At 37.9% G+C, this 57,671-nt stretch carries 47 protein-coding genes and 1 tRNA gene (2 of these 48 only partly in view); 25 read left to right on the forward strand and 23 right to left on the reverse strand.

The genetic code is table 11. The features are described 5' to 3' along the window. Window positions 1-3,372, reverse strand: partial view of a S8 family serine peptidase gene (locus ABJQ32_08470; GenBank protein MEP5289670.1) — the 5' portion only. 480 nt of this gene lie to the left of the window's left edge; the window shows 3,372 of its 3,852 coding nt (coding positions 1-3,372); the start codon lies at window positions 3,370-3,372; its stop codon lies beyond the left edge, outside the window. Window positions 3,373-3,627: 255 nt separating this feature from the next. Here ABJQ32_08470 and ABJQ32_08475 point away from each other — a divergent pair, with 255 nt between their 5' ends. Further along, window positions 3,628-4,086 carry a hypothetical protein gene (locus tag ABJQ32_08475; protein MEP5289671.1) on the forward strand — a complete coding sequence of 153 codons (459 nt, stop codon included), beginning with the start codon at window positions 3,628-3,630 and terminating at the stop codon, window positions 4,084-4,086. 9 nt (window positions 4,087-4,095) lie between these two features. On the opposite strand, the gene ABJQ32_08480 is transcribed toward ABJQ32_08475, so the two are convergent. The 5 genes from ABJQ32_08480 to ABJQ32_08500 form a co-directional block, all read right to left on the reverse strand. Further along, window positions 4,096-4,788, reverse strand: coding sequence for a response regulator (locus ABJQ32_08480; protein MEP5289672.1), 693 nt, complete (start codon window positions 4,786-4,788; stop codon window positions 4,096-4,098). Window positions 4,789-4,916: 128 nt separating this feature from the next. Continuing rightward, window positions 4,917-7,349: a histidine kinase dimerization/phosphoacceptor domain -containing protein gene (locus ABJQ32_08485; GenBank protein ID MEP5289673.1), complete on the reverse strand. Its 2,433-nt coding sequence runs from the start codon at window positions 7,347-7,349 to the stop codon at window positions 4,917-4,919. A 159-nt stretch (window positions 7,350-7,508) separates the two neighbouring features. Then, a complete protein-coding gene (locus ABJQ32_08490; protein ID MEP5289674.1) occupies window positions 7,509-8,066 on the reverse strand; it encodes a hypothetical protein in 558 nt (185 codons plus the stop codon). A gap of 24 nt (window positions 8,067-8,090) precedes the next feature. Continuing rightward, window positions 8,091-10,709, reverse strand: a complete 2,619-nt coding sequence (locus tag ABJQ32_08495; protein ID MEP5289675.1) for a T9SS type A sorting domain-containing protein — start codon at window positions 10,707-10,709, stop codon at window positions 8,091-8,093. A 242-nt stretch (window positions 10,710-10,951) separates the two neighbouring features. Next, window positions 10,952-13,264: an MBG domain-containing protein gene (locus ABJQ32_08500; protein MEP5289676.1), complete on the reverse strand. Its 2,313-nt coding sequence runs from the start codon at window positions 13,262-13,264 to the stop codon at window positions 10,952-10,954. Window positions 13,265-13,686: 422 nt separating this feature from the next. On the opposite strand from ABJQ32_08500, the gene ABJQ32_08505 reads away from it, so the two are divergent. Further along, the gene (locus ABJQ32_08505; protein ID MEP5289677.1) at window positions 13,687-15,060 is read left to right on the forward strand and encodes a hypothetical protein; all 1,374 of its coding nucleotides are present in this window, start codon (window positions 13,687-13,689) and stop codon (window positions 15,058-15,060) included. Window positions 15,061-15,082: 22 nt separating this feature from the next. Here the strand turns inward: ABJQ32_08505 and ABJQ32_08510 are convergent, their stop codons facing one another. Then, window positions 15,083-15,442 (reverse strand): hypothetical protein, encoded by a 360-nt coding sequence (locus ABJQ32_08510; GenBank protein MEP5289678.1) that lies wholly within the window; start codon window positions 15,440-15,442, stop codon window positions 15,083-15,085. Between the two features lie 470 nt (window positions 15,443-15,912). On the opposite strand from ABJQ32_08510, the gene ssb reads away from it, so the two are divergent. Then, window positions 15,913-16,254: a single-stranded DNA-binding protein gene (gene ssb / locus ABJQ32_08515; GenBank protein MEP5289679.1), complete on the forward strand. Its 342-nt coding sequence runs from the start codon at window positions 15,913-15,915 to the stop codon at window positions 16,252-16,254. 65 nt (window positions 16,255-16,319) lie between these two features. On the opposite strand, the gene ABJQ32_08520 is transcribed toward ssb, so the two are convergent. From ABJQ32_08520 to ABJQ32_08535, 4 genes are all read right to left on the reverse strand, one after another. Then, window positions 16,320-17,450 (reverse strand): hypothetical protein, encoded by a 1,131-nt coding sequence (locus ABJQ32_08520; protein MEP5289680.1) that lies wholly within the window; start codon window positions 17,448-17,450, stop codon window positions 16,320-16,322. Between the two features lie 30 nt (window positions 17,451-17,480). Beyond that, on the reverse strand, window positions 17,481-18,284 hold the full coding sequence (locus tag ABJQ32_08525) for a hypothetical protein (protein MEP5289681.1): 804 nt from the start codon (window positions 18,282-18,284) through the stop codon (window positions 17,481-17,483). Further along, window positions 18,274-18,906 carry an RNA polymerase sigma factor gene (locus ABJQ32_08530; GenBank protein MEP5289682.1) on the reverse strand — a complete coding sequence of 211 codons (633 nt, stop codon included), beginning with the start codon at window positions 18,904-18,906 and terminating at the stop codon, window positions 18,274-18,276. Before ABJQ32_08530 ends, ABJQ32_08525 begins: the two co-directional genes overlap by 11 nt. A 143-nt stretch (window positions 18,907-19,049) precedes the next feature. Further along, window positions 19,050-21,818 (reverse strand): S8 family peptidase, encoded by a 2,769-nt coding sequence (locus ABJQ32_08535; GenBank protein ID MEP5289683.1) that lies wholly within the window; start codon window positions 21,816-21,818, stop codon window positions 19,050-19,052. Window positions 21,819-22,066: 248 nt separating this feature from the next. Between ABJQ32_08535 and ABJQ32_08540 the strand changes: the two genes are divergently transcribed. After that, window positions 22,067-22,906 carry a M57 family metalloprotease gene (locus tag ABJQ32_08540; GenBank protein MEP5289684.1) on the forward strand — a complete coding sequence of 280 codons (840 nt, stop codon included), beginning with the start codon at window positions 22,067-22,069 and terminating at the stop codon, window positions 22,904-22,906. 52 nt (window positions 22,907-22,958) lie between these two features. Here the strand turns inward: ABJQ32_08540 and ABJQ32_08545 are convergent, their stop codons facing one another. Further along, window positions 22,959-23,414, reverse strand: a complete 456-nt coding sequence (locus ABJQ32_08545; protein MEP5289685.1) for a hypothetical protein — start codon at window positions 23,412-23,414, stop codon at window positions 22,959-22,961. Window positions 23,415-23,515: 101 nt separating this feature from the next. Between ABJQ32_08545 and ABJQ32_08550 the strand changes: the two genes are divergently transcribed. The 4 genes from ABJQ32_08550 to ABJQ32_08565 all read left to right on the forward strand — a co-directional run bounded on the left by ABJQ32_08550 (window position 23,516) and on the right by ABJQ32_08565 (window position 28,679). Continuing rightward, window positions 23,516-24,031 carry an RNA polymerase sigma-70 factor gene (locus ABJQ32_08550; protein MEP5289686.1) on the forward strand — a complete coding sequence of 172 codons (516 nt, stop codon included), beginning with the start codon at window positions 23,516-23,518 and terminating at the stop codon, window positions 24,029-24,031. After that, the gene (locus tag ABJQ32_08555) at window positions 24,031-24,906 is read left to right on the forward strand and encodes a FecR domain-containing protein (protein MEP5289687.1); all 876 of its coding nucleotides are present in this window, start codon (window positions 24,031-24,033) and stop codon (window positions 24,904-24,906) included. The genes ABJQ32_08550 and ABJQ32_08555 overlap by 1 nt, the downstream gene beginning before the upstream one ends. Window positions 24,907-24,909: 3 nt before the next feature. Then, window positions 24,910-27,561, forward strand: coding sequence for a carboxypeptidase-like regulatory domain-containing protein (locus ABJQ32_08560; GenBank protein ID MEP5289688.1), 2,652 nt, complete (start codon window positions 24,910-24,912; stop codon window positions 27,559-27,561). Window positions 27,562-27,647: 86 nt separating this feature from the next. Next, window positions 27,648-28,679: a hypothetical protein gene (locus tag ABJQ32_08565; protein MEP5289689.1), complete on the forward strand. Its 1,032-nt coding sequence runs from the start codon at window positions 27,648-27,650 to the stop codon at window positions 28,677-28,679. A gap of 55 nt (window positions 28,680-28,734) precedes the next feature. On the opposite strand, the gene ABJQ32_08570 is transcribed toward ABJQ32_08565, so the two are convergent. Beyond that, the gene (locus ABJQ32_08570) at window positions 28,735-29,166 is read right to left on the reverse strand and encodes a hypothetical protein (GenBank protein MEP5289690.1); all 432 of its coding nucleotides are present in this window, start codon (window positions 29,164-29,166) and stop codon (window positions 28,735-28,737) included. Between the two features lie 236 nt (window positions 29,167-29,402). On the opposite strand from ABJQ32_08570, the gene ABJQ32_08575 reads away from it, so the two are divergent. From ABJQ32_08575 to ABJQ32_08585, 3 genes are all read left to right on the forward strand, one after another. Continuing rightward, the gene (locus ABJQ32_08575; protein ID MEP5289691.1) at window positions 29,403-29,561 is read left to right on the forward strand and encodes a DUF1328 domain-containing protein; all 159 of its coding nucleotides are present in this window, start codon (window positions 29,403-29,405) and stop codon (window positions 29,559-29,561) included. A 250-nt stretch (window positions 29,562-29,811) separates the two neighbouring features. Beyond that, on the forward strand, window positions 29,812-30,201 hold the full coding sequence (locus ABJQ32_08580; protein MEP5289692.1) for a hypothetical protein: 390 nt from the start codon (window positions 29,812-29,814) through the stop codon (window positions 30,199-30,201). A gap of 84 nt (window positions 30,202-30,285) precedes the next feature. Continuing rightward, entirely contained in the window at window positions 30,286-30,687 is a 402-nt protein-coding gene (locus ABJQ32_08585) for a hypothetical protein (GenBank protein MEP5289693.1), read from the forward strand. Between the two features lie 159 nt (window positions 30,688-30,846). On the opposite strand, the gene ppk1 is transcribed toward ABJQ32_08585, so the two are convergent. Beyond that, window positions 30,847-32,946 carry a polyphosphate kinase 1 gene (gene ppk1 / locus ABJQ32_08590; GenBank protein ID MEP5289694.1) on the reverse strand — a complete coding sequence of 700 codons (2,100 nt, stop codon included), beginning with the start codon at window positions 32,944-32,946 and terminating at the stop codon, window positions 30,847-30,849. A 153-nt stretch (window positions 32,947-33,099) separates the two neighbouring features. Further along, a complete protein-coding gene (gene mdh, locus ABJQ32_08595; protein MEP5289695.1) occupies window positions 33,100-34,038 on the reverse strand; it encodes a malate dehydrogenase in 939 nt (312 codons plus the stop codon). A gap of 358 nt (window positions 34,039-34,396) precedes the next feature. On the opposite strand from mdh, the gene ABJQ32_08600 reads away from it, so the two are divergent. The 6 genes from ABJQ32_08600 (at window position 34,397) to ABJQ32_08625 (ending at window position 39,433) form a co-directional block, all read left to right on the forward strand. Next, window positions 34,397-35,050, forward strand: coding sequence for a TauD/TfdA family dioxygenase (locus ABJQ32_08600; GenBank protein MEP5289696.1), 654 nt, complete (start codon window positions 34,397-34,399; stop codon window positions 35,048-35,050). A gap of 57 nt (window positions 35,051-35,107) precedes the next feature. Then, window positions 35,108-35,284 carry a hypothetical protein gene (locus ABJQ32_08605; protein ID MEP5289697.1) on the forward strand — a complete coding sequence of 59 codons (177 nt, stop codon included), beginning with the start codon at window positions 35,108-35,110 and terminating at the stop codon, window positions 35,282-35,284. Between the two features lie 203 nt (window positions 35,285-35,487). Then, entirely contained in the window at window positions 35,488-36,009 is a 522-nt protein-coding gene (locus tag ABJQ32_08610; protein ID MEP5289698.1) for a hypothetical protein, read from the forward strand. 261 nt (window positions 36,010-36,270) lie between these two features. Beyond that, window positions 36,271-36,858 carry a hypothetical protein gene (locus ABJQ32_08615; GenBank protein ID MEP5289699.1) on the forward strand — a complete coding sequence of 196 codons (588 nt, stop codon included), beginning with the start codon at window positions 36,271-36,273 and terminating at the stop codon, window positions 36,856-36,858. A 238-nt stretch (window positions 36,859-37,096) separates the two neighbouring features. Beyond that, window positions 37,097-38,269 (forward strand): hypothetical protein, encoded by a 1,173-nt coding sequence (locus ABJQ32_08620; protein ID MEP5289700.1) that lies wholly within the window; start codon window positions 37,097-37,099, stop codon window positions 38,267-38,269. Between the two features lie 408 nt (window positions 38,270-38,677). Next, complete coding sequence (locus ABJQ32_08625) at window positions 38,678-39,433, forward strand: hypothetical protein (GenBank protein ID MEP5289701.1); 756 nt, start codon at window positions 38,678-38,680, stop codon at window positions 39,431-39,433. Window positions 39,434-39,583: 150 nt separating this feature from the next. Here ABJQ32_08625 and ABJQ32_08630 read toward each other — a convergent pair whose 3' ends face one another. Beyond that, window positions 39,584-40,348 (reverse strand): CDP-alcohol phosphatidyltransferase family protein, encoded by a 765-nt coding sequence (locus tag ABJQ32_08630; protein ID MEP5289702.1) that lies wholly within the window; start codon window positions 40,346-40,348, stop codon window positions 39,584-39,586. Between the two features lie 221 nt (window positions 40,349-40,569). Between ABJQ32_08630 and ABJQ32_08635 the strand changes: the two genes are divergently transcribed. The 4 genes from ABJQ32_08635 to ABJQ32_08650 all read left to right on the forward strand — a co-directional run bounded on the left by ABJQ32_08635 (window position 40,570) and on the right by ABJQ32_08650 (window position 45,781). Next, on the forward strand, window positions 40,570-41,088 hold the full coding sequence (locus tag ABJQ32_08635; protein ID MEP5289703.1) for a DinB family protein: 519 nt from the start codon (window positions 40,570-40,572) through the stop codon (window positions 41,086-41,088). Window positions 41,089-41,240: 152 nt separating this feature from the next. Beyond that, complete coding sequence (locus ABJQ32_08640) at window positions 41,241-41,603, forward strand: PadR family transcriptional regulator (GenBank protein MEP5289704.1); 363 nt, start codon at window positions 41,241-41,243, stop codon at window positions 41,601-41,603. Further along, the gene (locus ABJQ32_08645) at window positions 41,604-44,261 is read left to right on the forward strand and encodes an ABC transporter permease (GenBank protein MEP5289705.1); all 2,658 of its coding nucleotides are present in this window, start codon (window positions 41,604-41,606) and stop codon (window positions 44,259-44,261) included. A gap of 908 nt (window positions 44,262-45,169) precedes the next feature. Then, entirely contained in the window at window positions 45,170-45,781 is a 612-nt protein-coding gene (locus ABJQ32_08650) for a hypothetical protein (protein ID MEP5289706.1), read from the forward strand. Window positions 45,782-46,078: 297 nt separating this feature from the next. Here the strand turns inward: ABJQ32_08650 and ABJQ32_08655 are convergent, their stop codons facing one another. Together ABJQ32_08655 and ABJQ32_08660 are read right to left on the reverse strand one after the other, a co-directional pair. Next, complete coding sequence (locus tag ABJQ32_08655; GenBank protein MEP5289707.1) at window positions 46,079-46,933, reverse strand: ion transporter; 855 nt, start codon at window positions 46,931-46,933, stop codon at window positions 46,079-46,081. 74 nt (window positions 46,934-47,007) lie between these two features. Beyond that, window positions 47,008-48,441: an NADP-dependent isocitrate dehydrogenase gene (locus ABJQ32_08660; protein MEP5289708.1), complete on the reverse strand. Its 1,434-nt coding sequence runs from the start codon at window positions 48,439-48,441 to the stop codon at window positions 47,008-47,010. Window positions 48,442-48,626: 185 nt separating this feature from the next. Between ABJQ32_08660 and ABJQ32_08665 the strand changes: the two genes are divergently transcribed. Further along, window positions 48,627-48,965: a hypothetical protein gene (locus ABJQ32_08665; protein MEP5289709.1), complete on the forward strand. Its 339-nt coding sequence runs from the start codon at window positions 48,627-48,629 to the stop codon at window positions 48,963-48,965. A 62-nt stretch (window positions 48,966-49,027) separates the two neighbouring features. On the opposite strand, the gene ABJQ32_08670 is transcribed toward ABJQ32_08665, so the two are convergent. Genes ABJQ32_08670 through ABJQ32_08680 form a run of 3 tightly spaced genes read right to left on the reverse strand, consistent with a single transcriptional unit; the run spans window position 49,028 to window position 52,925 of the window. Further along, entirely contained in the window at window positions 49,028-50,179 is a 1,152-nt protein-coding gene (locus ABJQ32_08670; GenBank protein MEP5289710.1) for a DUF819 family protein, read from the reverse strand. 14 nt (window positions 50,180-50,193) lie between these two features. Continuing rightward, entirely contained in the window at window positions 50,194-51,210 is a 1,017-nt protein-coding gene (murB, locus tag ABJQ32_08675; GenBank protein MEP5289711.1) for a UDP-N-acetylmuramate dehydrogenase, read from the reverse strand. Window positions 51,211-51,221: 11 nt separating this feature from the next. Continuing rightward, a complete protein-coding gene (locus ABJQ32_08680; protein MEP5289712.1) occupies window positions 51,222-52,925 on the reverse strand; it encodes an amidohydrolase in 1,704 nt (567 codons plus the stop codon). A gap of 53 nt (window positions 52,926-52,978) precedes the next feature. Here ABJQ32_08680 and ABJQ32_08685 point away from each other — a divergent pair, with 53 nt between their 5' ends. The 3 genes from ABJQ32_08685 to ABJQ32_08695 all read left to right on the forward strand — a co-directional run bounded on the left by ABJQ32_08685 (window position 52,979) and on the right by ABJQ32_08695 (window position 55,934). Then, entirely contained in the window at window positions 52,979-53,488 is a 510-nt protein-coding gene (locus ABJQ32_08685; GenBank protein MEP5289713.1) for a hypothetical protein, read from the forward strand. A gap of 146 nt (window positions 53,489-53,634) precedes the next feature. After that, complete coding sequence (gene rpsA / locus ABJQ32_08690) at window positions 53,635-55,788, forward strand: 30S ribosomal protein S1 (GenBank protein ID MEP5289714.1); 2,154 nt, start codon at window positions 53,635-53,637, stop codon at window positions 55,786-55,788. A 75-nt stretch (window positions 55,789-55,863) separates the two neighbouring features. Next, window positions 55,864-55,934 (forward strand) — tRNA-Cys (locus ABJQ32_08695). Window positions 55,935-56,140: 206 nt separating this feature from the next. Here the strand turns inward: ABJQ32_08695 and ABJQ32_08700 are convergent. Next, the gene (locus tag ABJQ32_08700; protein ID MEP5289715.1) at window positions 56,141-56,386 is read right to left on the reverse strand and encodes a hypothetical protein; all 246 of its coding nucleotides are present in this window, start codon (window positions 56,384-56,386) and stop codon (window positions 56,141-56,143) included. 82 nt (window positions 56,387-56,468) lie between these two features. Beyond that, window positions 56,469-57,671 carry the final stretch of a pitrilysin family protein gene (locus ABJQ32_08705; protein MEP5289716.1) on the reverse strand. 1,647 nt of this gene lie beyond the right edge of the window, so the window shows 1,203 of its 2,850 coding nt (coding positions 1,648-2,850); its start codon lies off the right edge, out of view; it ends in the stop codon at window positions 56,469-56,471.

Raw genomic sequence — 57,671 nt, forward strand, 5'->3', positions numbered from 1 at the left:
GCCTCCAGAAGCAACTACCGTAGATCCATTTAGTATCTGCCAGCTAGTTTCTTCAGGATAGTTATCAAATGTCAACGTTAGGTTAACAGTAGTCGGTACTACCACACCACCTGCACTAACTGAAAGATCATCGATGGCAATATCACTTGACCATCCAGCTCCTGTCGTTCCGACCATTCTCAACTTTACTGTTCCGCCTGCATAAGCATCAAGACTTACATTCACAGTTTCCCATGAGTTACCTTGATTTCCAGAAAGTGTCCAAAGGTTTGTGAAGTTGGTGCCATCTGTAGAAACTTGAGCCGTTAATGATCCTACATCAGTTCCAAACATGTGATGCTTGAACGAGAAGGTAGCTGAAGTTTCCCCAGAAAGATCAAAGCACGGACTTTCAAGAATTGCCGTAGCATTGTTTCCAATTTGTCCAGCACTTCCATTTGTAGAAGCTTCTAAGAAGATATAAAATGATCCCTCAGCAGCTGCACCAGGTCCCGTGTTTGAAGAAGGGGTTCCACCTGAATCTCTTGTCCAGTCCCCATCATCACCACCTACCTGAGTCCATCCATCATTGGTTTCAAAACCCTCCGAATATGGTAGGCTTGCAGTTGAAGAGCAGCTGATGCCTGAGCTCTGCGTGGTTACATTTACTGCATTACTTGCAGCAGAAACATTTCCGGCAGCATCTTTAGCTCGTACCGTAAATGTATAAGCTGTACCTGCAGTAAGGCCTGTGATATTAGCAGATGTGCTTGTTACTTCACCAAGGTTCGATGATCCATTAAATACATCATAGGCAGTGACTCCAATATTGTCACTTGATGCATTCCAGTTTAGCGTCAAAGTAGTTTGCGCTACCGCATTAGCTGTCAATCCTGTTGGGGTGGTAGGGGCTTGGGTATCAGGTGTAGATCCACCCGTTAATGCAAAGTTATCAATGGCAATATCTCCCTGCCAAGAGGCTGCAGAGATTCCGTTGAATCTCAACAATAATGTACCACCTGCATATGCAGATAGGTCCACATCAGCATTATTCCATGCTGCTCCTTGATCACCGGCAACAGACCAAACAGATGTCCAGCTTCCGCCATTATCGTTACTTGCTTCCAATGCTACAGATCCAACAGCATTTCCTGTCATCTGGTAATCAAAAGTCGCATTAGCTCCAGATTCACCTGAAAGATCAAAACACGAGGAATTTAAGATAGCACGCTTATTAGGGAAGCCTGTGCCATCACCTGAAACCTCCATGTAGATATAGTAAGATCCATCGGATGCTCCAGTAGGTCCTGTGCTAGCTGAAGGAGTACCTCCCGTTTGAACAGTCCAATTAATATCATCTGTCGTAGACTGACTCCATGTACCTAATGTATTTTCAAAGCTTTCTCCGTAAGGGAATGTAGAAGTTCCTCCAGAACAATTCGTTGATCCGGTTGTGAAACTAACTGAGCTTGAATAGGAAGATGTAGAGTTATCAGGGCATATGCTACGTACTTGTGCTTCATATGAAGTTTCTCCAGCTAAACCAGTTAGTGTCGTTGAAGTTCCTGAAACTGCAGTAGTCGTCCAGGTAGTCGTTCCTGTAGCTCTATATCTTAAATCGTAGGTTGTTCCACTAACAGCATTCCAGCCTAAAGTAGCTGAAGTTGTACTTACACCAGAAGGTGATAGTCCTGTTGGAGTAGTCGCATTACATACAGGAGGTGTGCCTGTAACACCCGTCACTACCAATGAGAAATTTTGACTTCCACCCGATAGAGAACCTTTGTGAGTAACTGTTACGGTATAAGAACCAGAAGCTCCTGAAACGTCTACTCTTTCGTAAGGATCTACTAGATTGTCTCCTGTACTGTTAGAGTTAACTCCTGTCATTCTGTAAGGATTGTAAGTAGTTCCTCCTTGGGTAACTCTAATATCAAGATCATTAACCAATACTGGTGTAGCCAAATTTATCGTTCCAGTATTTGCTGTTCCAGCTGGATCTGTCCAAGAGATCGAAACCATAAGAGGATTTGTTCCATCAGCGTCCACGTTTAAAGTATATGATCCACCATTGGCTAGTGTCAGTTCATCTATCACAGATCCATTTCCATTGTCAGTAAGGGTCTCAGCAGCAGCCTTTGCATTTAGAAGCCCCCATCCGAAAACGGCATCAGGCCCTGAAATACCAGCATCATCTGCTGTATGGAGTGCAACTCCTTTCAAAGTTGCAGCTCTCATGAAATTACCGTTGATATTATTATAGTGCTGCTGAAGAAGAAGTAATGTTCCTGCAACATTAGGTGATGCCATAGAAGTACCACTAATAGAATTGTATGCATTATCAGCATTATCGTAAGTAGAATAAACACCTGAACCATTTCCAGTGATATCTGGCTTAATTCTTAAATCATCTGTAGGCCCTTCACTGCTGCTACCGCTGATTGTAACGCTGTTAAATGAACCATCATTGTTCACATTAGCATCTTGACCATTGGCTACTACCATATTATTTTTTGAGGTAGAGTGCCCTGTCAATTTATCGAATGCAGAATTACCACCAAGAGGATCGGAATTTGCACTATTATCGTTTCCATCATTACCGGCGGCTACTACCATAAGATAATATGGAGAGTTATACATAAGATTATCCCAATCTCTGGAATCATCTATATAGGCACCCCCATACCAGGATGGAAGTTGTACCTGTCCAAATTGATTTCTCCAAGCAAAACCATATGAATGATTAGATATCAGCATACCCGCGGCAGCTTCAGATGTTGCCTCTGATAGGTCATTGTTCCAATCATGCGTACGTGCTTGAGCACGAGGGGCCATTCCTTTAGCAGCTGCCTGAACTCCAGAGGCTACAATAGTACCGGTCACATGTTGAGCATGAAAACTATTCCCATTAAGGCCCGTTACTCCATCGTTGATAGACACACGGTTATTCCCGCCTGGTCCATCAAATTCCTGATGCGTGGTTCTTGTCGGCCCACCATCCCAAACGTGTGCCGTCATGTTTTGCCCATCCAAACTAAGTCCAAGCGATCCCCCAATGTTCAGATGATTTGCTCGTGTAGATCTAGCGGCATCTTCATTATGAATTGAATAGTAAATAGGATAACCATCTGGAGAAACAGCTACCAATTCATCTACCGAACCATCTGAATTTGCTTTTAGAATATCCCAACCTCGCAAAGAAGCCATGTTAATCGCTTCCGACCTTCTCGAGTCTTCCTTCAATTTGAAATCTTTTTGAAGTTGGGTAAGCTTAGCTTTATTGTATTTGTCGCTGATGCCCTGTCTTTGCTGTAGTGTCTGAGCAAAGGTAGTAGTAGTGGACACAATCAAGGCGAGCAACAACGCCTTGATGTATCGCTTATTTCTTCTCATAATAAAACGATTAGGTTAATAGATTAATTCTCCGAATATATAGTCATTCCCCAATTACTTCCAATAATATTCTTACTTAAATTGCTAATTCATAATAATGTTATTACTAATTATTGCATCTAAGAATATTATTCTTAAAAATTGATTTAGTGTTCATTTTTTGGATAAAACAAATATTTAATTAAACTATTAGGTGAAAATCGTTAAATAGGTACTGGACGAATCGTTGAAAATTGTAGACTAAATCGGTTAACATTGAAAAAATATATTGTCATAAATAATCATTACAGTATGTGCAAAAATTATTATTTCAGCTATCTGTTCTTTGTGGTAGGGCTTCTATCCTGCGTTGCTCAAAAACCCAGTCAAACAAGCGGAACTTTGAAAGGAACCATTGGTCTCTATGAGGGTAATTGTATGCCTGGACCAGGTGTTGATCCTTGTGAGCCAAAGCCTATTTCAACAATGGTCTACATTACAAAAATTAGTGAAAAGTTTCAATTAGATCTGGCCGTTGATAGTGTCCAGTCAAAAGCAGATGGTACTTACGCTATTGATTTAGCAATAGGTACTTACAGTCTTTTCCTAAGAGATGAAGAAAGTATAATTTGTGATTTAATAAAATGCCCCAATACATGTTACTGTAACCCTTTCAAGATAACTATCGATTCTACTACAATAGTAGATGCAAACCTTGATCACGCGACTTGGTGAAAATTTTTGCTATAATATCTCCAGAGAAGCAATTAGGTTTTTCCTGAAAGATTTTCCAACGGACAAATGATGACCTTTTATGTATACAAGGTTTTCCGATATAGAATCTATTTTATCAAAATTGATTAAATACGAGCGATGTATTCTCAAAAAACCGTACTTCAACAATTTCTCTTCTACGCTTTTGAGGGTATGGCTTATGGTATGTTTCTTTGATTTAGTGTGAATCACCGTATAGTTATCCATAGCCTCAGCAAAAAGGATTTCCTTGGGCTTGAGGGATAAAATAGACTGTTGATCTCTTATGAAAATTGTTTCTGAAACAACCTCTTCTTGTTTTACGCCAACAATCTTTCTCCTTCGCGCTAATTCAACATTAGCAACTAGGTCTTGGCTATTGAAAGGTTTTACAATAAAGCCAGATGGACTTAGCATGCTTACTTTATCCAACGTCTCTTTATCATAATATGAGGTAACGAATATGAAGGGTATTTTAAGCTGAGAAGCCAACTCAATTCCGTCCATGTCACCTTCAATATTGATATCTAGAATCGCAAGATCCGGAGATTTTGCTGATATTTTCGTAAAAGCGTCCTCTGCATTATCTACAATCGCTGTGACTTCATAGCCCGACTTTTCTAAAGTAGTTGCTATATCATCCGCTATGAGCGGCTCATCTTCCACGATTAAAAGAGAAATCATAAATCGGTTTTATATCAAGGGATAAATATATCCACAAGCTTACAAAATCAATTTAACTAGCCCTTTACGATCCTCGTAAAATCGAGAAATCGAGAAATCAAAAATCTACAAGCATGATACAGGAGAAACTAAATCACCATTTTATATCGACTAATGAAAATATCGACGAGTGTACCTTCTTCATTAAGGATACTCAGTTCCGCTTTTAATTTTCTAGATAATGAGTCTATCATCTTCCATCCAAATGAATTGGAATTTTGCAGTTCTGCCTCATTGAAACCCTTGCCATTGTCTTTTATGCTTACATGCAACATATCATTTTCTTCCCTAATCTTCAGCTCGATGATTCCGCTATTCATCTCTTCAAAAGCGTGTTTCAGGCTATTGGTGACCAGCTCGTTGATGATCAACCCGAGGGGCACCAGTGTATCCACATCCAACTTAATATCTCCAACATCTATTTTATAGTCGATTTCTTTGTTGTTGAGTGCAAACGAACTGATCAGCTGAGGAATAAGATTTTTAAGGTAGTCATTTACATCTACCCCTCTCAGGTCATTTTCTTGATAGAGGCGCTGGTGAATGAGTGACATAGATTTCACCCTATTTTGTCCATCAGTGAGTGCTTCCAGGGCCGATTCAGTCGAAAGGTTCTCAGCTTGCAAATTGAGCAAACTGGAGATTACCTGTAAGTTGTTTTTGACCCGATGGTGAATTTCCTTCAGAAGGATTTCTTTCTCATTGAGTGACTTCTCAATACTTTCTTTTTGTTCACCAATTAGCTTATTCTTCTTTTGACTAGACCTGTTATTTCTAAAGAGTATTAGACTAATCGCTAAAAGTAATAGTGTACTAGACCCAATCAAGATAATCGTGATTCTTTGATTGCTAACCAGGATTTTATTTTTCTGTTGTTCCAGTAAGGCAAGCTGATCTTTCTCAGCATATTGTAGCGAATCTTTTAGTTGCTGTCGGTCATAGGTACTTTCATATTGAAGTCTGATACCTTGTGTAAGGTTGTCTAAATTTATTACACTATCATTCAAGATCTGATACTTTTCGATTGCACTGATCGCATCTCTGAAGCGTCCCTGATCATATTTAATGTGGTACAGCAATTCATAACTATCCCTTATAATAGTCAAGCTATTAATTTCACGCTCTTGCCTGATGATTTCGTTTATAATACCCTGTGCTCGTTTTAAATTCCCTCTACTATAATTAGCAGATGCTTGAATGAACTTTGCACCAAAGTAGAGGGAAGGTATTTCTTTTACTTTTTGATTGCCCATCAAATAGTTAGCGTATAACAAAGCAGAATCAGGTTGACCGACCATAATGTGATACTTCGCGAGATAATGATAGGTTTCTGGAATTATCTCATCTTCCTTGGTTTCTTGTATAGCTTGATCCAAGAACCATTTTGCAGAATCATACTGTGAGGTTGCTAAATATGTTGATCCCAGATCGTTCAATATATTCGTATGCACCCTCTTGATTTCTGATGACCCTGTGAATTTTAGTGCCTGACGAAAGAGCTTTATAGCTTCCCTATGATTGCCTGAAATGGTAAACGAAAAACCAATATCTTTTAAAACTGAAGCTCGTTCATAAAGATCAGTATTACCCTCCTGATAGTCAAATAACTGCCATAAAATATCCTGAGCGGCGCTCACTTTTCCTTGTCTTAAAAGAACGGTGCTTTTAAAGCGAAGACTCTTCATGATCTCCTCACGCTCCTTTATTACTTCATAGAGTTGTAGTGCTGAATCAATAGTGACTAGTGCCAGCTGATATTCATTTTTCAAAAAATGCAGTGTTGATTTCCTTTCGAAAACCTGGGATCGATGCTTTATTAATTCTTCCTGGTTTGGCATTTTTAGTTTCAATGCACTGTTAAGTTCTCTTTCGGCTTTTGAGTAATCTTTAAGGTTTTGGTAGATAATGGTTTTTGTGATATGCAGTTCTGCTATTCTGTGATAGCTTGTGGTCTTAGACAATACCTCTTGACTCTTGGCGTAATAGAACAGTGCACTATCCAATAACCCTTTCATGTAATTGGTATTGCCAATATTCATCCATAGAATTCCTTCTCTCTCGGTTTTATGATATTTTTTGGCGAGTAAAATACCTTTCCTGAAATAATAGGCAGCACTATCTGGCTGATAAGATTGATAATGTGCAATCCCAATCCCGGTATATAATATTTCTAATTCTGGTATCTCCTTATTTGATATCTCTTTCAAAACCCGTAAAAGAAAACCTATGGCAAGCTGTTTTCTCCTTGTTTTCCTGAGATAGTCGCCTTTTTCTCTGGCAACATTGATATATGCAATATTCCCAAGCTCCTTACTAATGATAATTGCGTCATTGTAAAACTTACTAGCAAGTGCAGTGTCTAAGACGGAGTGTTCTTTAGCCAGATCAAGGAGGAGCTGTATTTTGCTGGAATCCTGCTCTGCGACCTCCAGAAGATTGCGCAATGAATCAATTCTAGTGTCTTGAGCGATTAGATCAAGTATTAGAAAGCAACCCATTAGGTACAGGGCAAAGATTTTCATGGTGATTGGTCTTCAGTTAGGTGGTTACGCTGTAAAAATCAGTCATAAAGTTCTATAAGTCTCTATTCAAATCCGTTTTCATTCGTTTTGGAGTAGTCTTTTAATGGAAAGAAGCCCTCATCCATTTATCAGACGAGGGCTTAAAATGAACCAGCTAAGTCATCTTTGAAAACCACATGGATAATGGGGGTGCCATGGATCAAAAGGCTTACAATCTCCACATGAATAACTTTCAGATATTTTGATAGGGTATGGTGCCAGGCAGCTCCATCGAATAGTTCTGGTACAGCAGCGATAAGAGTTTGCATCACATAAATCGAAATATTCCTCTGAGGTCTCATACCAGGTTTTGTAGCCACATGGTGATACTATCTCGTGCCAGATTCCAAAATCAAGTACATAGTCTTTACCATCACCAAGCGTAATAATATCTGTGACATTATTCGAATAAATCACTTCTACTTTGATTGCATTATCATAGTCATCCTGACTTTTACTCATTGATCCATCTTTCATTAGATATATACGATTCTCGGGTCCTTCAAACTTGAATACTCCCGGGGTGCTGAGCAATTCATCAAGCGTCATGACTAATTCAGGTGTCGAGCCCCAAACTCCGCTTGTTTCTGATAAATTTATTGACTCCTTTTCCAATTGATCCGAGCAAGCAAAAGCGCACAGAAGGGCTAATAAAAAAACGAATAGATTACTTTTCATAATGTTAAAATTTAAAGTGAGTAATTATTTTCTAATAATGATTCTTCTGTTGACAGATCCAATCTTTAGGATGTAGATGCCTTCATCGTACCGACTGACTGGAAGAGACATTTCTTTAAAGACCTCTTTTTGTTTGTAAACTATTCTACCTGATGCATCGATCAAACGTAGCTCAGAGACCTCCTGTATTACCTCAGGTGTGAGCTTGACATGAAGTGTTTCTCTAACAGGGTTGGGATAGACCTGAATCAAGTTGTCCAATTCTTCATTGCTTAATACAACTTCCGAGCCTGAAGTTCGAAAGGCAAACGTACAGGCGGATTCATACCTTGAGGTAAACCCCAGGCCTAACTCTCCATGATAATTCCCACCCCATGTATCAATGACAATACCTACTCGATTAGCAAGCACATGAGTTTCTACAGATAAGCTAGAGTACATTGAAACCGAATACCCAGGAGCATTGCATGCTATAGGTTGTGGAATAAACTCTTCCTTACTTATAAAACCTCTCCCTAGTTCAGCAAAATTATTAACTCCCCATGCCCATGTAGCGCCATCTGCCATTATAAAGGTCCCTAAATTATCTCCTGCATATATTCTCTTTACATTTCTTATGAGATCAGGAGATACTTCATTTTCGTGAATAAATGTGGGTGTATTTACTCTATAGAATGTGCCTCCTAACTGACATATATTAAAAAAATTCCGGCTGCTAAGAGCATTAACAACCCCCCAGACTAAAATTCTCCCGTCAGTTGACAGACCCATTCTAAATCTCCGATTAGTTGAAATAGATTTGAACCTAGTTGGTGTAGCTATTCCCACAGGAGTAATAGCATAGCTACCAACGACCCCTATACCAGCTGTCTCCTTACGTCCCCAAACCTGAACAGTATTATCCGCATAAAGTGCAAATGAATTATCTTCAGCAAGCGACGTACTAAAAACCTTACCAGCAGCAGTAGTCCTGATCGGTGTTAGCCTTCTTGTTCTTGTACCATCTCCAAGTTCATAATGGTTGTTTTCCCCCCACATAAATAGATCTCCATTTACATCTATAGCTGAAGCATGAGAACAATCTCCTAAACATCGATTATATCCAGCCTGAACAGCACCCTCAACAAAAACAATATCGGATAGCGTTGGTATTTTAACAGGGGTTGTATGTATGGTAGTTGTACTACCTGTACCGCAGACTCCTAACCTGTTGTCGCCCCAGGTCCAAACATTCCCGTTTACATCAAGAGCAAAGGCTGCATTACTAGTACCTCCAATAGAAATAATATCGCTTAAGGATACTATCTGGGTAGGTGTGGTCACGTTTAAAGTACTGGAAGTAAAACCAATAGCGAGAGAATCACCCATTGACCAAACTGTGCCATCTGAACGAAGGATATACGAATTTTCATTAGTAGCTAACTGAGCTAGCCTATCTACTTTATTAAAAAATGGCACAAATGAAGGAATAGCCGGAGGGCCGGGATGTATACCAAATTGTGAGTGTGCGTTATCTCCTGCTCCTACCAAAGACCCATCCGATTTTAGTATGATGGTAAAATCAGCACCACAGGCTAATGCTACTGACTTATCGTATGAAACTGTGCTATCACTGAACACACGTGCGGTGGTCAGAGGTATACCAAACTGACCATGAAAATTAGCGCCAAAAAAGTGCAACTCTCCTTTGCTATCAATGAAAGTACTATGGCTGTATCCTGCCGCCATAGTACGCACTTTTGATGCTACACTCTCAGCATATTCTCTACGATACGTGGTAGGATCTAAAGGATCAATTGGCCCTCCTATCCCAAGTTGACCATAAACTCCCTCTCCCCATGTCCATAGATTTCCCTCCACATCAGTAGCTATTGAATGGGTTTCTCCTGCGGATAAAGCAATAACATCTGTCAGTGGTATTGGGAAAAAACCAATCTTTTTTCTTACGGCAATAGGTGTGTTCCGTGAGGCAAAACTAGATGGTGAGCGGCCCAGTTGTGTGTTAAGGTTATCTCCCCATCCAAGCACACGTCCATCCTTGATTGCCAGGCTATGTCTTGCTCCAGCAGATATTAATGTCACGCCATTTAAAATACCAGTCCCTGAAGAATTCACAACATTTCCAGGAAGGGCTGATGGAGAAAAAAAGCCTTGTCCTAGTTCTCCCAGGTTATTAATCCCCCAGGAGATCACGGTTCCGTCGCTTTTAAGTGCCATGCAATGAAAGTCTCCAGCCTGAATATCAATGATATCCGACACACCGGAAAGTTGAACCGGGATAGCGGACCCAACCCCTACAGTGCCTAGCTGGCCGTAGGTGTTATCCCCCCAAACAAAGACTTTCCCATCTGCTCTTAGCGCCATGCTATGTCTTCTTCCGGCAGAAACAGCAATAATATGATCTAATCCTACAGCAAGTACACCCGCTCCTGAGATTGTAATAGTACTATCTCCTAGCTGGCCATATGTGTTTTCGCCCCAGGAAAACACCGCTCCTTCTTGTATGATTAATGTATGATTGAAGCCCGCTGAAATGGCTTTTTCAGTCATCGTAGGTGTAGTGCTTGCGTTTCTATCTCTGTCCTTTGCGAAGAGAGAGTGTAAGAATAAAATCAGAATAAGGTAAATCAGTGATCGTGTCATAAGTGATAGGTTTTTTCTTCAAGTTTTTCTATTCACCTGTCAATTGAAATCAGTTTTGAGTGAAGGGCAGGTATTTCTTCGTGAGTGTAAACTTTTTTGAAGTAAGAAGTTTTGGGTAGATAAGAAAAGATTAACCTGATCGTATTGAAAATAAAAAAGGCAGCTCCTCCGCAGAACTGCCCAAGCATTGGCCGCCACAGCCTTTTGCTCACCATAGAGTCATTGTTGTCTTTTAGATGAATCTAGTTCGTCCTTTTAACGAAACGAAACGTTTTGGTCTCTCCTTTTTCATTAGTCAATCGCAACAGATGTATTCCGTTTGGAAGTAAACTCAGATCGATCTTGCTTGCCGAACTTCCTTGTAGCAATTGTTTGCCATCGAGGCTCAGGACTTCTGCTTGCAGCACTTCATTTGTCTCTATGACCAAATAATCTTGTGTGGGGTTCGGGTAAACATTTACTGGAGTATCCGTCAGACCTAATACTTGGATAAGCTTCAGGGTTCCACTTTTCTCTCCTTCATAGTTTGTCTCTTTAACAGTGACTGTGAAGTTGTGGTTTCCTGCTCTTGTTGGAGTGCTACCTGCATCCCATGAGATTGAATAACTTAGGTTTGATGGTTCTGTTATAACTGTTGGTTCTTTGATTGTGCCATCGGCTTCCTGTATTAAATCATCGAGTTCAATGGTAGTTTGGGCTTTATTGATCACCAATGTACCCTCAGCAAAATCTACAATATAATTACTTCCTGCATCTACATTTCCCTGCAAAATGCTATAAGTTCCGGCATCTTCGCCAATATCCCTTGCTAAGTCCCCACTGATAACATCAGTACCTAGAAGTAGACCAGCTTTAATCTCAAAAGTAAAATCAGGATCTACTTCTCCATAGGATTTGGTCTGATCATTAGCTTTAATAGTCAATGGGGCCCGCATGACTTGAAATTCATGTGTAGATATACTGCTCTCATTTGCACCAGATAGTTTACTGAAACTTATACTGGCATTTCCTGCATGTGAGGAGCGAAAAATTATCTGGGCTGAAGGATCAAATAAAGAACCAGTAGCTACTTGTTCGTCATTGATATGTACCTGGCCATTGGTAGCAGATACAAATCGATATTGATCAGTAGAAAAAACATCATCTGGATCAGGGGATAAATCAATTTCGACCGTTTGGCCATATTGCACGGAAGGGATGCTAATTATTGGCGATAGTATTTCGGTTGTCAATTCAAAGAAATAAACTGCTCCGGCATTAGAAAGTGGCTGTACTCCATCCTCATTGAGATCCTGTGCAAATGACCCTATGACGAGTTGTTTGTTTTCCATTTTTATGGAACTGAAACGGCCAATTTTATCATCTTCCATCCTATCAGAGGTTACTACTTTTTGAATCTCTGAAAACTGACCATTCATATCTGCCTGGAAGATATAGACTGAGCCAGCTGCTTTTATTGTACCAGTACCATCCCGATTTTCATCTTCATCTGGAGCACCTACAACCAGTAGGTCTTCTGATAGACTTACCCCATTGCCAAAATTATCAAGTGCTGAACGGTCTGATGCTTCGATTTTTTGCGTTTGACTCCAATAGCCATTTTCATCTTTATGAAATAGGTATGCCGCACCAGCATTGTTTAGATATCCGTTAGCTGATTTATCTTGTAGAGGAGCCCCAACCACTAGCCTAGATCCTTCAATATCTAGTGAGTACCCAAAAAGATCACCGGCGGACCGATCATCTGGAACAATCTTTTGAGCTTGATTCCACTCCCCTGATTCATTTCTTTCAAAAAAATAAACTGCTCCAGCTTGATATTGGTAGTTTTCATTGTTTGCATCATCGTTTTCTGTCTGTGCTCCTACTACCAAATAGTCACCCTCCAGGTCGATAGAAAATCCAAAAGCAGCACCTGTTTCAGCATCATCAGCAACAAGCTTTGCTGTTTCATTCCACTGCCCATTCCCATCTTTTTCAAAAATATACACCGCTCCTTGTCGAGAATTATGAAATAGAGATGAAACGGCTATTCGTTCTCCAGATACAGACACTTGAGATCCAAAGTTGTCTTGCTCTGCTCGATCTGATGCAACTGCTTTCTGTTTTTCTATCCAAATTCCTTGCGCATCTTTTTCAAAAATAAATGCTGCTCCTGCACCTCGAATATTATTCATCCCATCAAGATCTGTACGATTAAGTACCGCTCCAATCACAGCAAGAGTACCGGATACTGCTACCGAACTCCCAAATACGTCTTGTGAATTTCTATCTGAAGGAACCAATTTTTGCATCATATCCCAGTTCCCGTTTACATTTTCGTATGCATAAACAGCCCCAGCTGTCTCCAACGGGTTTTCTCCATTTTCATCTGTATCCGTTCCTAAAGAACAAATCATAGCCACATCTCCTGACATATCTAGAAAGGTTCCAAAAAAATCCAAAGTAGTTCGATCTGAAGGTACAACCTTCGATTTTTCCTTGAATACAGCCTGACCAAACAGGTGGCTTCCGAATACCATTAGCAACAAAATAATCGTCAAATATTTACTCATCGTACTTATTAATTCATTCTAGAATTTGAAAGTACGTTTTCTATCGTCTTGACGCTAAAAATCGATCTCTACATGATCTCTACAAATACAAAATGTTCGATAAGAACTTCTGTTATTCCAATAAAAATAGGAGCCCTGGACAGCAAACATCATAATCGCTCTGCTGATATGGTTCGTTCAAAACTTGACATAATCCATGAAAGTATTTATCCCCAAACTATTAGCCAAAAAAGACAGCCTCCCCTGAAAATTAAAATCAGACTCCTTATAGCTATCTGAAAAAACACTTTTCAATTGAAACTATAGTATCACCGTCACTCAAAACCACTTAATTATCAGTTCTTATCAAACAGGCTTGATCGCTTTCGCACGCTAGTCTCTAAACTTCGTTTATTTTTAACCTTCATCAATTACTTGCCACTTTGGAAGAGAATGATTTAAAGCCTAAATGGCTCACTGAACTACAACTGAAAAGTTGGGAACCGGAGGTTTTGCTTTCTGGAATTGTCTTGTACGGCATGTTCAAAATGCCGGATTTGCTGGATGACTTCCTGTATTACTTCAAAGTCAATTTTGATAGCAACAGCAACAATATTGACAATTTCATAGGGATGATGAAGGTTGCAGTGTATTGGCTTACTGGTGGTCTCATCGCTCATTTGATTAGTCGTGGAATTTGGGTAGGCATGGTGGGTCTCAGCTTTACTTTCCCAAAAGGAATCCTGTTAGAGGATATGAAATTGACGGATAAGTATCGAAACTACCTCTCTCGAATTCCTTCTACTGAAAAGATCATCCTTAATCTGGAAAGTTTTTCCAGTTCCTTGTTCTCTATCTCCTTCATGATGTTTATGATGATATTGGGAGCTTACTTCTATCTCTTAATCACCATCATTACTCCAGTACTCACTTTGCTTTACTTTTTCGGCAACATCTTTGATATTGAGTGGTTAGGATTTGTGATGGCAGGCTATATCTTGATTGTCATAGGTATTGGCTTTCTCGGGTTCATCGATTTTGTGACACTAGGATTTCTCAAGCGGTTTAAGTGGGTATCTAAGGTGTATTGGCCTATTTATCGTCTGGTAGGTGCTTTGACTTTTGCCCGGTTCTATCGACCTATTTATTACATTCTGATTTCTAATGTAAAAGGTTGGAAAATAGCCGTTTTGCTCACTTTCTTCGTAGTAGCTAGTTTTCAGATGGTCGGTAGTATAAGCAACAGCACTTATCCAGGTGAAAGATTATCTCAAATATCCTTATGGTCGGATAGTCAAGCTACAGGAGCCTACACTGGCTATTATGACGATCAAATAGAGGATATCAAGTCAATCACTGCATCCATTCCTTCCGATATAATTCGAGGAAATACCATTAGACTATTTGTGGTGTTGAAAGCCAACAGGGAGGATTCAATCAAAGCTCACTGTAACCTTGATTCACTCTTTCAAGTGGAAAATTTAAGTGGCGCTCAAGCCAGAATACAATGTCTTAGCTCGTTCTACTCTGTATCCATAGATGATTCTGTTTATTCTGATCTGCCTTTCAAGTTTCACTACAAAAGCAAAACCAAACAACGAGGTATTCTTACTTACCTTGATGTCAGTTCTTTGGAAGCAGGGTTACATCATTTACAGCTCAAAATACCATCTGAAATGTTCAATAATAATAGGATAGCCAACATCCCATTTTATCGCGAAGAACCCTATATCCCTTATGTGGTTCCAGATACGGATATGAAAAAGGGTAGCGAAGATGAATCTTACCTAAAACTAAAACCTATTTTACCTAAGTGACTATTCATTTAATTGATTAACATTAATTATCGTCCTTTCTCTCCACCAAAAGAACGAAACCTTCATCTAATAATAAGTAACCTTGCTCATAACAGAATCGATAGGTGTCTCCAGCTTTGGTGACATAGCTGTTGGTATAAAAGTCAAAGTCAAAACCCTTTTTCAATAGTTTGTCTTTATGGGTTTTCTTCTTCCCATCAGGATTGAGGTCTATTAAGATTCTTCTGTTTTTAGCCAATGCGTTATTTACATTTCTCATGTAATTCGTAGTGGCAGAATTAACCTTATTATTGAAGGCATTGCGGCATGCATCCGAACAGAATTTCTTATCTATCCGACCATGTACGGGTCTTCCACATTCAGGACATTGTCTTTCCTCCATTTGCCTAAAATATCGACAAACAGAAATAAATGCAATTACAACTGATGAGAGAATTCTCGAAAAGGTCTCCTAATAGTTGGGGCAAAGTTTTTATAAAAACTTATCAATAGATACCAGAAATGAAACTCCGATGATTATAACCCATTGAATTATCCCGAGTATTCTACTCAATTGTCTTCTAAGTTGATCAGATTTTTCCATGGAATAAAATTCATTTACTTCCATGATTTATGTAAGTGTATATCGCTTAATATCCTATTTAAGTGAAATACTTAAATAAATAAAAAATAATTTAAGTAATTGATTCTCAATTATAAATCCACTTACAAACGACTACAAACGGATAGTAAATGACTACAAACATTTAAAAACCGAATCCGATTTGATGCTCACTACAGCTTTGCCATCGTCAAACGACAAATTCATCTACCAACAAGGGTGAATCAATTAACACATTAAAATTTATTATTATGACAAGTTTAAAAAACAGCGTACAACTAATTGGTAGATTAGGTAACGAACCAGAAGTTAGAACTTTTGAAAGCGGGAAAAAGATGGCCACTTTTTCTCTAGCAACGAACGAAACTTATTACAACAATAAGGGCGAGAAAGTAACAGATACACAGTGGCACAATATTGTAGTATGGGGCAAGAAAGCTGATGTAGTTGAAAACTACCTAAATAAGGGGAGCGAGATAGCGATGGAAGGAAAATTGCTTAATCGATCATACGAGAAAGATGGTGAAACAAAGTATATCACCGAAATAAGTTTGAACGAACTTCTCATGATGGGTAAGAAAGACCAATCCTGATGAATATAAAAGGCCTGCAATTATTCAGACTGCAGGCCTTTGTTTTTGTACAACTAACTATCTTATTACTTTTTCTTCACGCTTACTTGCTCCACTGCTTTATCTCTTGAAAGAGATCCTTTATCATAATCTTGAAGCGTTTTTCCTTTTACGGTTACTTCTATTTCTTCTGGCATATCGCAACCTATACATTCAGTTAGCTTGACTTTAAAGATTAACATTTCGTCAGATTTCAAACTCCTTATTGTACGACCATAGTCTAGTAGGTTCTCTTTAAAAGTTTTTTCAAATTCAGGATACATCGCCTCGACTTTCTCATCTCGTTCCTCTCGAGATAACCCTGTTTCTCCAGTTGCATTTATTACATGTAATCCATCATTACTACTAGAGGAATAAACCCTCATATTAAAAGTCACACCTAGTCCATCAAGTTTTGTATACCCTAGACTTCTTCCTGACATATAATAGGTGTTGGAAAGGTCAGATTCATAGAGTCTTGAAAATATTGTAGAAAAAAGCTCAAGGTCTTTTGAAACTGATCCTTCTTCATTTGTGGTAAAAGAAATCTTATCAATCAATTGATCCCTATTCATCTTGCCTTGCTTATATGCCATCAAATCACTTTTAAGTATTTGAGCTGATAGCGCAGATTGGCTTTGAGAAATACGTCTTCCATTGAATATATAGAGCTTATCATTTCTTCCTCGTGACTGTATAACGATTCTATGAGAAGGCTGTAATTGTCCGATTAAATCAGCATAGTCAGCTAAGAATAAGACCATTTGCTCTTTCATTTTCTCAGAAGATTCTTTATTGACTTCATCTAGCTTCTTCTGCTTCTCAGTTTTTTTCGCTTTACCACTAACCTCTTCTTCTTCATCATCTTCAGAGGATTCAGAAATAACGTATGTATTAACACCTACACTGCGAGAAGATCTTACCACGCTTCTAGCTTCGCCTACACTATAAATGTGTGAGGGACTAGGGATGCTAAAAATCACTCCATAATCTGGTATAAAATTACTTTCAACATTATCAAACAGTCTAACACGATTATTGTCACTTGCCAGTGTACTGAGAATGTTTTCAGCAACTTTCAAATCACGCTCCATCCGTTCTTCATCGATTGATTGTCCGAAAGAAGTAGTGATGCTGCATGCAATCACCAGGATTCCAATTGCTATTTTTCTAGTCATTTTCATTGTATTCTTTTTTAGTCCTTAAAATCAATATTGGTTAAGGTTAGGCTGATCAACTGACGATATGATGTTTGCCAGTATTTCATTTGTTTGAATTTGGTTCAGTTCTGCATCGTCTTGCAGGTTATTGAATTGAGTTTGAATCACTTCAATATCATTTTGTCTTTGAACATCCAGATAGATAGCAAAGTCTGTCAATACCTCATCGGTATATTTCTTTTGATCTAACTCAGATGTTTCAAGCATTTTTCGGAAGGTTTCAAGAAATTGTTGACGTTGGTCCACAAATTCATTGTTATCAAAAGTCTTTTGATTAACAAATTGAGCTTGTAAAGATTGGCTCTTATCAGCAATCAATTGCTTCATACCGGCCTCAGTGTTTTGTAGTTGATCATTTAATTGATCATTATTCTGTTTTATAGCTGATGCAATCATCGACTCTACCTGTGCTTGATCATAGTCTTGCTCTTTAGTTTCACCAAATGCCACTTGAAAACCCTCACTTCCTAATGAAACTTGAAATTTGGTGAGGTATCCAACAAAGAGCACCAACACAACACTAGCCGCAATGGCCAATGTTTTTTTCCAGAAATTAAATGATGGACGTTGACCAACAACTACCTTCGAGGAATCACTGAACGTAAATGTGGGTATATCAACCTCTCTGTCCTTCAGGTTTCCGAAGATTGAACGCACAGACGTTAATTCCTCTAACTCTTTTCTAGCATTATCATTACCAGAAAGGTATTCTTCTACTTTCTTCTTTTCATCACCTGATAACTCACCATAGAGGTAAGCAATCAATGTTTGTTCTTCTGGTTTATAATTCATAACTCAATGTTTCTTTCGTGATTTTCCTTTCTTCCAATAGTTGCTTCAGCATTCTAAGACCTCTGTATAACCAAGTTTTCACTGTGTTTTCAGAAGTATTTAACACGTCCGCTATTTCTCTAAACTTCATCCCCTCGTACTCTTTCATAATTATTACACTTCTTTGATCCGAGGATAATCCATCTAAACAATCAAAAAGTATCCGCTCAAGTTCTTGTTGTCTAAATGACATTTCCGGATTGAAAAAGGCACCTTCCGCAATTCCTTCTTCAACCACAGTCTCATCACCGTCCTCGCTTCTATTCATCGTAAAGGGAACTGTCTTACTTTTAGATTTTTTTCTCCCCTCTTCAATGCAAAAATTCGTTGCTATACGATAGATCCATGGTTTAAAACGCGATATATCATTCAACTTTTTCAAACTTTTAAAAACTGCTATAAAAGTTCTCTGTGTAATGTCTGATGCGAGACTCTCATCAGAACAGTGCTTAAGCGAGTAGTTATATATCCTTTTGTACCAAAGACTCACCAACTGGTTAAATGACTGTTCATCTCCAGTCATAGCCTTCTTAATCAGCTCATCTACTGGCATCATGGTCATTCTTATCTGATCCGCTTGCATAGTATCTGAGTAAAATAATTTTGACTCTCTTTCATACTTGAAATTAGGTTTCTTCTATGATGAAAGGCAAGTTAAAAAAGTTTTGATTTTGAAAAATAATCCACACAGTAATCGGTAACTAACTGTAAATCAGTCAGTAAAAATCAACGAATTAAAATTCTCCCTGTATGTATTTGTCCGTCTACAAATAATCTGTAGAGATAAATACCTGCTCTTAGTCCACTGGTAGAAAGGGCATCCTGAGTACCCTGAACTATACTTTCATAAACAATAGCCCCTTGACTATCAATCAATTGGAGAGTTGGAGTCCTCTCTTCAAATTCTTTCGTAATGATATTTAAAGATTCTCCGACTGAAATAGGGTTTGGAAAGACCCTAACAGGTATTTCAGTCAAGTAGAATGAAGTTCCAGCAGAAAGTATCAGCTCTTCACCATTAATGAATCTTATAATTATCCGATGTTCATTGTACCCCTGATTAGGCATTTCATCCAGGAATAGATATTCATCAGATTGGAAATCCTGTATAGCACCTATTTCAATAAATGTAGAAAGCTCATTTCGTTCGAAAACAATTTCATCAATCCCATAGGTGGTGCCCAATGTAAGATTTAAGTAAATCCCTGTGTCTAAGGCGACTGTTTGAAAAAAAGAAAACACATAGCATTCTACTCCTTGAAGCGTGTAGTCGAAGGAAGGAGTAGATAAAAGGCTTTTGCTACCTTCAAGATTTGGTTCAATGGTGAACCGTCTCCCATCAAGTAAGTTCGTATTCGGAATGATTAAGAATGTATCAGTTACCGTTTGAAAAGGCTCTAATATATCATCCGCTAAACTATATATTGTATAATCGACAGCATTGGGTGATACATCCCACCTCAACATCAATGAGTCTGAACAATTGAATCCAACAGATGTGGAAACAGGGAATGAAACGGTGAAAAAATCGGTCTCAAAGGTTTCCGCGTCTATCTGTATCCGCGCCTTTACTTTATCATTTATTTCTGGAGGATTACTCCATCTCCAATACCCTTTGGATAGATCAATTGCTGATTCTAAAATAATCCAATCAATTTCATTTACTGTATAGGATAGCTCCCCAATTCCTGTTTTGGAAGTAGTCCATCTAAAATATGAACCTGTTTCACCATTGTAGGGCATGTTATCACTTCGCGTTGGGTAGTCCCATTCGAATGAGTCTTCAATCTCATAACCCCAGGCAATATTGAACTCTTGAGTTCCAGCTATAGATTTACCTTCCACCTCTATCTGATAGTTAGTTTTAGGATCTTCAATGGTTACCTGTTCTACATTATTTAAATTATCAATTCCCCTTGTGGCAGCACTTGAAAGACTGGTTACGTTAGCTTGATTGTCCAGAATCCAAGGCAAAGTGGTAGTTTCATCATCAATAAGTCTCAAATTGAGATTATTTACTAATGCTGAAAAGTCGTTGACATTGGCTGGTGGGTCATTCCAACATAAAGTGATCTTTAAGTTAGTCGCATTGTCAGGTATATTGAGCTCAAAAGATTCTATACTTCCTTCATCCACACTTCCTGAAAAATACTGGGCGTTTCTAAGATCAGTTAAACTTTTCCAGGCATTTACATTTCCATAACCTGTGATATAATCCAATCCTTCTGGTCCAACATCCAAAGCTCCATTAATTAGAAGAGCCTTTGTGAGTGACGAAGGCATGTCTGAAGAGTTATCTTCGCGAAATTGCTGTTGAAGCAATGAACTGATTCCTGAGACAAGTGCTGCTGAGTTAGAACTACCAACAACACTGTATGCTACAATCTCCGGCTTAATTCGACCATCGTATGCAGGCCCTCGAGATACAAAACCAGGGATGTTTCCCACAGTATCTACAGAACCGACAACAAGGGAGTTTTTAGACATTTTAAAATTCCCGGTAAGGTTCGCATACCCCTCAATTCCTTGGTACATCCCTGTCGTAGAAACCGTGTTACCCTCATTTCCACTTGAAAAGACATGAAGCAAGTTTTTGTTGTTAAATGCACTTTGATCAAAAGCTCTTGCCTCCACACCGTAGTGCGTTGTGTCTCCAGGAATCCCATACGAATGATTTTGCGTGATGACACCAAGATTTAAGTATGAATCATTTGAATCCGGCATGACATCAGAAAAATCTGATGAAGAGATGGTTAACTCGTCGGCAACACCTCGTCCAGTAACAAAAGAATTTCCCTTCCCAGCGATAATGGTAGCCATTTCAGTTGCATGATTATCCGTGGTTTCACTTTCTAAACCAGAGTCAGTACTTCTTCCTAACAAATCAATATCCATCTCATCATAACGATTTTCTTGAATTGAGATAACCTCAGTGTTCCCATTCAGATTTGGGTAGAAATGATGGATTTTATTAATCCTATTTGGATTGAGATTCATGTCTAATACTCGACTTTCTACTGAGGGTTTGAATACCTTATTAGATATGTGAAGTATGTCAGGGTCTTTCAGGAGTATGTTTTCAATATTCTTTAAAGAGCCTTCAATAAGGATTGTATTTAATGATCCATAATCCGATATAATCCTAAATAGATCTAATTTGGATCTATCAAACGAATTGGTGGTAATAATGTAAAATTTTGATCCGCTTGAATTTCTATCTACATCTATTTTCCATGAGTCATCTGCTTTCCAAATTTTATTAATTCCTTCAGTAGAGTTTGAGGAGATAATAAAGTGATTGGAATCGAGTTTCCTTAAAATTTTTGTGCTTTTAATCTTTTTAAGATTTTTAAAAGAAGATTCTATTATATAAATATCACTTTCAACAATGAGCGTAGAATCTTTGGAAATAAACCTCTCCCAACGATCTAACTGCTGGCCAAAAGAATCATTGAACCAAATTATAAGTACTACAGTTAAAACTACCCCTCTCATAGGTTCGCCAAATTAGATAAAACACCACATATCTTAGACAAACAAATATTATTTGTCGATTAATAGCTTAATAACATATCAAATATCTTTTTTGATTGTTATTAAAATAAATAATTGTATTTAAAAATGTTATTACCAAATATAATTTTGATTATCAACTGACAATGTTGATAACTTAGTAGAATATTATTTTTAATTCTAAAAACAAAACTTTTATATTGTGATTAAATGTTTAACCTAATATAATTATGAGAAGATTAAATTCTACGCTATGGAGCGTACTAGTCATGTTTTTGGCTATCGGTTTTACTTCATGTACAAGTGAAGATGAACCACAATCTGACGAAATTTCGGATGCTGTATTATCTCAATTCGCTGACCTTGGATTCGATGTTAGTGATATTGAAGTAGTAAATCAGCAAAATCCGTTAACTGGACAATCAGGACAATTTTATAAGCTGGAGGGCGATATAATGGTTCCTGAGTCTCAAATGAAAGAAATGCTTGACAGTGATGTCTTTCATGTTGGTGCTGTTGGTGAGCAGTACAGAACAAATAACTTAGTAAGTAATAATCAAACTATTAGTGTATTGGGCTACACTGGAGGTTCTAATGCACTAGACAATACGATGAGAACTGCTCTACAGTGGGCAGTTAACAATTACAATCGTTTGAATATTGGATTGAACTTCACACTATCTTTCGGTACAAACTTCCAGGCATTTGACATGGTAGTTTTCCGAGTTGGTGGTGGAGGTGGTGGATCTGCCGGATTCCCTTCTGGTGGTGACCCTTTCAAATTCATCCAAATTCAGTCTGGAACCAGTGGTTTTGGAACTAACGTAACTGAGCATGTAATTACGCACGAAATGGGTCACTCTGTTGGTCTTCGTCACACTGATTACTTCAACAGATCACTTTCATGTGGAACTGGTGGAAATGAAGGAAGTGGTGGTGTAGGTGCAATTCAAATTCCAGGTACACCTTCTGGGTTTGACGCTAACTCAATCATGCTTTCTTGTTTTTCAGCTAATGAAGATGGAGAGTTTGGTAACTTTGATGTTGTAGCTCTAGAGTTTCTTTATTGATAAACAACATTCGCCCTCAAATAAAAAACCGGCTTTTGCCGGTTTTTTTTGGTTATATCAATTCTTCAATTTCGAAACTTCCACCTTTTAAGTTGAAAACCTCTCCTCTTTTTAGCCCCATCATGGCATTGGATAAAGGGGCCAATGGAGAAATAGCAAATACTTTATCCCCTTCCACATTGAGTTCTCCAATTGGAACACTGATATAGAATGTTCCATTTTGGGCTTGTACCAGACTTCCTGCTTTCACAGAGTTATAATTCATATCCATATTGACCGAACTGAGAATCACTTGTTGTTTTTTAAATTGATCCAATTGCTCACCAAGTTTATTTCTCTCCTGCATAATCATCTCTCTACCTGTTTCGTATTTATCTCCCATGCTACTCTTAGTCTCATTGCTGGCAGATTCCTTCAAGGCATCAATCTCATTTAACAACGCTACAATCTTCTCTTCAAGACGTTTCTCACAAGCCTGATGAACTGCTCTCTTAAATTCCTTATCCATAAATCAAACATAATTGGAAATTTGGTAGGGTAGTATTTATTTCGACTGTATCAATAAGGGAATGCTGCGGTGACGCGTATATATTTGAGTTACTTAATTAAATGAAGGTCACCAAAACATTCACCAAAAATGATTTGCGGGTGCTCTACGATGAATATTTCGAGAGCATACGTGGATTTTTATATTATAAATGTGGTGATATTGACTTAGCTGAGGATTTGGTACAAGAGACCTTTATAAAAGTATGGAATAATCGAGATGACCTTAAAAGAGAAACCCTTAAAAGCTTTCTTTACACGATTGCTAACAACCTTCTCATGAATCACTTTAACCATCAAAAGGTGGTGAGAGAACATCAGAAAGGTTCAACAATGGAAATTTCTTCAAAATCGAGCTCACCTCAATTCCAACTGGAAGAAAAGGAATTTGAGCAAAAACTGAATGATGCAATTTCTTGCTTACCAGATGATTGTAAGGAAGTCTTTTTAATGAATAGAATTGATAAGTTGAAATATCAGGAAATTGCGGACAGATTAAACTTGAGTGTAAAAGCGATTGAGAAACGGATGAGCAAAACGATTGGTATCTTAAAAGAACAATTGGGAATGAAGATCTAATGAGTGATTCAGAAAAATATCGAGATTTACTAAATCATGAATCGAGTAGCATGAATGATGAACTTGCAGAATTTATAAGCAAGTCCGCTGGTGCTAAAATCCCTGCAGGTAGAGGTAAAGAAGATATCTGGAATCAGATAGATAGCCAAACAGTTAATAGAGAAAAGAGCTCAATTCGAATTTGGCCTTTAATAGGAATAGCTGCATCTCTCTTAATAGCAACTTTTGTTTTTGTTTTCTTCTTTAATTCGACTTCTGCAATCATTGACATACGAACAGGATTAGCTGAGTCAAAAGCCGTCAAGCTTCCAGATGGTTCTCAGGTGACACTCAATGCTAACTCCCAAATTTCTTATTCAGAAGATTGGAACAGAACACTAAGTCTTGAAGGGGAAGGATTCTTTGAGGTAGTCAAAGGAGGGAAATTCCAAGTCCAGACATCTGTAGGCGTGGTGGAAGTATTAGGAACCTCTTTTAACATCTTCGTGAGGGACTCCATCTTTGAAGTAGCATGTAAAACAGGAAAAGTAAATGTCAAAATTCCATCCAAGTCTTTTGATCAGTCCCTAACCCCCGGTGATCTTGTGAGGCTAGAATCAGATACTGTAAGACAAACAAAAAGAACTACAGAATTGGTTGGTAAATGGAAATTAGGAGAATTCTACTTCAATGAACAGCGCCTTTCTAATGTATTGCAAGAAATGGAAAGGCAGTTCAATGTTTCATTGGTCGTTGCAGATTCTTCAAACTATGAATTCTCTGGCTATTTCACGAATAAGAATATTGAAAAAGCGCTTGAAATGGTATGTCTTCCACTTGGACTCACTTATGAAAAGACTGGTGCAAAAGCATATGCCATACGAGAATTAGAATAGAGCATGCGATTCTCAATCAACATTATCGCCCTATTTATCCTTTTTTCATTATCAGCTCAGTCGAATTATGATCTGAAGGTGGAAGATAAGTCCCTTGCCGATGTTGTACGAACTTTATCAAAACAATACAGTCTCAAATTTTCCTACAGTCCGAGGGTTCTCTCTAAACATAGAATAACAAGAGATATAACAGCCAAATCAAGGGCCGAGCTAATCAGCCAAGTATTTGAAGAGCTTCCGTTTGAACTTAAATTAAGTGATGGTATTTATCTAGTCATACCAAAGAAAATCAAACCAAAACCAACTCCATTAATAGGTCAAGTATATGATAATGATAGTGGTGAGCCACTTGCTTTTGCACATGTACAAAGTACAGAAAACGGAACTTTAAGTTCCCAAAATGGACGTTTCAGCTTGCCTCCCAGAGAGGATACAATAACGCTGACAGTCAGCTATATTGGCTACAAAAACTTAGAGCTTAAAGTGCCACCCAATGAAGACAATGTCAAGTTAAGATTAAATCAAAATCCGCAGGAATTAAAAGAAGTCGTATTGACAGCAGACATTGAAAAATCCATATCTGCCCCTTCATTTTTTAGCCTGAATCCGCAACAACTCAGTTCGCTTCCTATGCTGGGTGAGACAGATGTATTCAAATCTATGCAACTACTCCCAGGCATACAGGCTACAGATGAAGCTTCATCAGGCCTGGTGATCAGAGGAAGTCTACCCTCTCAAAATTTGATTCTTATGGATGGATTTACTCTTTATAATGTAGACCACTTCTTTGGTATTTTCAGTACGCTCAACCCCAACGCTATAAATAATGTGAGTGTATTCAAGGGAGGATTTGGATCTAAGTATGGAGGGCGAATATCTTCTGTTGTAGATGTGACTGGCAAAAATGGAGCAGCAGAAAAATTCAGTGGAAGATTTGGCGCTAACATGCTTTCCGTAAATGGAACATTAAACATTCCTATTGGTCAGCGCACCTCCATTCTATTCGCATTCAGAAATTCTTTCTCAGACTTTATCAACTCCGACCTTTATAGTGATTTCCTTAAATCAAGCAGACAAAATTTTCTGGAATCTATAAGTTCAGAGCTAAATGCGATCAATATTTCTCCAACCGTCGAGTTTCACGATATCAATACCAAGATTCAGCATAGGTTCTCTCCTAACACAGTATTTGATTTAAACTTTTTTATCAGTGAGGATTTTTATGATGGAAATTATGTTGAAAGAGACTCTCTAATTGAGTATCGTTTGAATGATATCTCTAATTGGTCAAATAGTGGGATTAGCTTGAATCTAAAGAGTCAATTCAAGCCAAACTGGTACAGCAATATTATTCTAAGCGCATCACAGTATGAAAAAAAGGAAACCCTTACTTCAGAGTTTGCCTTCTCTCAAAATTTTACTTTAGACGCGGACTCAACGATAGAAGCAAATACGCCAGTTAATTATTTTGATTATTCTGTAAATAGCTCAATAAGTGACATTACCATTAAAAGTCATAACGAATTTCAAATAGACCATCAGAATGTTGTCTCTGGGGGTATAGAAATAAATACTATAAGCACCAATTATAACGTCAATCAAGAGTCTTTAGAAGCAGATTTTCTATCGTTTAGTGAATACCAGGATACCATTGATATCGAAACGACTATTCCCAGCTTGTATGGAAATTATCAGTTTCAAAAAGAAGGCATCAATACCAATCTGGGCTTACGAGCTTCTTTTTACGAACCAACCCAAAAATGGTACCTTGAACCAAGGTTTGACATAGGATTTAAAGTGTCTGACAATCTTTTATTGAAAGGCGCTGCATCTTACCATCATCAATTTATTAGTCAAACATCACTTTCATTATTCCAAGGATCAGATCAGTTTTATTGGATCCTATCTGATGACGAAATAATCCCAATTCAAAAAAGTGCCCATTTCATATTGGGGGGGAATTATTCATTTGACAAGTGGTCTTTTGATTTAGAATATTATAACAAGCGAACAGAGGGAATTATAGAGAATCAATTCCTCGTTCTACCTCCGACTATCTTGGCTAATCTATTGGAGGAAGAATTGAACTTAGCTGGACAAAATAATTCAGAAGGTTTGGATCTGTTTGTTAAATATAAAAGCACAAAATTCAGCTCCTGGTTAAGTTTCTCACTTGCCAAATCAGAGGATTCATTTTGGTATAGAAATCAAAACACTCCCTACCCATCTGTACAAGATCAGCGATATGAAATAAACTTTACCAATATTTATAAATTAGGCAAATGTGAATTTTCAAGTACTTTTTTGTTTGGTTCAGGCAGACCATATACTCCAATAAACCCTGAATACAGCATTGAGAATGACACGGTTAATATTTATGATTTATCCAGAATCAATCAAGAGAGATTACCTTCTTACATCAGACTGGATCTTTCTGCGAAATACACATTTGACATAGGCAAGCTAAACTTCGAAACAGGGTTAACCCTTTTCAATGTTTTAAATAACAGGAATATTCGATCAAGAAAGTTTACAAAGGTCCCCCAACTTGAAGAACTAGGTAATCAGCTAGTTGTTGATGGCTCTGAACTTGTAGCATTGGACACAAACCTACTTGGATTCACACCAAATCTTTTCTTCAATATACGCTTCTAACAGTCTTTTTTAGAAAAAAAATCAAATTCCAGTAGGGTATTTTCTTAACCGGCGGTAGAAATATCAAACACTAAATTTTGAAACACATGAAAACTAGAAAATCAATTATCGCCGGTATGTGGGTTGCTGTAGCAGCGCTTGTTTGGTCTTGTGATGAGAATGGTGAAACACCTATAAATCCGCAGCAAGAAAATATCGTTGCACAAAACTTATTAGTAAATTCAAATACAGCAGTCAGTAAACTCAGAGGTAATGGAATAGGTGGTCCAATGGGTGCTCTTTTTGGCAACTTCGAAAATGGAAGAAGCGGGAGATCCAGTCAATCACCTTCTGCCATGTTTAGAGCTGCAGGTAGAGTAGCAAATGATTCTACAAATGTTGGGGATACTACTGACATTACCCACCCAACATGCTTAATTGAAAAATGGGAAGATGATGGAAATGGTAATTATACGTATACACTAGACTTTGGAGACGGTTGTGATTATTACGGTGAATTTCTAAAAGGTAAGCTTGTAGAAACAGGATCGTATAGTGAATCGGGATTTTCTTCTAAAGCTACATACACCGAATTTGGAGGGCATGATTGGACAATTGATGGAACCCATAACTATAGTGGTACTTGGCAGGAAATCTCTGATACATCAGAGCCGTCAGACACTTCTGATTATCAATACAATGCAAGCTATGAATTTAGTGCTGATCTGAAAACCAGCTACATGGAGTATGGTCATGATACAACCTCAGAAGTATCCGCAGGAGAAAGGTTAGTAGAGGTAGATTATGTAGCACAAGGATCTGAAGAAATAGATCAGAATGGATATACTGTAAAAACACGAACTGAATCTGTAGATATTAGTACAGGAGAGTCATTTAGCTCAAGTGTAGACACTCCTCTATTTTATGATTATAACTGCGAATCTGACAATGTCTGGGTATTCGTTAGTGGGCAAGAATCTGGAAATTATACATACGGAGATCAATCAGGTAGTTATAGCATCAACTATGGTGATGGAACTTGTGATAACATTGTAACAGTAACTGAGAATGGCGTTAGTGAGGAAGTGGATCTGGGAGAAATTTGGGATGATTGGGAAGAAGAATGCGGAGATGACTAGTTAAAAAAATCAGATTAAAGTAAAGCGCCCCGATAATATCAGGGCGCTTTACTTTTTAGTTGTCTATGTTTTCAATAGCTGACTCAATATTTTCTTTGATATCATTAAATCCTTTTTCAATTTCAGAAATAGCCTTATTTATATCCGATTTTACTTCCTCCCAATTTTCTTTAGAAGCATCTTTGGCCTTCTTCAATGAATCTTCAATATCTTTCTTTTTATTCTCTAAATCTGCTTTTGCCTTTTCAAGGTTTCTTTCAACTGGGCCTTCATTGATATTGAGTTTATCTTCAACATCTTCTATCGAATCATCAATACTGGCTTTCATTTTTTCAAGATCCTTTACCACCTTTTCTTTCTGCTCTTTAAAATCATCAGCTACTTTATTTTCATTTGATGTACTACCACTGCAGGAAAAAAGAAATACCAACGATAGGATCAAAAGTGATTTTAACGTAAGGTTTAAATAGCTACTTGTTGATTTCATAATATCTAAATTTTAAATTGTTAGTTGTATCTTCCTAAAGAGAAAAGCATACCATCCACAAAAAGCTACATAATTGACTAAATAGGGATGTTTTGCTTAGATAAACTTCTCATCTTGAGAATGTCACAATCAATTTGGGAGATATCCATTAAACAATGGAGCTCATAGCAAGCTTGATCGGTGGTGGCAAGGTATTCTCACGATTTACAGCATTACTAACTAAAATAAAAATAATTATGCTTTCATGGACAATCATTTTTATCGTTGTAGCACTTGTCGCAGGTCTTTTCGGGTTTACTAAAATCGCAAGGGGAGCTGCTGGAATTGCAAGAATACTATTCTTCATTTTTGTCCTCCTCCTAATTCTCTCACTAGTCACAGACATGTTTGCATAGAACAAAATATCAGGCAGTTCAATTAATGATTGAACTGCCTTTATTATCTATTTCCAGGCACACAAAACAACTCACCTGAATAGTTAAAGCGCACTCCAATCAAAAGGAGTAGGTTTTTCTGACTATTATCATAGATGATGAATTTCTTAAAAAATTTCTATTCAAACAACAAAATCCAATCAAACAGTGTTGAGAACGTTAAGAAAGCTGCAGGATGTTATTTGATTATATTTTCTGAACCTAACATTTCATGATTTTCGATACCTCCTATTCGGATAAAGAAATAACACGCAAAATCGATAAAGCTGTTGGGCAGTCTTTTTCCTGGAAGGATCGTTGGAAAATGGGTGGGATAGGTTCTCGCAGAATGACTATACACGATATCAGCGAAGATTATAGGAAGTACGTAAATGCTGAACACTATATCTCCAATGCTAGTATTGAGCTAAGACCTAAAGGTATCATCATTCACTTTCGACATAAACTCCAGATTTACTCGTGGATCATGCCCTACCATTCGCTACAAATTCAAACAATCCCTTATTTGAGACTAGAGAGCAAGCGTAAGTTTATTCGTTTCGATAATCCTGATAATGAGAAATTCATAAGTCTAATGATATCCTTATCAAAGAAATTTTGAATCTGTCAACAGTATTGAAACATTTTTGTATATTTATATGTATATACATTTAATGTAAATACCTTAAACTAATCTAACAGCATTATGGCAACAGAAAACAGCAAAACAATTAGAACAGCTGCTACAGTAGTACGCTATCTAATGGGTCTCATCTTTCTTGTATTCGGATTGAATGGGTTTTTTAATTTCTTACCTCCTCCACCTATGGAAGGTGATTTGGGAATATTTATGGGTGGATTAATGGCTTCCGGGTATTTCTTCCCACTATTAAAAGCCACTGAAGTAATCGCGGGAGTTCTTCTATTAAGTGGATTCTATATACCCCTTGCTATAGCAGTACTGGGTCCTATCACATTGAATATATTTTTCGTTCATGCAGCGATGGAACCAAGTGGATTACCTATTGCAATATTTGTATTCTTAGCCAACTTATTCCTGGCATATGCTTACCGTGAAAGCTTTAAGGGAGTTTTTGCTAAAAAATGAATCAATGCGGCTGTCTTAAAAGTCTCGTCATTAAGAGTATAGCGAAGCAATCTTCTTGATAATGTGCTTTTCAAGCTATTTTTGAGATAGCTGCACTTCGCCTGCCTGCCGCAGGCAGGTCCGCTATGACGTCCTCTTACTTTTGAGACAGCCTCTTTTTTATTCAAAAAGCTTCGCCTCCATAATTACCTCCCTCTTCACTTTGTAAAACTCCTGGTGAATATCAAATGACGGATTACCGTTTGGCTCTAAATGAACATAGCTGCCGTCTTCTTTCATCTCATAGGAATTTACATTATCCTTCAGGTTGTAAGCCAGAATATTGATGGCTTGCTGCTTTAGTGGTGGATCACTGATAATAAATAGCGATTCCAATCTTCTATCAAATGAGCGAACCATCATATCGGCACTACCACAATAGACTTTTGGATCGCCATCATTATGGAAATAGAAAATCCTGGAATGCTCCAAATATTCCCCTACGATTGAGCGAACAGCAATATTCTCGCTCAGTCCTTCCCTACCTGGACGCAAGCTACAGATGCCCCTTACGATCAGTTTAATTGGAACACCCGCTTGGGAGGCTTTATACAGTGCTACAATGGCATCTTTATCTTGAAGTGAGTTTAGCTTAATAACAATGCCTGTAGGTTTTCCTTCTTTTGCATTCTCCTTTTCCTTGTTGATCAATGCAATCAAATCACGTCGCATTTGAGTAGGTGCTGTGATCAGGTTGTCGTAATCTTCGGGCATGGAATGACCGGTGATTACATTGAAGAATTCCTGCACATCGTTAGCATAAGACTCATCTGAAGTCAATAAACTCATGTCCGTATAAAGCTTAGAAGTAGCTTCATTGTAGTTTCCGCTACTCATATGTACAAAACGATTCACTTTCTCTTTTTCCTTTCGTACTATCAAAAGCAGCTTCGTATGTGTCTTCAAGGATCCCACACCATAGATCACAAAGCATCCAGCTTTTTGAAGCCGCTGAGCTTGCTTCATGTTGTTCTCTTCATCAAATCGAGCTTTCACCTCAAACAAAACAGAAACGTGTTTTCCGTTTTCTGCTGCATTCAGAAGAGCTTCCACTACCCTACTGTTTTTTGCCAAACGATAGATGGTTAGCTTGATCGAAAGTACATATGGATCTTCAGCTGCTTGCTCCAGCAAATCAAGCAGTGGCTCTATGGTATTGTAAGGGTGATGAAGTAGAATGTCTCGATCTTTCAAAATCTTGAACATGTCTTGATGCTCAATATCAGACATACTTACTGGAGGAACAGCCTTGGGTCTAACGGGCTTGAATGAATTGAATTCTTCCTGATTCACAATCTGCCAAAGACATGTAAAATCAATCAATGAACCTTCACATGCTACTTGAACATTCTCGTTTTCTATTTCGTACCTCTTCTTGAGTTGTTTAATTAGCCAAGGATCAGATCCCTCCTGCACTTCCATTCGAACCACTCTTCCTGTCTTCCTGGTCTTGAGCTTCTTCTTCATCTCCTCAAGGAAGTTTGCTTCAATATCCTCTGACTCTTCGAGCGTGAAATCACCATTTCGTGTAACTCGAAAAAGTGAACTGGAGATAATATCTACATTTTTGAAAACGCGATCAAAATGCTGCTGCACGATCTTCTCTATGGGAACAAAGACGACTTTATCTTTATCAGTCAGTTCATAAAACCGAGGAAGGTTTTGTGGTAACTGAATGAAGGACATTTTCTTCTTTTCCTTTGACTTTAATGTCTTAGTCACCACTCCGAAGATCAGAATATTATTCATCAATATCGGGAAGGAGTGGTATGGATCGAACACCATGGGCGTCAGCATGGGGAAGATCGTCTTCTCAAAATATTTGCTTGCTGATTTCTGCTGCCTTTCGTTTAGTTCTTCGTAACCCTTGATTTCAAAATTATGCTGTTTGAAACCTGGTTTTAGATCAAGGAACAGTTGATCCTGCTGCCTATTAAACTCTTTCAACCCTGCTAATAACTCTTCTTTAAAAGGAATAACCTGAAGACCGGAGTAATCTACCCTGTCATTGCCATAATCCAAATAGTTATACAAACTACCTATTCGAATCATGTTAAACTCATCCGCATTACTAGATGTAATGGCTAGAAATTTGAGTTTTTCAAAAAGATTGCGTTTTTCCTTTCTTGCCTGATCAAGCACGCGGTGATTGAACTGGAGCCAGCTCAAATCACGACTAATGAGGTCGCTTTTATGGATGAGTTCTTGCGTGTCTTGCATGCGTGATAAACAAAGAAGGTGTCACAAAAGCCTTAATAGCTTGTCATTCTGAGGAACGAAGAATCTCATCTTTTTTATGAGCTGTAAGTAACAATAATAAAGATTCTTCACTACGTTCAGAATGACGCTTTTGGGACACCCTCTAGAAAATTCTTATATAATATTCATCTCAGAAAGTGTATCGTTCGTTTTACGAACTGCTGCTGCGCTTTCCTCTAACTTGGCTTGCTCTGCAGCATCAAGCTCAATCTCTACGATCTGCTCAATACCATTTCTACCTATTAGCACAGGAACGCCAATACAAATATCATTTAGTCCGTACTCACCTTCTAGCATAGAAGAACATGGGAACATCTTCTTTGTATCACAAGCAATCGCTTGCACCATTGCTGATACTGCTGCTCCGGGAGCATACCATGCGGAAGTACCCAGCAATTTAGTAAGTGTAGCACCTCCTACCTTAGTTTCTTCCAATACATAGTTCAGCTTGTCTTCACTTAAGAATTTAGAAACTGGCACACTGTTTCGTGTAGCTAGTCTCGTTAAAGGAATCATTCCGGTATCACTGTGTCCACCGATAACCATGCCGTCTACATCAGATGCCGGGCAATCCAATGCTTCTGCCAATCTGTACTTGAATCTAGCAGAATCCAAGGCTCCACCCATACCAATGATTCTGTTCTTTGGAAGCCCTAATGCCTTGTGAGAAAGGTAGGTCATGGTATCCATTGGGTTAGACACCACAATGATGATCACATTAGGAGAATGCTTGATTAAATTCTCAGCTACAGACTTCACAATACCAGCATTGGTAGAGATCAATTCCTCTCTTGTCATTCCTGGTTTACGAGGAATACCTGAAGTAATAACCGCCACATCACTGTTAGCTGTCTTAGCATAATCGTTTGTCGTACCAGTGATTTTTGTATCAAATCCATTCAATGATGCAGTCTGCATCAAGTCCATGGCTTTACCTTCAGCAAAACCTTCCTTGATATCTATAAGTACAACTTCAGCTGCAAAATCTTTGATTGCGATGTATTCGGCACAACTTGCTCCTACGGCTCCAGCGCCCACTACGGTTACCTTCATGATCTATTTTAGTTTATATTATCTGATTATTTTTCAAGCGCAAAAGTAGTGATTTGAGAGCAGAAAATGATGTTTAAAACGACTGAATGTCGTTATTGATATGTTATGAAACTGAGCTGCTAGGAGTCGCTCTGTCAGTCATTGACTCCAACGCTGAAAAATCAATAAAACGGTATATTTGAAATATTGCCTAGTGCATGTTATACACGAAAGTAAACGCTTATTAAACGACTAGTGTCGTTTTCATTATTGATTATCAAACAGTTAAATAAAGTAACATACCAAAATATATAAAGAAAATAACGCGTACGGCTAGTGGCGCACAGTGCGTGTTACATTAATGTTGGCACCAATTAAGATGATACAAGAGAAATTGGACACACTTAACGAGAGAGGTTGGATTGAGCTTGAAAACTATTCAGATGAATCTAGTCTACTAAAGGCAGCAAACGAATTTGGTGAGGTCGTAAAACACTCAAATAGACAAGAAATTTTTTCTCTACATCCAAAAGAAAATAAAGATGCAATGGGAGGTACTTTTAGTAATCTGCATGGCTTAAATGAATTTCCCTTACATACCGACACGGCTTTTTTAAATTTTCCTGTGAGATATATGATGCTTAATGCAGAAAAAGAAAGTAGCTGTGGAACAAAGCTGTTAGCGACTAGCCAACTATTTCGACAACTTTCTGAAGCTGAATTGAAAATAGCAAGAAGGTCCATATTTCTTCTAAAAACAAAAAACAGAAGCTGTTATCTACCATTATTTTTCAAACACAAGGGGCAAGAAGGATTTAGATATGATTCAACATGCATGACACCTTTTAATAACCATGCAAAAGATTTTGTCCTAATAATGAAAAATGCATTTAATAGAGTCGAGACATCTGTCCTTAAATGGAATCAACATAAAACCATTCTTATTGACAATTGGAAGACCTTACATGGGCGAGAAGCTGTTAGAAACGGCATCAATAGAGAATTAAAAAGAATTTATATTAATACGTTATGAGTTGGGAAAGAGACCCCCTTTTTACTAAGGCAAAATTATATTTTGAAAAGGCATTTGATGAGGATAAAGAAGAACCATTTTTCGGTCTTTATTGGCGCCTTAGGCTTAGAACTCTTAGCACGTTCAGCCGTTGCGAAAGTCAGTCCTACTTTATTAGCTGAGCCAGACAAAGAACATCAAAACCTCTTGCACGCATTAAACCTTGGTTCGGCAAGACTCAGAAGAAATCAATAAATACGGTTCACGTTCTTAACTTATGTCAAACGTTAATTACAGAATTTATTGATGAAAATATCAAAGCTGCCAAGGCTATAATAAACCGAAGAAATGAAGAAGTCCATTCAGGCACAGCGGCATTTGAGGAGTATCCTACTCAACTTTGGATTGCAGGCTTTTATAAATGTTGTAAAATTCTTTCCGAATTTCAAGGTGAATCTTTGAACTCATTGTTTGGTGAAGATATCCAAAAGGAAGCCGAATTAATTCTAGAAGAAATCAAAGAAGAGGTTGTAGGTAAAACAAAAAGTGCTATTGCTGCTCACAAAAAAGTTTTCGAAAACAAAGAGGGTGAGGTTCGTGAAAAATTATCAGAAGAAGCACAGAAAAATGGCGATAGATTGGCTTATCGTGGATACCATGGCTTAGAATGTCCCGCATGTAATAGCACTGCAACTGTTTTTGGTGAACCTTATGGAAAACAAAATATTGAAAACAATGAGGATGAAATAATTGTCAGGCAATCAATTCTACCTACTAAGTTCAATTGCAGTGCCTGTGAGTTAAAATTAACAGGCTATAGTTCGCTAAAAGCAGCCAATCTAGCTAATCATTATACACGAAAAAATACTTACACTCCAGAAGAGTATTACGACTTGATTCACCCTGATGATGAGGATACAATAACAGAAAGGTTCAATGAGATGAATCCACCAGATGATTGGGGATGGAATAACGAATAAAATAACTGGCGCCAACAAAAGATAAATAAACATAGGGCTTTTCTGCGATTCGAAAGTTTACCGCTTTCCTATCTCGTCCTATTTTGTAACCAGGATGAAAAAAAATTAGGCATTTGCAATGCAAACTTTATCATTGCATCCCCAGAGGCACATGCCATATCTGGGATAAATGCCATATGTCGTTTATCTAAATGTTATCCTCAATACTATAAACGTTGAGATTCCTAATCACAAACGTCTAAATTTTCTAAAAGCGAATAGATGACCCGTATTTTCAAACCAACAAAAGCTGATGCATGGACAAAATTCGCAAAGGAAATAGGTGGAGAGTACGTGGATGGAGGTCCAACAGAAAATGACATCTTAAAGGTTACCTATAAGAAATGGACCATCTTGCTATATACAGATAGAAGGAGTGAGAACTATACCGTTACAATAATGAAGGTCTCGTTTCTTCACAAGAAAAAACTCAAACTTCATATTTCCGCAAAAGGCTACTTGAGCAAGCTGCTTGGCATTAATGGAATCTCTATTGGAAATAAGTCCTTTGAAAAAGAGTACATACTGAAAAGTAACAGCATAGACTCGATAATGAAGTTGATCGAATCGAAAGAACTTATGAGACTTTTGATGCAAAACCCGTATATAAAACTTAAAACCATCATAGGTAGAAATGGTTGGTTTGGCCTTAGTTATCCACCTGAAATCAGCGTAATACACCTTGAATATCCAGGTGAAGTCTTGGAAAGAGCGGTCCTTAGAGATCTTTCCAAATTATTCTCTGTCTTATTGGACAGGCTAGTTGAAATAGATGCGGCTCATGAAAAAAATCCAAATTTCACTCTCTAGAACTATCTGCGCACTTTTATCGAACAAATATTAAGTGTAGAGCAGCTCAGAATAACCCTCAAGTATCCCCTTTATGCTTTAGGAATCCTCGTTGCAAACGAGGAGTCTCAATACCTGGTTAGATCTTGGTTCTAACTTGACGTCCTTATCTTTAAGTTATTAAATTCAGCTTCTTCTAATAGTGATATCAAGGGAAGCTAAAGGTTAGCGTTTATTTCTGCACTGATTAGATAATCTTATGAACTTAAAATCAACAGTCTTAATATCGATTTTCATAATTGGATTTGTAGAAGTTTTCTGCCAGGAAATGACCAATCAATTCTCTTCCGAAACGGACACATTACTAATAAAAACCAACAGAATAAAAGGGTTCGGTGGATTCAATTTCGGAGGTGGATTCTTGGAGTTTCAGGACACCACAAACCTATTTAATTACCCAATTAATCTTCCTAAGCCTTTAACCAACGTCTTAGGCATCAGGATTCCAGTTGATTTTAAGTCCGAACTGGATTACATTGATATAATTAAAGGTCAACTTCCTTCTGAAAAGGTTGTAATGATAGTCGATCAAAATAACAATCATTCATTCATGGATGAAACTTCATTCTCTTTACAACCAATTGATTGGTATTCATCCGAAAACTCTATTCCAGTAACATTTTTAGTCTCCAATGGTGTAGAAACAGGTCAACATCAGTCTTGGATCAGAATCGGAAGTTGGAATAGTGACATAATCTATGGAAGAGATGAATATTTATCGGCTTCAATATTCATTGATGATAAAAACTTTGAAGTCGGAATAATTGATCAACCTCTAAGTGGTTCTTTCACATATGGATTAAACCCTGAAATAGCCCTTTTATCCAGCGAACTCGGCAAGAAAGATTCAATAAAAGTTAATGACCTAATAAAGAAAGGTGAATACTTACAGCTAAATGATTTTTACTTCAAATTTGATAGCATTAACAATAATGGAAGTATTCTAAGACTAGTAAAGGAAAACAGTTTCGACACCAAAACTGGAATTCAGGTAGGCATGCTTGCTCCAGAATTCGAATTCAAATCCACCGCGGGCGACATTGTTAATACATCCAATCTACATGATAAGCCAATAATCATTGCTAACTCTTGTGCATGTGGTGGTGATACCAAATCTTCTCAGGCATATTTTGAAATTAGGGAGATATACCAAACAAATGCATATGTGTTGAGATTGGACTCTTTTTCAGAAAATCAGCAGGACAATTGGACAATCAATATGGAAGATGAGTTTAACAAGGATTCTGATATTATGTACAGACGAGAATATTGTTCAACAATCTGTTACGTCATCGGACAGAATCAACGGATTCTTGATAAATTTATGATAACAGATTGGCAAACGAACTTACCAGACCTTCTAAAAAATTAAGAAAACCCAAGCTAACGCTCGTTTGCAACGAGTGATGGCAAGACTATTCGGATATGAAAGGAATGGTTGAGGTTGAATTAATAAGTTGAAAACTTTATGCTTTAAGAATCCTCATTGCAAACGAGGATTAGATGGAGCCATATCAGTACGTTATGATCAATTGAAGGAACATTTTCACACCTTATGCGATTAACTCTTATATTTTAAAATTCAAGGAACTGGAAAATGTATTTTTATCATATCGGTATTGATATTGAATACGGCAAAAGCATAGTGGAATGTAGCTGAAACCAAAGTTTATATTTCCTAGAATTTGGAAATATTGGAGTTGGAACAAATACTTTTAAAGAAATAGATAGACGACCAGCCTACAGATTTTAACTGATCGTTAGCGACAAATTGGAGCAGATGAAAAAACTAGAACCAATACTTTTGATATTTTTCGGGATACTCATTTCATGTGATGCTGATAACCCTATTAACAGAAGTGGTATTGTAACAGATTTCCCATTAGAAGAGGGGAATTTATGGGTTTATAATTGGTCTACGGACGATCAGGATTTTCCTGAAAACTTAAGAAACCGAACGATTAGGATTATAATAACTGGCAAAGATGAGATCAACGGCGTTGAAACTTTCAGATTTGAAACGACCGCAGATGAGGAACCTGAACTAACCTCTATTCATCATTACCGACAGGATAGCAACAAATTAAGTCTAATGGCATACAAGATATATGCAATTAACGATGCAAATGCCAGAACTAGTAATCCCAGATTAAACGATTCATTGGGGTTAACTGATGATGGAATAATTTCAGGAGATTTAGTAATTGAAGAACCTCCAAGAATTGTCTATGATTATCCTTTAGAAATCGGAAAGAGTTGGACGCATTGGGAAAAAGACGGTTCTGAATTAATCACTAAACAAGCTACTAAATTGGAAGATGTATCTGTTCCTGCTGGAACTTTCAAAGCATATAAAGTCGAGAATGATGGTGCTTGGTATGAATCAAATGGAATAGAAACCACAGAATTTGTATCTAACATCGGCCTAATTAAAAGAACCATTTCATTTGACCAAACATTGACTGATGAGCAAGGAAATATAATCAGTGAAAAGCGGGTAAACATAACTGTTGAATTAAAGGAATTCAGTGAATAAGTCAGCTAAACAAAGACTCTAAGAAATTTACTGCTAAACAGATCATCAAAACGATTGAAAATGAACCTGAAAGTCGTAGGGAGTGGATGCCTAACTAATTTAAATATGCAGGAAGAAATCTAAATAGGATCAAAAAGTACAAACAGGCTTTTATTCATATACCTTTCTTACTGCTACGATGAAAAAAATCATTGAGGTATAGCAAATGAAAAAAGGGATGATGATATCTCTCAACCCAAGAATTAAGAAGATACTTATAATAAGAAGTTGAGAACCTAATCCGAGTAGTGAAACAATGGTCATAAACCAATTTGGAAACCAGGTACTTTTAACAGCGCTTCGATCCAACAGATAGATTGCTTTATCGAAAACACCATAAAGTCCTCTATAAAGAAAAAAGAGGATGTTTACGTTGCGTTGCTTTTCACCTAACAATGCAACAGGAGGCTTTTTCTCAAAGACTCGACTTGTCGTATCTCCATTGAATCTATTTCTGAGAATTACATAATAGTAATTATAGATAGTCCCTTGCAATTGCATACCTAAGAAAGCCAATACTGTATTTAAAATACTGGCGCTTGTTAGATACCATAACGTACCGAAGATAAGTGCATTCAGTGTAATGTCCGCAACAGAATCAAGGTATCGACCAGTGTAGGAAGGTGTGTTTTTGACTCTTGCCAACTCACCATCAGCAGCATCTAATATTGATTTTAGGATCAAAAAAAATGCAGCCGACCATGCATACCCATTAATCATACACCAGATAGTTAACATACCTGATATGGTAAATGCAATGGTTACATGAATAGGAGTAACGGAAGTATCCTTTAACTGAAGAGTAATAGCTCTGGCTACTGGTCGTCCGTAATCAGAAATATCAATGAATCGACTGTCTTTGGGTAGTTTAGACACTAAAGTTTAAAATGTTTTACATTTCGATAAAGCATAAAACAAAGATTTTCATACTTTGTTCTAGCTATTTTTAAGTTAAGTCAGCTCGCGTTTGTAACTAGTGATAAACCTTTATTTTTATTCTATGAAGTAGCATTTTTTAGCCTTGGTACGTGTCCTCGTAAACAAGAAAATATTCACAATTTTGTGGTGACACAAACCATCGCATAATCAAAAAAGAAATGAAACAAATAAAATGGTTTGACAGAAAGTTTGAGTTCTCGTTAGAGCAAAATATTTTTCCATCGATATTGGAAAGACTGGAGGGAACTCCTATCCGATTAAATCATAAAATCAGTCAAATAGCAACGGAAGATTTAACCACAAAATTTGAGGGTAACTGGTCTATTCAAGAAAATATTGGTCACCTAATTGATCTTGAGCCTATTTGGCAAGGTCGACTTGAAGACATCTTGAATGGAACAGAGTATTTAAGGAGAGCGGATTTAGAAAATAAAAAAACTGATTTGGCCAAGCACAATGAAAAGGAAATTCAACAATTACTAATTGATTTCATAAACATCAGACAAACAACCTTGGATAGTCTCTTTAAACTCGGAGAAAAGGAAGTTTATAAATATGCATTGCACCCGAGGTTAAAGACTCCTATGAGAACAATGGACTTATTTCTTTTTGTAGCTGAACATGACGATCACCACCTATCAAGGATTAGTGAAATAGTTGCTTACACCAAATCCTAAATTGCATCTAGCCTTAGTTCGCATCCTCACCAACTTCGTGATATCCACACACTTGTGAATACAAAAACAGCGGAATAAAAGATCAAGCACTCACCTTCTATCACCCCAATAATTACAAAAAATCTTCTATTACTATAACAAAGTATATACAAATGCGTATATCTTTAACAAAATATATAGTAATGAAGAAAGAATATCTCGGAGAGTTTGAAGAACTGGTGCTCACCATGGTGGCGCTCTTAGGTGAAAATGCCTATGGAAACGCGATCGTTGAGGAGATCGGCGAGAAGGTCAAAAGAGAAGTCAACCTAAGTGCTGTTCATGTAACCCTCTATCGCATGGAAGACAAAGGCTATGTCACCTCAGAAATGGGCGGGGCATCTAATATGCGAGGTGGCAGACGAAAAAGAATTTTCACGGTCACCAATACCGGGTTAGAAAAGCTCCAGATTCTAAAAGAACAGCGACAGCAGCTTTGGTCACTCATCCCTAATTTAAAATTTTCATCCATTTAGATGGAGCTTCCTAAGTGGGTCATAAAGCTGATTAACTTCTATTGCCCTCCTCAGCTTGCTGAGAGTGTAATCGGAGATGTTTGGGAACAGTTCCTAAAGGACAAGGAACGCTTCTCAAGATTTAAATCAACCAGAAGACTGGTCTGGAATGCACTTCGATTTTTCAGACCCGGCATCTTTTTACGAAACTCAAAAACTCAACTAATAAATAGTGCTATGCTACGAATCAATCTACTACTCGCACTGCGCAATATGCGCAAACACAAGTTTTACTCCGTCATCAATGTTTTAGGACTGGCATTGAGCATCATGTTTGGCCTATTGGTATTCTTCTATGTTCAAAACGCAATAAATCATGACACTTTCCATGAAGATCATGAGTCTATTTTTCGGTTTACCAAGGAAATTCGAAACAGAGATACGAATGAGTTGATTGCTAAAAACAACACCACAGGCAACCAATTAACTACAGACCTAAGAAATGAAATCCCCTCGATAGAACACATTACTCGCTTGATATCAAGCTTAGGTTATGTAAAAAAAGGTTACGAAACTTTCGCAGAGAGAATCACCTTGGTAGATCCTGATTATTTCAATATTTTCTCATTTCCAATCATTGAGGGAGACGAAAAGCAGCCATTGACAACCATTTCTCAGGTAGTAATCAGTCCTAACATGGCTGAAAAATATTTTGGCTTGTCCAGCCCTATTGGAAAAGAAATTGAACTGAATGTAGGTAACTCTGAATCTTTAAGATTCATCGTCACAGCTGTAGCAGATCCCGTTGAAGATCTGAATAGCATACCCTTTGATTTCATCATTCACATAGATCATATAGAGGCTATGATCTCCGACCCTGACTTCCTGACTGGATATGATGTCTCCTATCTTGAAACCTACATCAAAATTGATCGGTCCGAAAGTGTTGCAGCATACGAACAATTGCTTACTGATACCTTTGAACGGCTCGCTCAAATAAATGAAAGGTCAGATAAAATCAACATCAAGCTACAGCCTATAAGCAAGCTTTACTGGTGGAGCGATCAATTTGCTGAACAAGGGGAGGCAAAAACCTATAATCCTGACTATGTCTACATTTTAATGGGCCTTAGCTTACTGGTAATCGTTATTGCCATCCTCAATTTCATCATGCTCACCAGCAGTCAATCACTCAATAGAATCAAAGAGTTTGGTATTCGAAAAACCATGGGTGCATTAAAAAGGCAGCTCTCATCTCAGCTTCTGCTTGAAGTATTTCTTTTAGCGTTGATTGCCGGCTTACTAGCATTGGTTAGCACGTACTATTTCATACCTGTATTCAATCGATTGATTAACGCAACATTGATTTTCCACCTAAGCGGAGAACTCATAGGTTTTATGCTCTTGCTCATTAGTGCCATCTCCCTGATTTCCAGCTCCATCTCTTCTGGCGTCATCCTACGATTAAAGACGACAAGTGCATTAAAAGGAACGCTTTCTGCTGGCAAGGAAAGTATAGCCAAAAATGTGATGGTCACTATTCAGTTCACCTTCTGCGTTGCACTGATTATAGGAACGACCGTCTTCAAAAGTCAAATGGACTATGTCGGTAATAAATCACTGGGATTTGAAAAAAATGAGTTGGTAGAAGTAGAACTCCCAAGCAATCTGGGTGATAAAGAGGCAACAAAAGCTTTTGAATTATTCCAAAATGAGCTTCGAACTAACACAAATATTTTGAGTACCGCTGCAACGATGACGACTATGTCATTGCAATGGACCGTGTTCTTCTTTCAGCAAGAGGATAACTCAAACCTGGAACTCAATTTCAATTTGGTGTCAGCGGAATACCCAAGCACCATGGGACTAGAGCTAGTGGCAGGAAGAGACTTTAGGGAAGATGATAGTGGAAAAGCCATCATTGTGAATGAATCATTGGTGAAAAAGATGGGATGGAAAAATCCATTAGGAAAACAGATTCCAGGCAAAAACTTCAAGAGAAGTCATGAAGTAATTGGCGTAGTGAAAGACTTCAATTTTAACTCACTGCATACTGAAGTTTCCCCTCTAATTCTAGCCATTGAAATCGACTACATAATCGAAGGGTTAACAGGTATATCCTCATATGTATGGCCCCCTCAATATTTTACTACTATGATTAAAGTGAGTCCCGGTAACGCAGAAAAAACTACTGAGAACATAGAGGATGCTTGGAAAAAAGCCATGGGAACTCTTCCTTTTCAAATGAGGTATGTGAATGATATCTTAAATGATAAGTACAAAGAAGAAAAGCGATACAGCTCTATCATCAACTATGCGGCTGGGTTTTCCTTGTTCATTGCCTGGTTAGGACTTTTAGCACTGACCAGACTGGTTTTGCAAAAGCGTTTTAAAGAAATGGGCATTCGGAAAGTACTCGGTTCTTCATCAGCAAACATCATTCTTTTAGTAGCTAAGAAGTTTATCATTCTCATAGGGATATCAACACTCATTGCTTCACCTATTGCGTGGTGGCTACTTCACGACTGGCTCTCTGACTTTGCCTACAAAATAGCATTGAGTCCGCTGATATTCGTACTATCAGGTTTGGCGGTGATGTTTGTTACATTCATTTCCATCAGCTTTCAATCCATGAAAGTATCCAATGTAAATCCATCGGAAGTATTGAGAATGGAATAGCTTCAACTTAGGTTAAGATTTACAGTATCAAGTTGTAACGGAATTTATGCATTTAGCTACCTTAGGCATGGTAAATGCATAAATTAAACTCGTCAGTTAAACACAATCTGCTCATTGGATTTTTGCTTGGTCTTTGGATTTTTGCTTTTGCTTTTTTTATCCGACCGTTTGATGATGGGACCTTACATTTTGATTGGACTAATATCAGCATCTCTTTTGGTCTCATAGCATTTCTATGTTATGGCATAATTGCTTTGTTTCAAAAAGGCGTCTATCAAAAAATAGATAGGTGGAATATTGGCTTTGAAATTATCACTTTTCTCTTTTTTAACGTACTATACATTACTACCACATACATTTACTACAAAAGTCCTCTATATAATGGACTGTATAGTTTCTCAGAATTCTTTAATATCATCATGATAAAATCAACACTGATTTTATCCCCAATAATACTTCTCGTCAGAAGGTATTCAACCAAATTAATTCCCATAAAACAAGATATTTTAACTATCAAAGGCGAGAACAAACTAGATATATTGAAGATCCATAAATCCGATCTCATTTGCATATCCAATGCGCATAATTATATAGAGGTTTTTTTTATTCAGAATAATCATCTCAATTCTAAACTGATCCGCTCTTCACTAGTGAAAATTCAGAATGATTTAGATTTTCTTGTTCAGACACATCGTTCTCACCTCATGAACCCCACACATTTTAGGTCTTGGAAAAACTCAAACACTATACAAATGACCGAGATTGAAATTCCAGTTTCTAAAAAATATAAGCACAGAGTTTTGTCTCTTTCATTTCATACCTAAAACAACTCATTTCGTACCAAATACGCGCTCTATTCAACTTCAAAGGTCAATTCAGATTTATTATTGTGATTTAATACAAACAATATGAAACCAATCTTTTCTACAGTACTTATTACTTTCATTCTATGCTTTTCATGCACTCAAAATCAAAAACTTGGAAACAGGGAATTAAATAGTGAGCTTTTACAAAAAATAGACGCTGTGCATCAACAAATGATGAAGCAAGGAAATATTAGTGAAGAAGAAAAGGAAGCCATTCGAAGTTTAGCTGCTATGGTAGCTGGGAAAGGGATCGAAAACCCTTATGATTCTTCAAGTGCCAATTATCTAAATTCTTTTGGTGAGGTAGACATCATCCCAACTTATCTAGGATGCGAGAATGAAAGCAAAGATGAGCAGTTGCAGTGTTTTATTAACCGTATCACTAAATTCATAAATGCTGAATTCAATATGGATGTTGCCAAAAAACTTAAACTTACAGGCACACAAGAAATTGATGTATTTGTTAAAATCGACAAAAACGGATACCCCTCTGCACTAAAAGTGAGAGATACTTTTGTGGAACTTCAAGCTGAAGCTGTTCGGGTATTAAACAAAATACCAAGAATGACTCCAGCCTCCAAAAACGGAGAGAAGGTTGACGTGGTTTATCCTGATAGGGATATACCGCATACAATAATTTTAGAAATGAATTAATGATGTTTCTTCTGAAATACTAGAGGAAGTTCAGCCAACAATGAAACCTAATGATTCATTATCTCTTATGACTAAAAAGATATAAAACCTACTCGTTGCGCTAATTAATTTGATCAAATTCGTTTTAAAAACTGTCTTTTCGACGCAAGGAGAAATCTTTATCAATGAATATGGGGTGTAATAATTGAAATTCAACTTTCGAAAAGGACAGATATCTCATTTTCATTCGATATGACAGTTTTTTAGGCAGATACAAAATTTATAATTAGCACAATGGGTAAGATCCATGAGGTCTAACTAATACTCATACTCTTTAGGTGTACTCATGTTTTGGCTTATTTCTTTAAGTTGTTTTTGAATCTGATTCAATTGTAACTGTAGCTTTCTATTCTCATCAGACACAAAATCTTTGATATGTTCTTCCTCTTCCTTAAGGTCTTTGAGAGAAACTTCATTCATTGTGTTTACCACGATCGCTATAAAAATATTCAGCGTAGTGTAGGTAGCAATAAGGATAAATGTGATGAAGAAGACTCCTGCAAATGGGACTCCTTCTATGATAGGTCTGGCAACCGCTGAAGACCAGCTCTCCAATGTCATAACTTGAAATAGCGTGTAAAACGCCTTGCCCATGTCACCAAAATACTTTGGGTACATCTCGCCGAATAAGTTCACTCCGATAACTGAATACACATAGAAAACAATGGATAGAAGCACTACAATCCAGCCTATACTTGGCAGAGATTTTATCAATGACTCGATGATCAATCGCAGCTTTGGAATGCTCTTAAGCAGTCTCAATGTTCGAACAATTCTCAATGCTCGGAAAATAGAAAATGAACCGGCTGCCGGAACCAATGATACGGCTACCACCATGAAGTCGAATATGTTCCAACCATTTTTGAAAAAGTTTAAACGATAAACGAACAGTTTCAATATGATTTCAATACTGAATAAAGCCAAAATAGTCAGGTCGATTAAATCAATAATCTCACCATAATGAACCATTACGTAATCTGACGTCTCCAATCCAATGAGAACTGAATTGATGATGATGAGTGACGTGATGAAAGACTGGAAGAATCCTGACTCAAAGAAGTCTTTAAGCCTATCTCTGAGGGTACCTGTGTAAGATATAGTAAGAAGATTCATTTTGATTATGGTGATTAAGATCTAAAAAAGGAGAGCACTCATATGATGAATACCCTCCACTACTCTACTACAACTTATTGTCCCTGACCAAGTGAGTAACCTCTCACTCCGTCAAATTCGTATAGGTTTTCTGTCTTTATGACATCTATTCCTTCCGTTAATGCTTTTGATAAAACCTGATGTATGCTTTCTTTCAATGCTGGATGACCATTTTCTACTTCAAATCTGCATCTCCAGTGGTCCGTGCAGAATGTTTCTTCAAAACCTTCTGGCCATACTTTTACACCCCGGTTAGTAATCATGCTGAGCTTAATATCTATCTCCAGATTTTTAAGCTTCATTGCCAAATCATCCACCTTGCCTCCTTCCCAATCAACGAATACATCCACACCTTTCAAAACTTTATTCGCTTTTACTCTACGCTTGTAAGCTGGCAGGTTCAATTTTACATCTTTTGCAAAAAAGACAGGCTTAATGTGCTCTGGTATTTTACCAATTCGTTCAATCACAGCCTCAGCAAATTCCTTTGTGCCGACTAGCTCTTTACTAATTCCTTCTTTAAAAATATCTGCCGTATGAATTCCTTCTTCGATTGTACAGCTCCAGGCATTTGTTACTTTCTCCGCAACGTCTTGTTGACCGATGTGATTTAACATCATCACAGCTCCTCTTAAGAGTCCTGAAGGGTTGGCCATATTCTTCCCTGCAATATCTGGTGCAGACCCGTGAATTGCTTCGAACATAGCAACTGTTGCACCAATGTTAGAAGACCCTGCAAGACCTACAGATCCGGAGATTTGGGCGGTAATATCTGAAACCACATCGCCATATAAGTTTGGCATAACCACTACATCAAACATTTCAGGGGTATCGGCCAATCGAGCCGCACCAATATCGATGATCCAGTTATCCGATTCAATCTCAGGATATTCCGCTGCAATTTCCTTAAACACCTTATGGAAAAGTCCATCCGTATGTTTCATAATATTATCCTTTGTGAAACAGCTTACCTTCTTTCGCTTGTAAAGCTTAGCGTACTCAAAAGCGTAACGAACAATTTTTTCGCATCCTGGACGAGTAATTAGTTTCAAGCATTGAACTACCTCATCTGTTTGCTGATGCTCTATTCCGGCATAAAGGTCTTCCTCATTTTCTCGTACAATTACCACATCCATTTCGGGGTGTTTCGTTTTCACGAATGGGTGGAAACTATTGCATGGCCTTACATTGGCATAAAGGCCAAGTGATTTTCTCATCGTAACATTCAGGCTTTTGTATCCGCCACCTTGAGGAGTCGTGATGGGTGCTTTTAAGAACACTTTATTTGTTCGAATGCTATCCCAAGCTGCTTTATCTATTCCCGTTGTATTTCCTGAGAGATAGACTTGCTCGCCCACTTTTATTTCTTCCCAGTCAATGCGTGCATTAGCTGCGTTCAAAATCTTGAGGGTGGCATCCATAATCTCTGGACCAATTCCATCTCCTTTTGCGAATGTTACTTTTTGCATCATATTGTTAATTTGCTTTCTAGACGCAAATCAAGCTAAAGATGTTCATAAGTTTTTATTTATGTTTTTTATGTATTACATAAGCAAATACTTATTAATAGAGCAAGTAATGCACTCAAAATAGGAGAATCACCTAATTTTAGTGTTTTGTGTAGTCATCACAACAAGTAAAAAAGATTTCAATTATGGAAGCAGCAATATTCTCACTAGCAGGAACAATCGTCGGAGGGTTGATTACATACTTTCTTCAGCAACAAAGGTTTAATCAAGAACTGAAAGTAAAGAGGGAAGAATTCAAAACCGAGTTTATGGCAGAAGATACCGCCAAGCATTTTCTTGAGCACAAATCATATACGGACAGATCGTTTGAAACACTGCAAAAGCACTTAGGTGGATTTGAAGAGGATGAACTTCGAAAGATATTGGTACGCGCCGGTGCAATAAGAACGTTCCGTCAAGATGGGTCAGAATGGTGGAGATTACTATCTCGGATGGATGAATATATAGAAAAAGTGAAGGACTAAGACTTGTAAAAACACGACAGCATCAAAAGGATTCCTTATTCAAGTACTATCTAAAAACAATATCAAGCACCTAAAAGGCCTGCTACTAAAAAGCCCAGATAAGTACCCAGCCCACTACCAAGAGATCCGACAAGGATTGCAGGAAGAATTAGATCATTTCTTTTCACACTTTTAGCGAGAGCCAAAGCAGTACTCGCTCCTCCAATATTTGCCTGAGAAGCTACGGCTATAATGGACCAATCTGATTTCATGAACAATCCGCATATTAGTAAGAAAGCTCCATGAATAAGCACAATCACAATCGTAAAAAGTAAGATATCAAGTGCATAGGCCCCCACATCTATGAGTGCTCCTATCTCACAATAGGCACCAACTACTGCTAAGAACAAGTAGACTGAAAACATGCCAAGCAGTTTTGCCCCTACTTGTTTTTGAATTACTCTCAGTTGCCCCAATAGCAAAGCTATTGTAGTAAGAATCAAGATAGAAGGGATACTAAAACCAAAGTCATTTGCTCTATTGGCAATAAAATCTGATATGAGCAGCGTAGCTATCCCAATGACTAGCATAAGTGCTAAACTCATCGGTCCTACAGATTCCACCTCTCTATCTGCTTCTTCTAAATGATTCCCAGAAGACACCTTGGACTTGTGAGGTCTAAGTTTCTGCATAAAGACAGGAATACTTAGTGTAACGATCATCCAAATAGCTGTAATGATATTATCTGCTACTACTACACCTGTGAAGATTGCTCCTTCTTTAAATACTTCATAATGTAGTGCCACGGCATTAAAATTAGCACTTCCACCTACATAAGTACCCGTCATCATTCCCGCAATGGCAGCATAATTTTCCCCAAAAACAATTCTGTAGTCAATCAACTGAAGAGAAGAGACTACTCCAATCATCGTACCGATGGCTCCTAATAAAAAGGCCATGAGCATGGGGAGTCCTGCCTTTCTAAGCTGTTTGAGGTTTACTCCAAGAAGCAAGAAGAAAATACTTGCTGGAGCGACGTATTTAAAGACAACATCATACACAAGGCTTGCATTTGACGCAGATGGGATAGCTCCTGTGTTTGCAAAAATTGCTCCCAGGATGATGACCAATAGAGAACTACTTATGTGCTTCAGAAAAGTATGCTTGCATAGCCACTCACTCAGAAAAACTAATGAGAACAGTGCGGCGAGAACGTAAAGTGAATTTTCAGTCATTCTTGAAAGTAATATCAAATAATATTCACTTCTCGCTGCAATTCAATTCCAAACTTTCCTTGAATAGATTTCATAATTTCATTGGAAAGCTTAAAAATATTCTTTCCTCTACCCATCCCATAATTCACCAAGACAAGTGCTTGCTTATCGTGTACTCCTATATCTCCATCACGGAAGCCTTTCCAGCCCGCTTTTTCAATAAGCCACCCTGCTGGCACTTTGACTTTTTCATCGTCTACAGGGTAACTCTTGATATCTTCAAATTGTGCTTCCAATGCCTCAAAGTGAAGTTTTTCTATGATCGGATTTTTGAAGAAACTTCCAGCATTTCCAATATCCATTGGGTCTGGCAGCTTAGATTGACGGATGTTAATTACCGCCTGACTCACATTTTTTAATGTAAGTTCTTCCACTCCCATTTCGTTCAGCGTATCCTTAATAGCACCATAGGATATATTAAATTCTGGCTTTTTTCTTAGCTTAAAGAAAACCTTCATAATTACGTATTCATCCCGCAATTCCCCCTTGAAAATGGAATACCGATATCCAAACTTGCAGTCTTCCTTAAAAAAAGAAAGTGTTTTACCTGTTTTTATCTCATAAGCTTCGAGTGAGTGAAATACATCCTTTAACTCTACTCCATAGGCTCCAATATTTTGCATGGGAGCAGCCCCTACTGTCCCTGGAATTAGTGCGAGGTTCTCTACTCCTCCAAAACCACGTTCCACACACCACAATACAAATTGATGCCAGCTCTCTCCTGCTCCGATCGACACGAGCACTTCCTCATCCGTTTCATTCATGATGTGAAACCCTCTGATTTCATTCTTCGCTATCAGCCCCGTGAAACCTCTAGTGAATAACACATTTGAACCACCACCTAAAACCATTTTTTTCTGAGCTCGAAATCGACCAGTTTGATAGATCTCATCTAAATCATCTATGGAATCAACAATGGCAAGAAGCCCTGCATTTTCATCCAACCCGAAGGTATTGTAAGGCTTTAGGGAAACGTTTTGTTGTACAATCAAGATTTTAAAACTTACTCTGCTTCATAAACTACTTCTCCAGCAATGATCGTCATCATTACGTTTAGATCTAGTATCTCATCCTCCGGAATTGTCATAATGTCTTGATCAAGAATTGTAAGATCCGCCCATTTACCTACTTCAATGCTACCCTTCCGATTTTCTCTGAAAGCAGCATATGCTGCGTCAAGTGTATAAGATTTAAGTGCCTGCTCACGAGTCATTTTTTCAGCAGGCTCATACCCTCCATCAGGACTCCCAGCCAAGGTTCTTCTACTTATCGAAGCATATAAACTTGCAAACGGTGTGATGGGCTCTACTGGAGCATCAGTTCCATTTACAATTTTTGCTCCTGACTGAAGTAATGTTTGCCACATATAAGCTCCCCACTCAATTCTTTGCTGACCTAGTCGATCAATAGCCCATGGCCTATCGGACGACATGTGGATTGCCTGCATTGATGGGATAACTCCCATTTCTGCAAATCTCGGGATGTCATCGGGATGAAAGTGCTGGGCATGTTCTATTCTAAATCGAGGCGCTTTGGAGGCGCTTTCCGGATAAAGACTGAACGCTCGTTCATAGATATCTAAAACCTCTCTATTTGCCCTATCACCAATGGCATGAATGCACACCTGAAATCCTGCTTTGTAAGCACGTTGAGTAACCCCTTCAATAGCATCCATTGGCATCACGTTATGCCCATGTACTCCAGGAGCATCAGCATACTCTTCTAAAAGCCACGCTCCTCGTGATCCAAGAGCTCCGTCTGCATAAAGTTTAACTGATCTTACAGTTAACTGATTATCATACAAATCCTCTTCAATGCCATTCTTGAAATATTCCTCTAATAGCTTTTCATCTCTTCCACTAAGCATCACGTACAAGCGTAGTTTCAAGTCCCCTTTTTCTGCGAATTCTTTGAAAAGGTCTATATGATTTTGACTAGAGCCTGCTTGATGAAAACCAGTTATACCATATTTAAAACATTGCTCAAGAGCAAGTTTCAGTGCTTGAGTATCGCTTTCCTTCGTTGCTTTTGGTATTGACTTGGTCACCAAACCCTGAGCTGTTTCATTGAATATTCCAGTAGGTTCCCCACTTATACTCATAAATATCTCCCCACCGTCCGGTTGAGAAGTACTCCCGTCTATACCAGCTACTTCCATTGCTTTTGCATTACCAAGCGCTGCGTGACCGCTGGCATGTTTTAGCCAAACAGGATGATTCGGCACGGCCTCACTCAACAAATCATGCATTGGAAACCCATTAGTCATTTCAGGTTTTTCTGTCCATTTATCCTGATGCCACCCTCTTCCTGTAATCCATGTTCCTTCAGGAGTATTAGACGCCCGTTCTGCCACCATATCAACAACTTCTTGATAACTCTTCGCTTCTCTCAAATCAACATTCAGAAGATTGTAACCCACCCCCATGATATGGGCATGTCCTTCAGTCAATCCTGGAATCATAGTCTGACCTTTTAAATCTACCATACGAGTTTCTTTCCCGACAAAAGCATCTACTTCTGACTTTGTACCAACATGTAAAAAGGTGTCTGCCTTGATAGCCACCGCCTCAACTTTGGGGCTGGCATCATCCATCGTATAAATTGGTCCATTAAAAAATATGGTATCAGCAGCTATATCTGGCTCAGAATCACCCACACAACTAACCAATGTTAATAGTAGGATTATATAAACGGTAAGGTATCTCATCATATCAATTTTATATTCGCGACTCAAAACTATAATTTCTAAAATTAGTGAATATGAAGAGTACCTTAATTTATTTCTACTTTATCCTATTTTTATCTACTGCAGCTTTTGCTCAAAATCCACAATCCACTGGTTCTAATTCACCAGGTGAGAATGAAGATAATTATCAAAATCAGGAATCGGAAGGGGGATCTATTGAGTCTCAATATTCAAATCTTGAAAAAAGGATTCAAATGAATAGTGAGAAAATTGAACCACTATATTTTATTGAGGAAGAGGTTATAGCTTATGGAGGTGGATATGAGAAAGTGACGAGAAAAGTAAAAAAGAATATTTATGAAGCTGGACAAATCTTACTTGATAGTCACAATGCTGCTTTGAATAATTTACCTAATCACGATCTAGATTCACGTATTGAAGTTTTAAGGGAAATAAATAAAGTTCAGGATCAGCTACTCTATTTCGCCACTGTAAAGAAAACCCGACCTACAGAGAAAAAACTTAAGAAGTTGGAAAGCCCTTCTGATATATCCATAATTTTCTTTCAGAAGGTTCAAAACTAATTTTGAATACACACAGATAAAGCATTAAATTTGCGCTCCGTTCCAAAATGGAGCACCTTGACTCGTTCAGGGGATGTTTAACAGAAAAAGCTTATCAGTGCTGACTCCAACTGATAAAGTGTACCATTCGGGAGTCATTTTTTATTATGGCAAAGAAAGAAGAAACTATCAAAGAGGTGCAGGCTAAATCTGAAGAAAAATCAACAGGAAAAGCACCTGCTAAAAAGACCACTACTAAAGCGGCGACAAAGAAAGAAGAGGTAAAGGAAGAGAAAAAAGCTGCTAAACCTGCTGCTAAGAAAGAAACCAAAGTAGAGAAAAAGGAAACTCCTAAAAAGGAGGAAAAAGAAGAAAAGGTTGAGGCAAAAGTAGAGGAGCCTAAAGCACAGAAGAAATCTGAAAAGAAAGAGGAGCCCAAAGCGGAGAAAGAAGTAGAAACCGAAAAACCTGCCAAAAAGTATGTAGAACCTGAAATCGAGCCTGCAGGATCATTCGATTTTGATGATGATGGTTTTGACGATGAATATTCAGAGGCAGATCGTAAAGCTATGGAACAGCTTTATGAAGGAACTCTTACTGAAATTACAGAGAAGGAACTCATTGATGGAACTGTTGTCGGCGTAACTGACAGAGAAGTCATTGTAAATATCGGATTCAAATCTGATGGTTTGGTATCCCTCTCTGAATTTAGAGATATGCCTGACCTAAAGGCAGGAGACGAAGTGCAGGTATATATAGAAGAACAAGAAAACGCGAATGGCCAACTTGTTCTTTCAAGAAGAAAAGCAAAGATTGTTAAGGCTTGGGAATCTATCCAAGGTGCCCTTGACAATGATGAAGTAATTGAAGGTTTCGTCAAGAGAAGAACAAAAGGTGGATTGATAGTGGATGTATATGGCGTAGAAGCCTTCCTTCCTGGATCTCAAATTGACGTAAAGCCTATTAGAGATTTTGACATCTTCGTAGGTAAATCTATGGAAGTGAAAGTTGTGAAAATCAACTACACTAATGATAACGTGGTGGTTTCTCATAAGGTACTTATTGAGAAAGATCTAGAACAACAAAAAGCCGAAATCCTGAACAACCTTGAAAAAGGTCAGGTACTAGAAGGTGTGATCAAGAACATGACCAACTTTGGTGTATTCATCGATCTTGGAGGTGTAGATGGTCTACTTCATATTACGGATATTAGTTGGGGACGAATCAATCATCCAGAGGAAGTTCTTTCACTAGATGAAAAAGTGAATGTTGTAGTGTTAGATTTCGACGACAACAAGCAAAGAATTTCATTGGGCATGAAACAACTCACGGATCACCCTTGGGATTCACTTGATAAAGATATTGATGTAGGATCTAATGTGAAAGGTAAGATTGTAAACGTAGCTGATTACGGAGCATTCCTTGAAATCATCCCGGGAGTTGAAGGTCTGATTCACGTTTCAGAGATGTCATGGTCTCAACACCTGCGAAACCCATCAGATTTCATCAATGTTGGTGACGAAATAGAAGCTGTAGTATTAACGATCGACAGGGACGAAAGAAAAATGTCCGTTGGTATCAAACAGCTTACTGAAGATCCATGGACTAAGCAAGATGTGCTTACTAACTACGCTATCGGAACAGAGCATAAGGGAACTGTTCGTAACCTTACAAACTTTGGACTATTCATTGAGCTTGAAGAAGGAATTGATGGTTTAGTGCATGTCTCTGATTTATCTTGGACTAAGAAAATCAAGCACCCATCAGAGTTTGTGAAAGTTGGTGACGAGCTAGAAGTGAAAGTAATGGAGCTTGATATTGAGAATAGAAGATTAGCTCTTAGCCATAAACATCTAGAAGAGAATCCTTGGGATACATTCGAAACTGTATTTACAAAAGGATCTAGTCATAAGTGTACAGTAACTAATGTTTCTGACAAAACAGCAACAGTAGAGCTTCCTTACGGACTTGAAGGTCAGGTATTGCCTAAGAACCTCAAGAAAGAGGATGGAACAATGGCTTCTGAAGGAGAAACTTTAGAATTCAAAGTACTTGAGTTCTCGAAAGATGATAAGAGAATAGTTCTTTCACATACTTCAGTTTGGGATAAAGATGCAGAACAACCTAAGGCAGTTTCTAAGAAGCCTGCTGCTGGTGGCAAAAAAGGTAACACGCTAGATAAAATCAACAAGGAAGTTGAAAAGTCAACACTTGGTGACCTAGATGCTCTTTCTGCATTGAAAGACAAAATGGAAGATGCCGGGAAAGAGCCTGCAAAAAAGGCTCCTAAGGCAAAAGCTAAGAAAGAAGAAGAAAAGTAATCATTTCAAAACGAGTTGTTCGCTTTGTTAGCGGATGACTCGTTTTTTAATACTTTTACTCAATAATTAAATTTTGGCGCTATGGCCGAGCGGCTAGGCAGAGGTCTGCAAAACCTTTTACAGCGGTTCGAATCCGCTTAGCGCCTCTTTAAAAAAGCGACTTTATGTCGCTTTTTTTATTGACAAAAATTGCGGATGCGAACTGGAGGTAAAACCATAGGCCCGCAAGCTGAGTCGTATGGTGTGTGTATGAATAATCCGCTAGCGCCTCATTCTCAGCGATCCTGTAAGGTCGCTTTTTTTGTACGAGCAGAGATCACCCAATCAAAATGAGGAAATAGAGCTGAGGAAATCAAAGGACCTTTGACTCAGTGAACAAATCATATCCAGCAACTAAAACATCATTAACATTCCTTTTATCAGTATATTTTTCAAACTCCTTTCTCTCCGTTAGGTATACTGGCCTATAGTCCTTCTCCATTTCATCCCACAGAATCACGAGATAATTATACCTAATCTTACTCTCACGTCCATATATCAACCATTCATCAAATTGGTTCTCATCTAGTGTGACTGGAAAATTTAGATTTTCAAACATTGTGATTTTATTATATTTTCAACATAAGAAAACCCGTCTGGATGATCCAGACGGGTTTTCTTTTAATGATTTTTGTTTAAAATCACATAGCTCCTGCTACGTTTCCATATCGATCTACCAATACTGGATCACCAGGGCCATTTACTCTTAGCTGATCAAACTGAGTCGCTTTGTCACCAACAATTACAAAGATGTAGTTACTAAGGTCGAAATACTCACTAACTGTACTTTGAATGCTTTCTATTGTAGCTTCAGTCACTACTTTTTGCTCATTATTGATGTAATCTAAAGGTAAATTATAGGTACTTATATTCTGTAAGATTCCCAAAAGATTATTCAGTGTCTCAAAGTTTCTTGCATTCTCCTTGATCATAGCTGTTTGTGTCTTTTCCAAATCGTCAGTTGTGTATGTATCTCCGTAAGTTCCAATCACCTCTTTAAAGGTATCAAGTGCATCCTTTGTCGTAGAAGATTTTACACTTGAAAAAGCGGTGAAGGTGCCAGGAGCCATTGCGCTTCTACCAGGAAACGAATACGCTCCGTACGTAAATTGCTTTTCTTCTCTCAAAATCTGGAAAAGACGACCTGATGATCCATCACCCAGGCGATCATTTGCTACCATAATTTCATTGTAAGCAGGATCGTCCGCATCAACAGTTAAACGAGACATACGAATTACAGATTGCTTAGCTTCAGGTACATCAACAAAATATACTTGAGGCGTAGATGGTAAGGATGGTACTTCATAAGACGGCATAGCAACTTCTTTCTGTTCCCATCCATCTTTCAATCTACCTAAAGCATTGATAGCTCTAGCTTGGCTAACATTACCAGCAATATGAAAATTTGTCACATTTGGAGCAAAATTCGAAGCATAAAATGCTTTCAAATCATCAATGCTTATATTCTTTACATGATCTTCATAACCAACAGAGGGATGACTTAAAATGTGATTTTCGCCATAGAGTTTCTTGTTCATCACTACAGTCGCAATAGAATTAGGGTTAGTCTCTCTTTGTTTGATTGACTGAAGTGTTTGATTGATGATTCGATCAAACTCTTTTTCATCCCACCTCGGCTCTAAAATAATTTCCTGAACAAGTTCCATTGTAGCTTCAAAATTTCTTGTCAAGCAATTTCCAGAAACCTGAATAAATTCATTCGTTGTAAACATATTCAGATTAGCTCCAAGCTGCCCTATCGCATCTTCTAACTCTTCAGGAGTTTTATTAGCCGTTCCTTCCATCATGATATCAGTCATTAAATTAGCCACCCCTACTTTTTC

The organism is Marinobacter alexandrii (genome assembly GCA_039984955.1).
GTDB lineage: Bacteria > Bacteroidota > Bacteroidia > Cytophagales > Cyclobacteriaceae > Ekhidna.

Excerpts from the sequence above, each read along its gene's own strand:
- ABJQ32_08600 (MEP5289696.1), top strand. The coding sequence starts at position 34,397 with ATGATACAAGAGAAATTGGACACACTTAACGAGAGAGGTTGGATTGAG.
- ABJQ32_08635 (MEP5289703.1), top strand. The coding sequence starts at position 40,570 with ATGAAACAAATAAAATGGTTTGACAGAAAGTTTGAGTTCTCGTTAGAG.
- ABJQ32_08485 (MEP5289673.1), bottom strand. The coding sequence starts at position 7,349 with ATGAAAATCTTTGCCCTGTACCTAATGGGTTGCTTTCTAATACTTGAT.
- ABJQ32_08620 (MEP5289700.1), top strand. The coding sequence starts at position 37,097 with ATGAACTTAAAATCAACAGTCTTAATATCGATTTTCATAATTGGATTT.
- rpsA (MEP5289714.1), top strand. The coding sequence starts at position 53,635 with ATGGCAAAGAAAGAAGAAACTATCAAAGAGGTGCAGGCTAAATCTGAA.
- ABJQ32_08655 (MEP5289707.1), bottom strand. The coding sequence starts at position 46,933 with ATGAATCTTCTTACTATATCTTACACAGGTACCCTCAGAGATAGGCTT.
- ABJQ32_08605 (MEP5289697.1), top strand. The coding sequence starts at position 35,108 with ATGAGGATAAAGAAGAACCATTTTTCGGTCTTTATTGGCGCCTTAGGC.
- ABJQ32_08575 (MEP5289691.1), top strand. The coding sequence starts at position 29,403 with ATGCTTTCATGGACAATCATTTTTATCGTTGTAGCACTTGTCGCAGGT.
- ABJQ32_08570 (MEP5289690.1), bottom strand. The coding sequence starts at position 29,166 with ATGAAATCAACAAGTAGCTATTTAAACCTTACGTTAAAATCACTTTTG.
- ABJQ32_08640 (MEP5289704.1), top strand. The coding sequence starts at position 41,241 with ATGCGTATATCTTTAACAAAATATATAGTAATGAAGAAAGAATATCTC.
- ABJQ32_08585 (MEP5289693.1), top strand. The coding sequence starts at position 30,286 with ATGGCAACAGAAAACAGCAAAACAATTAGAACAGCTGCTACAGTAGTA.
- ABJQ32_08520 (MEP5289680.1), bottom strand. The coding sequence starts at position 17,450 with ATGACTAGAAAAATAGCAATTGGAATCCTGGTGATTGCATGCAGCATC.
- ABJQ32_08490 (MEP5289674.1), bottom strand. The coding sequence starts at position 8,066 with ATGAAAAGTAATCTATTCGTTTTTTTATTAGCCCTTCTGTGCGCTTTT.
- ABJQ32_08500 (MEP5289676.1), bottom strand. The coding sequence starts at position 13,264 with ATGAGTAAATATTTGACGATTATTTTGTTGCTAATGGTATTCGGAAGC.
- ABJQ32_08625 (MEP5289701.1), top strand. The coding sequence starts at position 38,678 with ATGAAAAAACTAGAACCAATACTTTTGATATTTTTCGGGATACTCATT.
- ABJQ32_08685 (MEP5289713.1), top strand. The coding sequence starts at position 52,979 with ATGAAGAGTACCTTAATTTATTTCTACTTTATCCTATTTTTATCTACT.
- ABJQ32_08555 (MEP5289687.1), top strand. The coding sequence starts at position 24,031 with ATGAGTGATTCAGAAAAATATCGAGATTTACTAAATCATGAATCGAGT.
- ABJQ32_08480 (MEP5289672.1), bottom strand. The coding sequence starts at position 4,788 with ATGATTTCTCTTTTAATCGTGGAAGATGAGCCGCTCATAGCGGATGAT.
- ABJQ32_08700 (MEP5289715.1), bottom strand. The coding sequence starts at position 56,386 with ATGTTTGAAAATCTAAATTTTCCAGTCACACTAGATGAGAACCAATTT.
- ABJQ32_08650 (MEP5289706.1), top strand. The coding sequence starts at position 45,170 with ATGAAACCAATCTTTTCTACAGTACTTATTACTTTCATTCTATGCTTT.
- ABJQ32_08530 (MEP5289682.1), bottom strand. The coding sequence starts at position 18,906 with ATGCAAGCGGATCAGATAAGAATGACCATGATGCCAGTAGATGAGCTG.
- ABJQ32_08510 (MEP5289678.1), bottom strand. The coding sequence starts at position 15,442 with ATGGAGGAAAGACAATGTCCTGAATGTGGAAGACCCGTACATGGTCGG.
- ppk1 (MEP5289694.1), bottom strand. The coding sequence starts at position 32,946 with ATGCAAGACACGCAAGAACTCATCCATAAAAGCGACCTCATTAGTCGT.
- ABJQ32_08535 (MEP5289683.1), bottom strand. The coding sequence starts at position 21,818 with ATGAGAGGGGTAGTTTTAACTGTAGTACTTATAATTTGGTTCAATGAT.
- ABJQ32_08550 (MEP5289686.1), top strand. The coding sequence starts at position 23,516 with ATGAAGGTCACCAAAACATTCACCAAAAATGATTTGCGGGTGCTCTAC.
- ABJQ32_08615 (MEP5289699.1), top strand. The coding sequence starts at position 36,271 with ATGACCCGTATTTTCAAACCAACAAAAGCTGATGCATGGACAAAATTC.
- ABJQ32_08565 (MEP5289689.1), top strand. The coding sequence starts at position 27,648 with ATGAAAACTAGAAAATCAATTATCGCCGGTATGTGGGTTGCTGTAGCA.
- ssb (MEP5289679.1), top strand. The coding sequence starts at position 15,913 with ATGACAAGTTTAAAAAACAGCGTACAACTAATTGGTAGATTAGGTAAC.
- ABJQ32_08540 (MEP5289684.1), top strand. The coding sequence starts at position 22,067 with ATGAGAAGATTAAATTCTACGCTATGGAGCGTACTAGTCATGTTTTTG.
- ABJQ32_08665 (MEP5289709.1), top strand. The coding sequence starts at position 48,627 with ATGGAAGCAGCAATATTCTCACTAGCAGGAACAATCGTCGGAGGGTTG.
- ABJQ32_08560 (MEP5289688.1), top strand. The coding sequence starts at position 24,910 with ATGCGATTCTCAATCAACATTATCGCCCTATTTATCCTTTTTTCATTA.
- ABJQ32_08545 (MEP5289685.1), bottom strand. The coding sequence starts at position 23,414 with ATGGATAAGGAATTTAAGAGAGCAGTTCATCAGGCTTGTGAGAAACGT.
- ABJQ32_08580 (MEP5289692.1), top strand. The coding sequence starts at position 29,812 with ATGATTTTCGATACCTCCTATTCGGATAAAGAAATAACACGCAAAATC.
- ABJQ32_08645 (MEP5289705.1), top strand. The coding sequence starts at position 41,604 with ATGGAGCTTCCTAAGTGGGTCATAAAGCTGATTAACTTCTATTGCCCT.
- ABJQ32_08525 (MEP5289681.1), bottom strand. The coding sequence starts at position 18,284 with ATGAATTATAAACCAGAAGAACAAACATTGATTGCTTACCTCTATGGT.
- ABJQ32_08670 (MEP5289710.1), bottom strand. The coding sequence starts at position 50,179 with ATGACTGAAAATTCACTTTACGTTCTCGCCGCACTGTTCTCATTAGTT.
- ABJQ32_08660 (MEP5289708.1), bottom strand. The coding sequence starts at position 48,441 with ATGCAAAAAGTAACATTCGCAAAAGGAGATGGAATTGGTCCAGAGATT.
- ABJQ32_08680 (MEP5289712.1), bottom strand. The coding sequence starts at position 52,925 with ATGAGATACCTTACCGTTTATATAATCCTACTATTAACATTGGTTAGT.
- mdh (MEP5289695.1), bottom strand. The coding sequence starts at position 34,038 with ATGAAGGTAACCGTAGTGGGCGCTGGAGCCGTAGGAGCAAGTTGTGCC.
- ABJQ32_08495 (MEP5289675.1), bottom strand. The coding sequence starts at position 10,709 with ATGACACGATCACTGATTTACCTTATTCTGATTTTATTCTTACACTCT.